The 45,807-nt window shown below is 69.0% G+C and carries 36 protein-coding genes and 1 pseudogene; 21 read left to right on the forward strand and 16 right to left on the reverse strand.

Annotated elements, in window-relative coordinates; all coding sequences use genetic code 11:
• The 3 genes from HA073_RS29250 to HA073_RS29260 all read right to left on the reverse strand — a co-directional run.
• On the reverse strand, positions 1–526 hold a 526-nt coding region (locus HA073_RS29250; RefSeq protein WP_309228071.1), incomplete at its 3' end, for a helix-turn-helix transcriptional regulator.
• Between the two features lie 445 nt (positions 527–971).
• A complete protein-coding gene (locus HA073_RS29255) occupies positions 972–1,943 on the reverse strand; it encodes an aminoglycoside phosphotransferase (protein WP_166457769.1) in 972 nt (323 codons plus the stop codon).
• Complete coding sequence (locus HA073_RS29260; RefSeq protein WP_166457770.1) at positions 1,940–2,527, reverse strand: HD domain-containing protein; 588 nt, start codon at positions 2,525–2,527, stop codon at positions 1,940–1,942. Before HA073_RS29260 ends, HA073_RS29255 begins: the two co-directional genes overlap by 4 nt.
• A gap of 36 nt (positions 2,528–2,563) precedes the next feature.
• Between HA073_RS29260 and HA073_RS29265 the strand changes: the two genes are divergently transcribed.
• Complete coding sequence (locus tag HA073_RS29265; RefSeq protein ID WP_166457771.1) at positions 2,564–3,010, forward strand: hypothetical protein; 447 nt, start codon at positions 2,564–2,566, stop codon at positions 3,008–3,010.
• Here HA073_RS29265 and HA073_RS29270 read toward each other — a convergent pair.
• Entirely contained in the window at positions 3,000–3,602 is a 603-nt protein-coding gene (locus HA073_RS29270; RefSeq protein ID WP_166457772.1) for a hypothetical protein, read from the reverse strand. The genes HA073_RS29265 and HA073_RS29270 overlap by 11 nt on opposite strands.
• A 353-nt stretch (positions 3,603–3,955) precedes the next feature.
• Here HA073_RS29270 and HA073_RS29275 point away from each other — a divergent pair, with 353 nt between their 5' ends.
• From HA073_RS29275 to HA073_RS29315, 9 genes are all read left to right on the forward strand, one after another.
• On the forward strand, positions 3,956–4,798 hold the full coding sequence (locus HA073_RS29275) for an N-acetyltransferase (RefSeq protein ID WP_240926019.1): 843 nt from the start codon (positions 3,956–3,958) through the stop codon (positions 4,796–4,798).
• Positions 4,799–5,031: 233 nt separating this feature from the next.
• Positions 5,032–5,319, forward strand: a complete 288-nt coding sequence (locus tag HA073_RS29280) for a hypothetical protein (RefSeq protein ID WP_166457773.1) — start codon at positions 5,032–5,034, stop codon at positions 5,317–5,319.
• 11 nt (positions 5,320–5,330) lie between these two features.
• Positions 5,331–6,776, forward strand: a complete 1,446-nt coding sequence (locus tag HA073_RS29285; protein ID WP_166457803.1) for an APC family permease — start codon at positions 5,331–5,333, stop codon at positions 6,774–6,776.
• A 232-nt stretch (positions 6,777–7,008) separates the two neighbouring features.
• On the forward strand, positions 7,009–7,779 hold the full coding sequence (locus tag HA073_RS29290) for a hypothetical protein (RefSeq protein ID WP_240926020.1): 771 nt from the start codon (positions 7,009–7,011) through the stop codon (positions 7,777–7,779).
• Positions 7,776–8,984 carry a histidine decarboxylase gene (locus HA073_RS29295; protein ID WP_166457774.1) on the forward strand — a complete coding sequence of 403 codons (1,209 nt, stop codon included), beginning with the start codon at positions 7,776–7,778 and terminating at the stop codon, positions 8,982–8,984. The genes HA073_RS29290 and HA073_RS29295 overlap by 4 nt, the downstream gene beginning before the upstream one ends.
• 42 nt (positions 8,985–9,026) lie before the next feature.
• Positions 9,027–10,172, forward strand: a complete 1,146-nt coding sequence (locus HA073_RS29300; protein WP_166457775.1) for a class II histone deacetylase — start codon at positions 9,027–9,029, stop codon at positions 10,170–10,172.
• Between the two features lie 61 nt (positions 10,173–10,233).
• Positions 10,234–10,983, forward strand: coding sequence for a class I SAM-dependent methyltransferase (locus HA073_RS29305; protein WP_166457776.1), 750 nt, complete (start codon positions 10,234–10,236; stop codon positions 10,981–10,983).
• A 12-nt stretch (positions 10,984–10,995) separates the two neighbouring features.
• A complete protein-coding gene (locus tag HA073_RS29310) occupies positions 10,996–11,904 on the forward strand; it encodes a hypothetical protein (protein WP_166457777.1) in 909 nt (302 codons plus the stop codon).
• A gap of 147 nt (positions 11,905–12,051) precedes the next feature.
• Positions 12,052–12,696, forward strand: coding sequence for an N-acetyltransferase (locus HA073_RS29315; RefSeq protein WP_166457778.1), 645 nt, complete (start codon positions 12,052–12,054; stop codon positions 12,694–12,696).
• Positions 12,697–13,112: 416 nt separating this feature from the next.
• On the opposite strand, the pseudogene HA073_RS29320 reads toward HA073_RS29315, so the two are convergent.
• Positions 13,113–13,448, reverse strand: a pseudogene (locus HA073_RS29320) (integrase core domain-containing protein); the annotation flags it as partial.
• Between the two features lie 180 nt (positions 13,449–13,628).
• Between HA073_RS29320 and HA073_RS29325 the strand changes: the two are divergent.
• Positions 13,629–13,937 (forward strand): hypothetical protein, encoded by a 309-nt coding sequence (locus HA073_RS29325; protein ID WP_166457780.1) that lies wholly within the window; start codon positions 13,629–13,631, stop codon positions 13,935–13,937.
• Between the two features lie 423 nt (positions 13,938–14,360).
• On the opposite strand, the gene HA073_RS29330 is transcribed toward HA073_RS29325, so the two are convergent.
• Positions 14,361–15,305: an endonuclease/exonuclease/phosphatase family protein gene (locus tag HA073_RS29330; RefSeq protein WP_166457781.1), complete on the reverse strand. Its 945-nt coding sequence runs from the start codon at positions 15,303–15,305 to the stop codon at positions 14,361–14,363.
• Between the two features lie 273 nt (positions 15,306–15,578).
• On the opposite strand from HA073_RS29330, the gene HA073_RS29335 reads away from it, so the two are divergent.
• Entirely contained in the window at positions 15,579–15,920 is a 342-nt protein-coding gene (locus HA073_RS29335; RefSeq protein ID WP_166457782.1) for a hypothetical protein, read from the forward strand.
• A 103-nt stretch (positions 15,921–16,023) separates the two neighbouring features.
• Here HA073_RS29335 and HA073_RS31295 read toward each other — a convergent pair whose 3' ends face one another.
• Positions 16,024–16,611 (reverse strand): endonuclease domain-containing protein, encoded by a 588-nt coding sequence (locus tag HA073_RS31295; protein ID WP_375336248.1) that lies wholly within the window; start codon positions 16,609–16,611, stop codon positions 16,024–16,026.
• Positions 16,612–16,661: 50 nt separating this feature from the next.
• On the opposite strand from HA073_RS31295, the gene HA073_RS29345 reads away from it, so the two are divergent.
• Positions 16,662–16,817: a hypothetical protein gene (locus tag HA073_RS29345; RefSeq protein ID WP_166457784.1), complete on the forward strand. Its 156-nt coding sequence runs from the start codon at positions 16,662–16,664 to the stop codon at positions 16,815–16,817.
• Between the two features lie 906 nt (positions 16,818–17,723).
• Here the strand turns inward: HA073_RS29345 and HA073_RS29350 are convergent.
• Positions 17,724–20,363 (reverse strand): tetratricopeptide repeat protein, encoded by a 2,640-nt coding sequence (locus HA073_RS29350; RefSeq protein WP_166457785.1) that lies wholly within the window; start codon positions 20,361–20,363, stop codon positions 17,724–17,726.
• A 106-nt stretch (positions 20,364–20,469) separates the two neighbouring features.
• Between HA073_RS29350 and HA073_RS29355 the strand changes: the two genes are divergently transcribed.
• Positions 20,470–21,744 carry a CHAT domain-containing protein gene (locus HA073_RS29355; protein WP_166457786.1) on the forward strand — a complete coding sequence of 425 codons (1,275 nt, stop codon included), beginning with the start codon at positions 20,470–20,472 and terminating at the stop codon, positions 21,742–21,744.
• On the opposite strand, the gene HA073_RS29360 is transcribed toward HA073_RS29355, so the two are convergent.
• Positions 21,725–26,176 carry a hypothetical protein gene (locus tag HA073_RS29360; RefSeq protein ID WP_166457787.1) on the reverse strand — a complete coding sequence of 1,484 codons (4,452 nt, stop codon included), beginning with the start codon at positions 26,174–26,176 and terminating at the stop codon, positions 21,725–21,727. The two genes, HA073_RS29355 and HA073_RS29360, sit on opposite strands and share 20 nt — an antisense overlap.
• A gap of 107 nt (positions 26,177–26,283) precedes the next feature.
• Between HA073_RS29360 and HA073_RS29365 the strand changes: the two genes are divergently transcribed.
• Positions 26,284–26,685: a hypothetical protein gene (locus HA073_RS29365; RefSeq protein ID WP_166457788.1), complete on the forward strand. Its 402-nt coding sequence runs from the start codon at positions 26,284–26,286 to the stop codon at positions 26,683–26,685.
• A gap of 102 nt (positions 26,686–26,787) precedes the next feature.
• Here HA073_RS29365 and HA073_RS29370 read toward each other — a convergent pair whose 3' ends face one another.
• From HA073_RS29370 to HA073_RS29380, 3 genes are all read right to left on the reverse strand, one after another.
• Positions 26,788–27,558, reverse strand: a complete 771-nt coding sequence (locus HA073_RS29370) for a hypothetical protein (RefSeq protein ID WP_166457789.1) — start codon at positions 27,556–27,558, stop codon at positions 26,788–26,790.
• Positions 27,559–27,678: 120 nt separating this feature from the next.
• Positions 27,679–28,395, reverse strand: coding sequence for a hypothetical protein (locus tag HA073_RS29375; protein ID WP_166457790.1), 717 nt, complete (start codon positions 28,393–28,395; stop codon positions 27,679–27,681).
• Between the two features lie 60 nt (positions 28,396–28,455).
• The gene (locus HA073_RS29380) at positions 28,456–29,082 is read right to left on the reverse strand and encodes a tetratricopeptide repeat protein (protein ID WP_166457791.1); all 627 of its coding nucleotides are present in this window, start codon (positions 29,080–29,082) and stop codon (positions 28,456–28,458) included.
• A gap of 332 nt (positions 29,083–29,414) precedes the next feature.
• On the opposite strand from HA073_RS29380, the gene HA073_RS29385 reads away from it, so the two are divergent.
• Positions 29,415–31,145 (forward strand): hypothetical protein, encoded by a 1,731-nt coding sequence (locus tag HA073_RS29385; protein ID WP_166457792.1) that lies wholly within the window; start codon positions 29,415–29,417, stop codon positions 31,143–31,145.
• A gap of 72 nt (positions 31,146–31,217) precedes the next feature.
• Here HA073_RS29385 and HA073_RS29390 read toward each other — a convergent pair whose 3' ends face one another.
• On the reverse strand, positions 31,218–34,070 hold the full coding sequence (locus HA073_RS29390; RefSeq protein ID WP_166457793.1) for a tetratricopeptide repeat protein: 2,853 nt from the start codon (positions 34,068–34,070) through the stop codon (positions 31,218–31,220).
• 520 nt (positions 34,071–34,590) lie between these two features.
• On the opposite strand from HA073_RS29390, the gene HA073_RS29395 reads away from it, so the two are divergent.
• The 3 genes from HA073_RS29395 (at position 34,591) to HA073_RS29405 (ending at position 36,215) form a co-directional block, all read left to right on the forward strand.
• Positions 34,591–35,184 (forward strand): hypothetical protein, encoded by a 594-nt coding sequence (locus tag HA073_RS29395; RefSeq protein ID WP_166457794.1) that lies wholly within the window; start codon positions 34,591–34,593, stop codon positions 35,182–35,184.
• A gap of 123 nt (positions 35,185–35,307) precedes the next feature.
• Positions 35,308–35,793: a hypothetical protein gene (locus HA073_RS29400; protein WP_166457795.1), complete on the forward strand. Its 486-nt coding sequence runs from the start codon at positions 35,308–35,310 to the stop codon at positions 35,791–35,793.
• Positions 35,793–36,215, forward strand: a complete 423-nt coding sequence (locus tag HA073_RS29405) for a hypothetical protein (RefSeq protein WP_166457796.1) — start codon at positions 35,793–35,795, stop codon at positions 36,213–36,215. The genes HA073_RS29400 and HA073_RS29405 overlap by 1 nt, the downstream gene beginning before the upstream one ends.
• Before the next feature lie 63 nt (positions 36,216–36,278).
• Here HA073_RS29405 and HA073_RS31220 read toward each other — a convergent pair whose 3' ends face one another.
• The 3 genes from HA073_RS31220 to HA073_RS29420 form a co-directional block, all read right to left on the reverse strand.
• Positions 36,279–38,204: a tetratricopeptide repeat protein gene (locus HA073_RS31220; RefSeq protein ID WP_166457797.1), complete on the reverse strand. Its 1,926-nt coding sequence runs from the start codon at positions 38,202–38,204 to the stop codon at positions 36,279–36,281.
• A gap of 430 nt (positions 38,205–38,634) precedes the next feature.
• Complete coding sequence (locus HA073_RS29415) at positions 38,635–38,973, reverse strand: hypothetical protein (protein WP_205798992.1); 339 nt, start codon at positions 38,971–38,973, stop codon at positions 38,635–38,637.
• A gap of 491 nt (positions 38,974–39,464) precedes the next feature.
• The gene (locus HA073_RS29420) at positions 39,465–43,652 is read right to left on the reverse strand and encodes an NACHT domain-containing protein (protein WP_166457798.1); all 4,188 of its coding nucleotides are present in this window, start codon (positions 43,650–43,652) and stop codon (positions 39,465–39,467) included.
• Positions 43,653–44,039: 387 nt separating this feature from the next.
• Here HA073_RS29420 and HA073_RS29425 point away from each other — a divergent pair, with 387 nt between their 5' ends.
• Positions 44,040–44,477 carry a hypothetical protein gene (locus HA073_RS29425; RefSeq protein WP_166457799.1) on the forward strand — a complete coding sequence of 146 codons (438 nt, stop codon included), beginning with the start codon at positions 44,040–44,042 and terminating at the stop codon, positions 44,475–44,477.
• 179 nt (positions 44,478–44,656) lie between these two features.
• Positions 44,657–45,691, forward strand: a complete 1,035-nt coding sequence (locus tag HA073_RS29430) for a hypothetical protein (RefSeq protein WP_166457800.1) — start codon at positions 44,657–44,659, stop codon at positions 45,689–45,691.
• The last annotated feature ends 116 nt before the right edge of the window (positions 45,692–45,807 follow it).

The raw sequence follows: 45,807 nt of genomic DNA on the forward strand, positions 1-45,807 counted from the left end.
AGACGCGTAGCGGTCGCATGCGTGCCATGAGTGCTGTCGGGGTGAGGCGTTCGTTGTCGGCGATCGCCTGCCGAACCTCCGATTCGACGTACGCCAGGCGGGCGTCATCGTCCGTGGAGGACTTCAGCGCCAGTCGACGGGCGTCAACACTGTCCTCGTATTCCCACAGAACAACGTCGTCATCCGCCTCCAGGCCATCGCGACTGGAACTGGCGACAGATGCCACCGGCCCGGACGCAGCCCTGCCCTCCTGAATCGCCGACACACGGCGTAGGCGGCGGTCTAGCTCGGTGATGCGATCGTACTCAGCGACGAGCGCGCCCCCGCTCCGCAGCACTGTGTCGCAGCGCGACCAGAAAGTTCGGTCGGGATGTTGGTGACCGGTCTCGGTATTCGCCACGGAACTGCGCCCGTACTGCACGAGCTGCGCAAACTCATGCTGGGTGTGGCCGCTGGCCCTTCGGAGCTGAGCCAGACGGCGACCGAGCGCACGGCGGGCGGTCCTGATCTCGTCGCTGTCAGCCACGCTACTCACTCCCATCCCCACGAGCACGTCGGATACAGCTTGTACCGAATCCGGCAATATACGTGATAGTTCCTCGGTCGCTGAGCAACATCAAGCCCGCCAGACAGCTGTACACCATCCATGGCCGCCTACCGTATTGGTCAGGTGCCCATTGTCCTGATCGATGCCTGCGGGTGGTCGCGTGGCGATGTCGGAGTTCTGTCGGAGTTGCTGTGGTGTCTGGCGACAATGCTGGAGGTGGGCGATGGTGCTCTTGCCGACTCCGTTGGGTCTTCGATGACGATGAACGGGCTGATCACCCCTCGGCATCGGGGGTTGGCAACATTCGGCGGCCGTTCGGGCCGGCGACCGGGCGGGTGTACGTGTCGACGTAGCCGACACGCCAGCCGGACCCGACGACCACCGCGGAAGGGCAGCCGCTGCCGCACCGTCCACAGGGAGTGCTTCACGATGAGTTTCCCAGTGGTAGTCGGGTGGCCCTGGTGGGCAGTGATGTTCCGAGCAGTTGTGCGGCCCCGTGGAGTTGTCGGAGCACGACCTGGGCGTGGCGCCGGTCGGTGTCGGGCCGGTGGTGGCCAGCGGCGGCAGTGGTGAGAAACCACCAGGCCGCCCAGACCCGGTGCCAGCCCAGCGCCCACCGGGCGGCCGGAAGGCCGCCCCGGTCGGTTTCGGCGTCTGGGTGCCCGCCGGCAGCGACATAGGCGCGGATGAGCCGGGCGAGCAGGCGGGGTTCGGGTGGCGTGCGGGTGCCGAACCAGGTAGCTAGGTCGAGCAGTCCTGGGCCGGTGAACGCTTTTGCCCAGTCGACGAGGCGGCATCCGGTGCGGCTGACGTGCAGCGAGGTGTGGTGGAACTCGCCGTGGCACAGCCCGAAGGGTGGCCGTTCGGCGCCATCGGCCCTGCGGCGTGCGACGGCGGCCAGCCGGTTCAGCGATTCCTCGATCGGCCTGGAGTCGGAGAAGCGTTCCTGTCGGCGGAGCGCGTTGAGCGCGTCGAGTGCTTGTCCGGGTAGCCGCGCCAGGCCCGCCTGGTCGAACATGGTCAGCCCGGTGATGTCGTCGATGGCGTGGACCCAGCGGGCAGCGGCGGCAGCCTCCGCAGCGGTCCCCGCCCGGACCGGGCCGCCTAGGTCGTCCATCAGCATGCCCAGCGTCTCGGAGCGCTTCGCGTAGCCGTGGAGCAAGGGCACTGCGGCGTCCCGCTCGTTGAGCGCCCACAGCACGGCGGCCTCGCCGGTGAACGGCGCGGCGGCGACCTTGCAGACCACGCTGCTGCCGTCGGCGAAGAACAGCCGTTCAACGGCGGACAGCTCCCACTCCTGGATGGCCTGCCGCCCGGTCGGCACCCGACGCGCACCGGTGAGCAGGTCACATCGCAGCTGCGCGACGAGGCGCTCATCGAGCCCGGGGGTGTTCACCGCGTACTCGCAGTGTGGATGCCGGTGGTGACCTGGTCGAGCCGGGCCAGGACGGCGTCGAGGTGCGCCGACATGCTGGTCGGCACCCGAGGTTGCGCCGCGTGTTGGAAGGCCCGGAAGTGCGGGAGCAGCGCGCACAGCACCGGCCGACGGGCGAAAAATCCGGTCACGTTCCCGGTCGCCCGGGCCCGTCGCAGCAGTGAGGTCAGCGCGACGATCTTGTCGGCGGTGGAGGCGAGCAGCACCGGTTGGTCATCGACACGGATGGGCGGATGGGGCCGGTCGAGGGCCTGGTGTTCGGCCTGGAGCGCGGCGATGATCCGGGCAATCTCAGGCCCGTATCGGGTGGTGAGGACCTGGTAGACGTCCGGCGAGGCCGGGGCAAGCTCGGGTGCGTCGTGAAGCAGCGCTGCCGCGATCACCTCGGGCGGCGGGGCGGCCACGTGGTCACCGATGGTCACCGCGACCCGGACCGCATGGGCCAGGGCCGGCCGGTCATCGATCGTGTGCCCCGCGCACCAGGCTCGGGCGTCACGCAGGGCACGCTCGATGACGACGGGGCGGGGAGGCGACAAGACCGTCATACTCTGATACCTCCTGATTGCCGTACGATCGGCGCTATGTCCGGGCCGCTTCCGCACTGGTGCGAGCAGACCTGTGTCGTGTGTCCTGGGCAGCAACTCGGGCCGGGCCAGTTCGACGTGGTCGACCGACCCGGGCCCGAGTTCGCCTACCGCCCGGATGTCGGCTGGCGGGCCACCGCCGACGGAGTCGCTGTGTGCGTCCACCCGTTCCGGGTGGGCCTTCCGCCCGGCCGTTACGCCTCGGCCGGGGCACCGGTCCCCGTTCAGGCGCCTCGACCAACGCCGACACCGCAGGCGCTGGAGTTGCCTGCCGATGTGGTGGATCTGGAAGGCTGGCTCGTCGCTGTGTTGCGGGACGCGCCCGCGGAGCAGATCTTCACCGCGGTGGCCCGCGCCGAGCGGTTGGCCGCCGAGCGGTTCGGCGCGAAACACACGGTGGCGGCGCTGCGGCGGGTGCTGTCGGTGGAGCTGGCTAGCCGCTGACTGCCACGACCGTTTCCGGCTGGTCGAAGTCGAAGTCGTGGCTGCGCCCGTCGCGGCCGAGGCCGGCCGCCTGATAGTGGGCGTTGAGCAGGTCCAGGCGCCTTGTCACTTCGGCCGAGTCCAACCAGTACCGCAGCCGCTGCTCACCCCACCCCGCTGCGGCGTAGAACGCGTCGGTCACGCATCCACGGGTGTAGGTGAACTCCTCCAGCTCTGTCGCGTGCGGGAAGACCACGCCCAGGTCGGCCTGCATCCGGGACATCAGCGTGAACTGCGCCAGCACCGCGTGGATCATCTCGTCCACCGGCGCCGGCACCAGCAACTCGGCGGCCTGCTCGTCGCCGTCGGACAGCTCGAACACCGCAGCCTTGAGCGCGAGCACCCGCAGCGCCTCGACCAGCAGCGGACCAGCGTCGCGTTCCAGGGACCAGCGGCTGATCGCCGGGTAGCCGGTGAAGGTGGCCCAGCAGCTGGAGTACTTCATCGACGAGCCGTGCAGCCGGTCATACGCCGGGTGTGCTCGCATCCGGTCGAGGATCTCGGCGGCCCGGCGGCCGACGTCTGCTACAGCCGGCATTGATCGACTGGTCATGGTGCATCCCTCCCTAGGGGCAGTGGACACGCAGGAAACCGCTCGCCGCGCCGCGGCCAACGGCCCCGCACCACCTGCAGGGCCGCAGGCGGTGACATGGGCATCAAAAGCCGACAGCGCCAATGTCGAAAAGAGCCACCATCGGCTTTCGACATTTCTCTGACATTCCTGCCCGCATCAGTCGTCGCCGCGCGGTTGTCGGCAGATTGTCAGGACCGGCCGCCGAACCTGGCCGACACCGACCGAACTCGCCTTTAGTCGCTGTGTCCGGTGTCAGCGGCACCGCCGAGGTGTTACCGACCGGTCAGCCGAGTCGCCTTACTGAGGGAGAGTCAGCCGTGTCCATTGCCAGGATGCCACTGCTCCTGTCGATCACACCGGCCCTCGTGACGGTGACAGCGGCGCGATACAACGTGCGGACGAGGGTGATCAACAGCATGAACGTCCCGCTGGTACGAGGTGCGGAGTCTGTTCCCAACCGGCCGATCGGACGTGACGATTCTGCTCGCCGGGTACTCGGCTTGCAGGTTCCGGATGAGGCGGTGTTCTGCGCGACCGGCGACGACGTTCCCGTGCTGGCCGCGCTTCTGGCTCAGAATCTGTCGGCCGGATCGTTGGGTACGTGGCTGGTGCCTGACGCGGCCGTGCGCGATAGGGCTCTGCGTCGGTATGCCGAGTTCGTGCTGATGTATGCGGTGCAGCACGGCCGGGTTGACACGACCGAGGATCGTGCCGCGGTCGCGGTGTGGTTTTCGCGGCTGGAGCCACCGCCGACCGGTGCGGGGTGGGGGTGTGAGCTGCGCCGGTTGCTCGGCCCATTCGCGGCGCGGTTCGTGGTGCTGCACGCGGTGGTGCCGCGTACGCCGCATCACTATCTGGCACAGTTCGCGGCCCGTCCCGGGGAGGGCGCGGCGGCGAGGGCGTTGCTGGCGAGCTGTCACCGGGTCGTGGATGCCGAACGGCTGCCGGCGTACACGCAAGTCTGGGGCAGCGAACCTTGCGAGAGCTTGTTTAGCCAGCTCGGCTACCTGCCGCGGTCACCGATGCTGTTGGAGCCCGGTGGCCCGGTGCTGTGGCGGATGTACCGGCCGCGGCGCGGCGGTGAGCGGCGTGACGGCCTGCCCCGTCGTGTGCGGCTGCACCGGGCCGCGGCGCCTTCTGCCGGCGCAGGGCCGTCGCGGCACCGCCGCTTCTAGGTCGGGTCGACACGACCTGACAGCCGTTTCGGCACCTGGATACACGGCTGCTGGCCTTCGGCCAGCGGGGCGTTTGCATACACCTGTCCCCTCAATGCAAGGAGGCGTTCCTCATGCTGGCTGCTACGACCCGTTGCCCGTCGCGGCTACGACGGCCGAATGCCGGCCGGTGGCTGTTGGCGTGGCTCGGTGCTGCGCCCGCCGGTGCCGCCGCCGTCACGGACGCGGGAGCTGTGACGTCGCGCGAGTTCGTCTGGGGGTACGCGATCAGGCGGGAGTGGCCGGACGGCAGTCACGACTTGTTCGGGTTCGCGTCGGACGCTCTCGTCGCGCAGCGGCGGCTCGGTCGGGACCAGGACTACTGGCGGGGCGGCCCGGTACGGCCCGTGGCGGTGTACGTCGTGGCCGCGAACGCGGCCGACGTGGACGGTCACCCGGTGGACGGCTGCCGCCGCCCCGGCTGTCCCAACGTGCCGGCGCACTCGCGCTGTCCGGACTCCCCGGATCGGGGGCAGCGGTGAGGTCGACGCATGTGCAGGTGGCCCTGGCCCGGCGGACGTTGACTCCGTTCGGGTTGTGGGTGTTCGGGGCGGCGGCGTCGGCGCCGATGGTGGTGCTGGCAGGAGGCATCGTCGCCACGTACGCGACCACGGGGGTGGAGGCGTTGCCGCTGGTGTTCGTGCTGGTGGCCGCCGTCGTGGCGGTGCTCGCGGTCGGATACACGGCGATGGCCCGGCAGGTGGGGCACGCGGCGGCGTACTACGGCATCCTGGCGCACGGTCTGGGTCGTAGCTGGGGTGTGGCCGCCGGGCTGGTCGCCCTGGTCGCGTACAACGCGATCCAGACGAGCCTGTTCGGGTTGTTCGGCGCGACGCTGGCCGGGCAGCTCGGCGGCGCGTGGTGGGTGTGGGCGGGCATCGCCGTGGCCGTGGTCGGGGTGGTAGGTGTGCGGGCGATCGTGCTGTCGACCCGCGTGCTGGCCGCCGTGCTGGCGGTATCCCTGCTGATCGTCACCGCGTTCACGCTGGCCGGCCTCGGGCAGCCGGCGGACGGCGGGTTGTCCTGGGAAGGCTTCGACGCCTCGAGCCTGGCGGTCAGCGGTATCGGCGGTGCGGTCGCCTTCTGCGTGGCCGCGTTCATGGGCACCGACGCGCCGGGCTCGTTCGTCGAAGAGGCCATCGACCGCCGGTCGGTCGGCCGGGCCACCATCGCCGCGGTGCTCGTCCTCGGCGGGGTGTATGCGGCAGCGGCGTGGGCGATGGGCATCGCCGCCGGTCCCCGATCCGTCGCCGACGTGGCTGCCGACCCTGCGGCGGGCCTGCCGTTGTCGGTGCTGGAGCGCCTGGGCGGCTGGTGGGTACCGCTCGCGCAGACGGTACTGATCTGCGCGATCGTCACGTCGATGCTGGCCTTCCATTCGGTCATCGCCCGGTATGTGTTCGCGATGGCCCGGGAAGGCGTGCTGCCTGCCGGGCTCGCAAGGACCGGCAGCGCGACTCGCGTCAGTGCGCCGCGCGGCGGTTCCCTGACGCAGACCGGCATCGCCGTGGTGGTGGTGGGCGGGTTCGCGTTGGCCGGCGCGGACCCGGTCGCGGTGATGTTCACCTGGCTGTCGGCCTTGGGCGCGATGGGCTTGTTGTGCCTGCTCCTGGCCGCCTCGGTGGCGGCGGTGCGAGCACCGGCCGGCCTGCGAGGCCCGAAGGCCGGCGTGTGGGAATGGCGGCTCGCGCCCGTGATCGGTGTAGCGGGCGGGGTGGTGGTGCTGGCCTTGATGGTCGGCAACGTGGACTCCCTGCTCGGCGCCCCGCCGGGGTCACGGGCACCGCTGCTGCTGCCCGCGATCCTCGTCGCCACGGCCGTCGTGGGCGGGTTGTGGGCCGGGCAGGTGCGCCGGTCCCGTCCGGAGGTCTACGCCGGGATCGGCCGTGGCACACCGGCCACCCATGCCGTACCCGATGCCATCAACGTCTCCATCTGACAAAGGGGCGCAAGCGATGAGGACTCACACGGCGATGACCCCGCCTGGCGGACGCTACGGCGTCGATCCCCTGCATCCCGGCTGGCGGCCGGAACACCCTCCGGCGGCGCCACCGGGCCCGCGCGCCCCGGCGGTCGGCGCCCCGCCCGGCTACCACGCGCTGGGGGAGCACCACCGACCGCCGACGCCCCCGGCCCCTCCAACCCCGCCTGCGGCAGTACCCCCGCCGGACATGCCCACGGACCAGCCTGCGCAGGACGGGAACGAGGTGCCGGGACAGGCGCGGCGGTGGGCGGATCTGCGCGTGCAGGTCGCCTACCGGTGCAGGCGGCTCAACACCGGCCACATGGTTGAGGCGGACCAGCGCCACGACACCCGTGAGGCGCTCGGCCCGCACGCTCTGATGCTGTTCTTCGTCTCCGAGGCACCGGCCGAGCCGCACGGCTACCTGCTGCACACCGCCTACCGGCTGTGGCTGGCCTCCCCGGAATCCGAGGACCTGCCCCGGCTCCTGGCCGACCTAGCCGAGGTGGTCCGGACCAACATCGCCCGCGCCGCCTCCGGCGGGCGGCGGTGGCATCCGCTCGGGCCGGACGCCTCGATGGTCAACGGCGGAGACATGAGCCCGCCGCCGGGCGCCACCTACGTCGGCGTCGGGGTCAGCACCCTCGACTCCGACCAGGGCCGCTGGCAGCAGGTCGCCCGCACCCTCCGGGACGGATCCGGCGGCCGGTACCTGTCGGCCTTCGACCTCAAGGGCCAGTGCTACGTGCTGCTGACCGACGGCACCGCCCTGCACCTGGACCGTGACCCCCAGGCCCGCATCGGCGTCGACGGGATCCGCTGCACCAAGACCCTCGACCCGGACCGGCCCGCCTACTGGCACAACCCGCACGCCAACCTCACCGAGCAGGGCGACGACGCCACCCGCGAGCTGTGGCGACGACTCGGCATGCTCCACCACACCCTCACCTCCCACCTGCACGGCGGGCGGCCGGCGTGACCCACACCCTGAGACTGGCCGCCGCCGCGGACCTGAGCCGCGCGCCGATCGACATCACGGCCGTGCTGGACCACCTCGTTCGCGAAGCCGACGCCACGGCGGCGACGAGCATCGGGTTCCCCGGCGCTGTGGACCTCGACCACACGGAGGTCATGACCCGCCTCGGCGGCAGGCTGTGGAACAACATCGGCGACCCCGCCGACGAGGGCGGAATCGCGCACACCCGGGCGCTGGAACGCGCGGTCATCACGTGGACAGCCGACCTGCTCGCCATGCCCGCCCACGACCGGTGGGGCTACGTCACCACCGGCGGCACGGAAGGCACCCTGTCCGCCCTGCACGCCGCGCACCGGCGCAAACCGACGGCACGGATCTACTACTCAGCCGCCGCCCACTACTCCGTGGCCAAGGTAGTGCGCCTGCTCGGCGCGCACGGCATCCCGGTCCACGCGCGCCCCGATGGGGAGATGGACTACGCGCACCTCACCGAGCAGCTCCACCGGCGGCGCCGCTTCCCGGCGATCGTCGTCGCGACCGCCGGCACCACCATGACCGAGGCAGTCGACGACACCAGCCGCATCCGCGCGGTCCTCGACGAGCATCACGCAGGCGGGCAACTGCACGTCGACGCGGCCCTGTCCGGCATCCCCCTGGCCCTCGACGGACGACTGTCCCTCGATGACGCCAGCGGCATCGGCAGCGTCGCGATCAGCGGCCACAAGTTCTTCGGCACACCGACGCCGTGCGGCATCGTGCTCATCCGCGATCACCTACGCGCCGCCGGTTCCCGGGTGGCCTACACCGCCACGGCGGACACCACCATCACCGGCTCCCGCTGCGGCCTGTCGGCTGCGCTGTTGTGGCATGCCATCGCCGTTCACGGACGGGAGGGGCACCGGTGGCGGGCCAGCGAGGCCCGCCGGCTGGCCGCCTACACCGTCGAGCGGCTCAACGCTGTCGGCTGGCCCGCCTGGCGGCACCCGCACGCCTTCACCGTCGTCCTGCCCACCCCACCCGAGCACGTACGCCGAAAGTGGCTCCTGGCCACCGACGGCGACACCAGCCACCTCATCTGCATGCCCGGCATCACCCCCGGCCAGGTCGACGCCTTCGTCGCCGACATCGCCGCCACCCGCCCGCGAATCCGGCCGATTCCGCAACCGAGACCGGCAACAGCATCTCCCGCCAGCTCCCACGCGCGCTGACCACACCAGCACCAGCCACCCGACCGACGAAAGGCAACCATCATGACCACCGGATACGTCTTCCATCCCGAGTACCTGTGGCACGACACCGGCACCAGCGCCGGCCTGCTACCCGCCGACCCGACCGCCGGCGTCCAACCCGCCGTGCACGTCGAGAACCCTGACGCGAAGCGACGCGTCCACGAGCTGATCCACGCCTGCGGACTGCTGGGCGAGCTGATGGTCATCGAGCCTCGCCGAGCCACCGTCGCCGAACTGACACGCGTGCACACCGCCGCCTACGTCCAGCACATCAAGACCCAAAGCGACCTACGCGGCGGGGGAGGTGACGCCGGAGACGGCTTCTCGCCGGTCGGGCACGGCAGCTACGACATCGCCCGCCTCGCCGCCGGCGGGCTGATCGAACTCGTCACCGCCGCCGCCCAAGGCGACATCACCAACGGCTACGCCCTGGTCCGCCCACCCGGCCACCACGCCACCGCCAACCAGGGAATGGGTTTCTGCCTGTTCAACAACATCGCCGTCGCCGCCCGCCACGCCCAAGCCGAACTCGGGCTCGCCCGCGTCGCGGTCGTGGACTGGGACGCCCACCACGGCAACGGCACCCAGGCCATCTTCAACGACGACCCGAGCGTGCTCACCATCAGCCTGCACCAAGCCGGCTGCTTCCCACCCGACTCCGGATGGACCCACGAAAACGGCACCGGCGACGGCACCGGCTACGCCCTCAACGTGCCCCTACCACCCGGCAGCGGCCACGCCGCCTACCTGAACGCCATGCACCAGGTCGTCCTCCCGGCACTGGACCGCTTCGCCCCCGACCTGATCCTGCTCGCCAACGGCTTCGACGCCAACGTCTTCGACCCCCTCGCCCGGCAGATGCTCACCGCCGCCTCCTACCGCGAGATGACCCGCCTGCTCGTCGGCGCCGCCGACCGGCTCTGCCACGGCCGGCTCATCGCCGCCCACGAAGGCGGCTACAGCCCCTTCTACACCCCCTACTGCGCCCTGGCGTTCCTCGAAGAACTCACCGGCACCACCACCCACGTCACCGACCCCCTCGCCGCCGTCGTCGCCGGGTACACCGCCGAGCCCTTCCTGCCCCACCAGCGCGAGGTGATCGCGGCAGCCGCACAGCTCGTCGAACGGATCAGCCCAGCCGCCACCAGCATCACCGGCTCCCAGTAAGGCAGCACCAGCACCTGACGCCACCGGCATCACCCGCCACGCCGACATCCAAGGGATCGCCATGACAACCACGCTGCCGGCCCACGCCGGGCCGATACACCTACTGCTGAACCCGAGCATTCACACGGTCCTGGACCGATTCGACATCCGCACCAACCAGCGGGTGCTGGACGTCGGCGCCAGCGAGGAGAGCACCACCCTCCTGGCCCGGCTCGTCGGCCGCTACGGGTCCGTCACCGCCGTCGACGCCGACACCGGCCACCTCACCGACACCGCCGTCATCAACGTCCACCAGTTGGACCTGAACCGTGACTCGGTGCCCGGCCACGCCGCCGGCTACGACCACATCCTCGCCCGCTGGCCCCACGGCACCCTGCGCGACCCCGCGGACCTGATCGAGCAGATGACCACCCGGCTGCGCCCGGGCGGCCGGCTCGTCCTCGCCGACATCACCACCACCGCCCCCCGGATCTACCGGGCGCCCGACGACGAGTCCGCCACCGTCATCCACACCGTCCTGCAGCAGGCCCACCGCGCCCTCACCGGCCCGCATGGCGCGACCTGGACCGCCGACCCCGAAACCCTGCTGTTCAGCCACGGCATGGTGCAGCACTGCATCCACACCACCACCGAGACCTGGACCGGCGCCGACCCCGGCTGCCGGCTCCTCGCCGACGTCATCACTCACCTGCGTCCCCGCCTGAACATCACCAACGCGGACGCGGACCGGTTCGCCGACCTCATGACCGACCCCCGCGTACTCCTGGGCTCCTACGAACGCCGGGTCATCCACGCCCGCGCGCGCAGATAAGGCACGACAACCATGACCCACCTGACCCTCACGGCCCGCCGGCAACGTGCCGCGCTCCTCGGCGGCAGCCTCGTCCTCGTTCTGCTCACCGCCTGCCATGCCGATCCACGACCGGCCGGCACCGCGTCCGCCGCACCGCGCCCCGCCAGCACACCAGCTGCAGCCGCCACCGTCGCCGGGCTCACCGCCCAGCAGCGCTTGAACCTGCTCGCCGACACCATCAGCACCGCCCCCGCCGACACCACCGACGGACTGCCCTACACCTACCTGCACCTGCAGAGCTGGGCACGCGCGAGCACCACGATCGTCCGCACCGACGTACGGCGCTGGCGGCACGACGCGGACGGCTCCGGCCGAGAGATCATCCGCCGGGCACCGGACCTGCACGGCCTCAACCACCAGCCCACACCGCAGGAGCGTCAGGAGTTCAGCCGGGCCGTACCGCACACACTGCACCACGGCATCGGTGACCTGCACCCCCACCTCCCCGGGGACATCCCCGCCAACCCCCGCGAGCTGATCCGACTGCTCGCGCCGCCCGCGCTGGCCGGCGAGCCCGCCTACCCCAGGATCCTGACCAGCGGCATCGTCGAACTGGCCACCAGCCAGCACCTCAACCCACGGCAACGAGCGACGACCTTGCGCGCCCTGGCAGCGGCCCCCCACCTCACCTACAAAGGCACGACTACCGACCTCGCCGGCCGGACCGGCATGTCCTTCGAGATCGTGGCCGACGGATCCACCTCGATGCTGCTCATCCACCCGGACACCGGCGACCTGCTCGCCGCGACCGAATGGATCAACGGCGGACGCCGACCCGGCCTGCACTCCTACACCCTTCTGCTGGCCCACGCCCACACCCGCAGCACCGACATGCCCACCTCACCTACCACGGCCGCAGCCGTGACTCGCCTGCGGTGACATGACAAGCCGACCGGCCGCCGCACCCAAAGGGAAAAGGCAGCGACCGGGCCCTCGTGGCCGGCGACAGCGGCTCTCCCGTCCCTACCGCCGGCCACCCCAACCAGCACGACGACAAAAGGCAGCAAGAGAAAGGCAGGGCACGAGGTGCCGCACCACATCCGGGCCGCGCGGTGGCGCGAACAGGACATCGTCGCCACGGTGATCGCTGAGGCCCTCCAACCCACTCCCATCGCCGCCTGGCTGATACCCGACCAGGAACAACGAGGCCCGGTCTTGGCCGATGTCGCCGCCATCTGGGTCGAACACGCCATGTTCTACGGCGACGTGCACATCACCAGCGACCTCACCGCCGCCACCGTCTGCTTCCACCAATACGGGCCTGTTCCACCACCGGCCGACTACGCCACGCGCCTCGCCACAGCCGCCGGCCCACACGCCGAGCGCTTCCGTCTCCTGGACGAGATCATGGACAGCCGGCAACCGACTACGGCGCACTACCACCTCGCCTTTCTGGCCGTGCGCCCCACGCACCAGCGGACCGGCCGGGGCCGGGCGCTGACGGAGCACCTGCGCTGCCGGCTCGACCTCATCGATCTGCCGTCCTGGACCCTCACCCTCCCCGCCGGGCAACACCTCCTAGCCCAGGCCGGCTACGACACTGACCACGCGATCGCGCGTCCGGCCGAGGGCGTGAGCATCCAACCGATGTTCCGTCGCCCCGGCCAGCGCGGCCATACCGCCACCGCAGTACTCCGCCCGGCTGGCCGCCGTCACGACCCCCGAGCCTGACCCGCGATCGATAATCTGTTCGGGCCCGCTGCGGGGTCTGGGATCGTCCCCGTGACACAGCCGTACCCGGAAGGCGAAACTCGTCCGTGGAGTTCGTGTCGTAGCTGCTCGGCCCGGTGTCGCTGGACCGTCGACGAGCTGTGTGTCACCGCGGCGTGGCAGGCAGCCGCCTCATGATCACGTGTTCGTCTGGGATCGGCCGTACCGGTGGTCACCGTGCCCGCTGTCGCCACTGAGGTGGTGCCTCGTCGGCCAACTGGGTCGACGACTCCTTGACGGTCTGGCGACGGCCTGCAGCGGTTGTTGCGTGTTGCTCGGCCAGCTCCTCGTTCAACGCAGTCTCCAATACCGTCTTGGTCAACTGCTTCAACAGCCCGTCCGGAGCCGTCTGAACCGCCCCGGGTTCTGTGGAGACCTCAGCTGTTGGTTTCAACCACCTGGCGGGGCTGGGGTTGAGCGTAGAACATCGATTCGTATTCGGCTGGTGGGACGTGGCCGGTTGCGGAGTGCAGGCGCTGGTTGTTGTACCAGTCGACCCACTCGGCGGTGGCCAGTTCGACTTGGGCGAGGCTGCGCCACGGGCGGCGGGGTTTGATCAGCTCGGTCTTGTAGAGGCCGATGGTGGACTCCATCAGGGCGTTGTCCAGGGCATCGCCGACGCTGCCGATGGAGGCGTCGATGCCGACGTCGAGCAGGTGGGTGGTGAACCGGAACGATGTGTACTGCCCGCTATCGCTGTGGTGCACCAGGCCCGCGCCGACGGGTTGGCCGGCGCGGTTACGGCGCCACAGCCCCATGTCCAGGCCCGTTCCACGGTGCGGACACGGCGGAGATGGGCTTCGGGGAGAGGAGGGTTGACCGACAGCCGAAGGCGCAAGGACAGCGGCGACGGGGGCCAGCGATGAGAGCCGTTCAGGGACTAACCTGACGCGGTGTCGATCAGCAGCAGCGAGTTCGAGGCGTGCCGGCGGCTTTTCACCTACCGTGCGGGGATCTGGGTCTACCGTTTGGCGATCCTCTTGGCTGTTTTTCCGTGGCTGTTCCGGGCGGCGGGTGTGCGGCTGATGTCCCCACAGGGGGCGGCGACGATGGCTGCCGTTGGCTTCGTCCTGGTGTTTGCCGGCCATCGTCTCGTTCTCCGCTCCTATCAGGGAGCGGGGTATCTCGGTGACGGCTACGACCCGTTGCGGCCGCCGGGCGGCCTGGTTGCCCGAGATGTGTTCCGCCTGACTTATTGGTAGCCGCATCGGTTCGACCAGCCTGAGACGGTTTGCCGGGCTGGTCAGCCGAGCGGAACGACCTGCAACCGGCCCACGTGCCCGCTGCGTGCCCGATGGGGTGGGCGACGACCGTCAACTACGGTCAGCTCCCAGGTGTGACGGCCAGCATAGCGACGCAGCTCAAGCCAGGTGATTGCCGAGCGATTCCCGCCCGTTCCCCACAGTTCCTCAACCGCGTGTGGCCAGTCCGTATTCTGCCAGGGCAGCTCGACGATCAGCTAACGGTCGGTCACGTGCCCTGACAGGCGAGGCCGCAGGGTCAGTCGTGTCTTCTGAACAGCCCTCGCCCAACTAACGTTGCCATTTATCGCGTCGCCACCGACACCGAGCTCGACGACATCTTGGCGCGTAGCGTCGGTCGCTGCGTTTCCCCGGCCGCCCGTCTTACCCGTGGAATCGGGCGACGACGGGGGCATGGTCTGGCACGACGGCCTTCTCCCGGCTGCGGGTGGAGGCGCCGATGGAGGTGATGTCATCGACGAGGGAGTCGACGGTGATCAGGCGGAGTTGGAGGTCGCGGGTTGCCAGGATGTGGTCGATGAGCTCCCCGTTGCCTTGGTAGATGCGGGAGTATGCGCGGGCTGGAGGGAGGCGTCGTCCGAGGTTGTACAGCCGGATGGCGTCGCCTTTGTCGGGGCGGTTGACGTCTCCGTCGGCTGGGCCTTCGAGCAGGACGGTGGTGATGGCGTCCGGGCCGTCGTTGAGGTCGCCACACAGGATCGTGGGGATGCCCGGTTGGCCGTCTACGGCGGCCGCGGTGAGGGTCTCGTTGAGGTGTACGCGCAGGGCGACGGCTTCGGCGGTGCGCCGCAGGAGGGCGTAGCCGGCGCCGCGAGCGCGTTCGTCCTCGTTGAGGGGGTAGCGTCGCCCGCCCGGGTAGGTGAGCAGTTTGCTTTTCAGGTGCGCGGTCAGCAGCCGCAGGCCGGCGCCGCCGTAGTCGACGTGTACTTGAAGCGCTCCGCGTCCCAGGTGGGTGAGGGTGTCGCCGTCGACGTCGGGGACCGCAGGCAATCCGGAGGGCGGCAGCGCGAGGATCTGCGCTTCCTCGTTGAGGGGATGCCGGGCGAGGACGGCAACGCGGATGCCGCGGCTGTCCGGGTGGGAGGACACGACGGCCTGCCAGGGTTCACCGAGGGCAGCTTGCAGGTCCTGTGCGGCCCGGAGGCTGCCGATCTCTTGGAGGGCGACGACGTCGGCGCCGGTGCCGGCGATCAGACCGGCGAGGTAGGTGAGCTTCGCGGTGTAGGTGTCGGCCGCCGACGTGTCGGTGTCGTCGGGTGGGAACAGGTTCTCGACGTTCCATGTCATGACGATCAGGTTGTTGGCCACCGTCGCTCCCGGAATTGCAGGTGTAGTGCCAGCCTGAGAGTCGCACTCTAGGACGTCGGATTGTCGCTGATCGCCGGTTCGTCGCCATCTCGACAGGCACGATCGGCTGCGGGGCAGCGGACAGGCGAGTTCGCCCGGGGTCGGTGGTGCGGACAGGGAATGGCTGTGGTCAGTGTTCGTGGGAGCCTTCCCTGCTCTTCACAGTGGTGACCGTCGATGGACATGATGGGGCGAGATGGTCGCTGTCCACGACGGATGCCCGAGGAGGCCCTCATGCGACTCACCCGACGACTCACCACATCGGCGTTGGCACGGCGTGCCCTGAGCGGCGCGGCAGCCGTGATGGTCGCCAGCGCCGGCCTGGTCGCCGTCGACGCCTCGGTGGCTTCGGCGACACCTCCCGGTATTCCGTCCAAGTCGAGCGCCCAGTCGCAGCTCAACGCTCTGACGGTCAAGAGCGAGGGGTTGACGAGTGGGTACTCCCGGGATCTGTTCCCGCACTGGATCACCATCAGCGGGGCCTGCAACACCCGCCGCCGCTGCGACGTCCTATACGCCATGCTCCGCGACAAGATCCCCTACCAACCACGCCCCACCAGCCCCGTCCCCGCTTGACCAAACCCATAGGGACACCCCCCGAAGTCGCCCCGTCGCATCGACAGCGCGATGGCCGCGCTGCTGGCGTTCGAGGCCCGTGGCGACGCGGTGGCTCGTGGGGTCAAGCCGCGCAAGCGCAAGTCGTACGCCGCGAAGCGGATCCGCTGACAGTGTCCCAGGGTCGGCCGCGTCGAGGCGGCCTGGGGCGGCGGACGCAACCGTCGGCGAGAGAGGTACTGGACTGCCTTCTTGAACAGCTCCGCGCTTCACGGAGCATGCCCACCCCACAATTGCAAGGCCCGCAGAGCAGGCCACGGACGCACTTCCCGCACGAGCGGCGCCCGGGGCGGCAACTGTGGTCATGGTCAATGACCAGCGCCTTGTCCCCGGGCGGCTGCCCGCAGATCGCGCAGCCCTCGTTTTGCTCTGCCAGGATCTGCTGGCACCTCTCGCGGGTAAGGCCGTACCGAGCCAGCGAGCTGCGCTGAGAGGCGCACGGCTTGCAGTAGGGTGCGAGGCGATCGACAGTCGCGGTGGCGCTGCGCGCGGCGGACGCGACGATGGTCGGGTACGGCAACACGTCGTACCCCGTCGACTTCCGCCGCGGCGATGCACTCCTGCGGCTCATGGGGAGGTTCCACTCGGTCGACGGGACCGACACCTTCGGGGCGGTCGCGGCGTACTTCAAGGCCCACGACCGGGTCCTCATCTTGACCGACGAGCAGTACAACGGCGGTCGGTACCACTCGATCGACCATCGTGTCGAGGGACGTTCCGGTCTACACCTGGGACATCGGCGGTTACCGGGTCGGCGCGAACGCGTCCGGCGCGGGCACTCGGCACACGGTGGGCGGGCTGACCGACCACGTGTTCCGGCTCGTCTCGCTCTCGGAGGCCGGCCGCGACGCGGCCTAGCCGTGGCAGGTCACCCAGGTCGGGTAGGCGGGTCCTCCCGCCGGACCAGACGGCCCCCGCACGGAGGTGGTGCGGGGCCGTCGTGGGCCGCAGGATCTTGTGGGCCGCTGGGATCGCGCAGGTACTCCCTGCCCTGATTGACCGATTCGATCAGGTTCTGCTATGCTCGTTGCGGCACTGAGGATGCCCCTAATCAATCCGATCGGTTGCGGGTTCGAGTCCCGTCGCCTCCACTCGCGGGGGCGTAGCTCAATGGTAGAGCGGCGGAATGTCTCATCGAGGCCGGAGCGGGATGCCGCTCCGGCCTCGGCATTTCAGGAGACCCGCTGCCCTCGCGGGTGGCGTCTGGATTGGCCGCCGCGCGCAGATAGTCGGCGGCCCCTGCCTCGTCACCGCGGCGGCGATGTCCGGCGCCGAGGCGTAGCCCGGCTCCGTCGCCATGAGCGCGTACGTTGCCACCGGCTTGCGCGGTGCTGAAGCAGCACCGCCAGCCGCGACGGTGGTGATCGGGGGTGGGGTGCGGCTATTCGGTGGCTGCCCCGTCGGTAGCGGTAGCTGAGCTGATACGTAAAGGAGGTGAAGGTGGGGCTCCGAAGTCCCGCCCGAGCGTTGCCATCGGGGTTGCTACTGCGACGGCGTGCGCGTTACCGTTGCAAGTTCAGTAAACTTCTCACGCACAGCCGCGGTCGCGGTCGGTTCGACCTGGGCGAGTACTCTCAATGGGCTGTTTCCATGCTCAGCCAGGACCCCCACAAGACCCGCGAAGGTTAAAGATCAAGCTAAAGGGTGGCCGCGCCGCGTATGGTGCAGGCCCTCGGGTTGCGACCCGAGTTGGACGCGTCGGTGCGGCAGGGCCCGACCTGGTGCGCCCATCCGATCGAACTGGCCGGGCACTGCGGTGACCGCTCAGCGGATGGTGGATAGCAGTTTCAGCCGCACGCGGCGGAACCGAGCTGCCAGCCGTGGGTGCCGCTCCGCGAGCTCGTGGGCCTCGCGTCGCAGCCGAAGGTGCTGCTCCCACAGCAGGGACCGGCCCTGATCGCCGAGCTCGATGGCCCATTCCGGGTGCCCAGCGGCCAGAGCGGCGGCTGCGGCGTCCGAGGCAAGCGTGTTCCATCCGCGCAAGGCGCGTTCCTGGTCCCGGCGCTCCAGACCGGTCCAGGCCAGCCGGGGAAGCAGATCGACGGCGGCGGCGAACGCCTCGGTCGCCGACTGGGGTTGGCGCAAAGTGAGAGCATGGGCTGCCCACTCGCCGGCGGCATGGATGCGGATCAGCGCCGGTGCCGTCCGCTGCCGGGTCGCCGCCTGATACTCGGTCACGGCGTCGCGTCGCAGATCGGCCCGGCCGGTGGCGTCGGCAAGCGCGGCGAGGGCTCCTGCCAGGTCGTACCTGTTGAGTGCCTGATCGGGCTCGTCGGTGCCGGTGGCGACGATGGCCCGGCGATAGGCGTCGATCGCCGCCGCCAGGTCCACGGTCGCCCGGGTGAGCTCCCACCGTGCCTCAAGCGCGTCGCCGAGGGTGCGTAGCCGGTAGCCGAGGGGAGAACTGGCATCTGTGAGGCCCGCGACCGTCTGGAGGACCGTAATCGCCTCGTCGACCAGTGCCGGATCACCGGTCTTGGACAACGTGCTGCCGAGCATGCTTTGGCGACCCACTCGCTGGACGTGTCGGGGCGGCGTCGCAGCGACCGCGGCACGGATCAGGGTGACCGCCTCGGCGAGGTCGGCCGGGTCTGCGGTCTCGTCGTGCCGGGTGAGTAGCGCGCTGGCCAGCAGCGTCTTTCGACGTGGCTGATCAGGGTGATCTGGGCGGCAGTCGACGGCCTCCAGCAACAGACCGATGCACTCGGCCAGGTCGCCGGCTCCGCCGTGGAGGTGGTAACGCAGATGCAGGGCGATCGCCAGGCCGGCTCCATGATGCCGACGGCGGGACAGCGGCGCGATTTCGTACGCCCGGCGGTGCAGGCGGATCGCCTCGTCCAGGTCGGCCGGCTCTCCGCTGCGTTCGTACCAAGAGTCGAGTGCCATGGCCAGGTTGGCCAGGCGTCGCGAGCGATCGAGGTGCCGGGGCGGGGTGCAGCGCACCGCGGCCCGGTCAGCCTTGATCGCCTCCACGAGATCGGCGACCTCCTGGGTACGCTGAAAACGTTCGAACCAAATGCTGCCCAGGTTGGTCAGCTGGCTGCCCCGCTGGATATGGGTGTAGGGAAGGTCAGCGAGGACGGCAATGTAGGCCCGCAGTGCCGCATCGAGGTCGGCGATGTCGTCCAGGTGCTTGAATCGGGCAGCGAGCACATTGGCCCGGTTGCCGGCCTGCAGGGGGTCGTTGTGGCCAGCGGCGGTGTGGGCGGTGACAGCGTCGTGCAGGTCGGTGAGCGAGCCGCGATCTTCATACCGATCGTGCAGGGCGTGACCAAGGTTGGACAGGTAATCGAGACGGTGGGGGTCGCTGTTGCGTGCCCGCCGGACCGCCTCTCGGTGCAGGCTGATTGCGGTGTCCAGGTCGGCCGGGTCGTCGATGGCGGTGAACCGCAGGTTCAGGACGGCACCGAGGGCGGACAGCCGGCGAGCCTGGTCCGGATCCTCCGCGTCGGTACCATTGAGCACATCGCGCAGCAGAGCGATCGAACGTTGCAGGTCCGCGATTTCGCCGAGGCGTTCGAAGCGGTCTCGCAGCATCAGAGCCAGGTTGGCCAACCCCATCGGGTCGGTGTCCTGGGAGTGTCGAATGGCCCGTTCCAGGTCGCGGGACCGGCCGCTGACCTCGTAGCGTGTGTGCAGAACAGAGGCGTACTGCGACCGGTAGCGGGTTTTCTGCGGGAGATGCCGCAAGGCCGCCCGATGCAGGCGCACAGCCAACGTAAGGTCGTCTTCGCGGAACCATCGCACGTAGCGGGTGTGTAGGGCCGCCCCGAGGTTGGCGAGGTACCGAGCCTGCTCCCGGGCGTCACCCGAGCCGAACTCCACGGCCGTACGGAACATCTCGACCGCTTCGTTGAGATCCGCTTCGGCGTTGTGGTGCCGGTACCGGGCGAACAGCCCCGCACCCAGGTTGCACGAGTACTCGGCCTGCTCGGCGGTGCCCGGTTCGGCGAGCGCAACCGCGCACCTTGCCAGCAAGATGCCGAGGTCGACGGCGATGTCATCGAACTGCCGCAGGCAGCCGTCGATCAGGTCACGTGCCTCGTGGTGAAGCAGGGCGGAAACCGGCTCGTCGTTGGCCGGGTCGGCCAGCGGTCCGACCAGCTGGGGCGGCACCTGCGCCTCTCGGTCCACGGTGAGTAGCACCCGATACAGGCGGTAGGCCGACTGGCAGTCCGGGTCGTGGTGATCGGTCGGCGCCTCCAGCCAGCGGCACCAGAACAATAATGCGGCAAGGCCGAGCAGCTTCGCGTCGATGGCCACCTCGCCGTCACCGTGGATGCCTATCGCGTCGATGAGCAGGCGACGGGCGTCGACGCGGGCACCGTCGTCGCTGACGAGCTCCGGGTCCTTGGCGGCGAAGTAGTCCGCAAGCCGTCGGCGGACGTCGTCGACCGGGGTCATCCGCGAAGCCTATGCTGGCTGGTCGCCCGATTGTCTACGGCTCGCGCTCGCGTTATGCAATGGGTTCGACAGCGGACAGTCGTCGGCCGATATGGAGGGTGGGGCAGTGGCCAGTAGCGATTTCGCCGAGCAGCCGGACATCTCCCGGATGGTCGACCGTCGGATGGCGCTCACCCGGGAGTGGGACGCGCTGGTTGAACAGGTGCGGAAACTGCCGGACTTCGAGGACTTCCTCAAGCCGCCGCCCTTGGAGAAGCTGCTGCCCGCCGCCGAACACGGCCCAGTCGCCATGATCAACGTCAGCCGGTGGCGGTGTGACGCGCTGCTGGTGGTGAACGGTGGCGTACAGGTCCGTGAGCTGCCCGACCTCAGCGCAGTCGAGGTGGAGGAGAAGACCAGGGCATACCTCACCGTTCTGGACATGGTCAGCCAACGCTGGAGAGCCTGGTGGCAAGCGAAGCAGGGCGCTGGTGACCTGGGGCAGGCCGAGCAGGAACTCTCGGCAGCAGAGGATCGTGCGGAGAAGATGCTTCGGGCCATCCTGCGATGGCTGTGGCGGGCGGTCACCGAACCCGTCCTCAACGAACTCGGCTTCACAGCGACACCGGACGGTGACGAGTCCACCTGGCCACGCCTGTGGTGGTGCCCCACCGGCCTGCTCACCATGCTACCGCTGCACGCCGCCGGCGATCACCTCACCGACGGGACGCACCGGCCCACCGTTCTCGACCGGGTGGTGTCGTCGTACACACCGACGCTGCGTGCGCTGATGCAGGCCCGAGAGCCGCTGCCCGAGGATAGGACGCCCGAGCTGCTGATCGTGACCGTGCCGCAGGTCGGTGACGAGCCGCCCCTACCGGAAGCCGCAGCCGAGCGCGCCATGCTGCAACGCCGGTTCCCCGGCCGGCACCGCGTCCTCGACGGGCCGGAGGCGACGGTCGACGAGGTGGCGCGACTGCTGCCCACGTACCGTTGGGCCCACCTGAGCTGCCACGGCAACCAGCTCCTCGACGACCCCTCACAGGGCGGCCTGCGACTCGCCGACGACGTTCTGACCGTCGCACGGCTCAGCGCCGAGCAGCACCAGGGCGACTTTGCCTTTCTATCCGCCTGCAAAACCGCGATCGGCGGCCTGGGTCTCGCCGACGAGGCGATCACACTAGCCGCGGCACTGCACTACACCGGGTACCGGCACGTCATCGGCACGCTGTGGACGGTCAACTCCTCAGTCGCGGCTGAGGTAGCCACCGCCGTCTACAGCCCCCAGGACGAACCGTTCGACCCAGCTGGCTCGGTTTTTCGCCTGCATACCGTGCTACGTCGGTTGAGGGAGACGGAGCGGTTGAGCGTGTGGACGCCGTTCATCCACCTCGGGCCGTGAGCCGGCCGGTCTCCACGGACAGTTCCCGGAGCAACTCTAGCAGTGTGGAACGGGCCCGGCGGTCGTGGTCGCCGTGGTGCAGCAGGGCGGCGACCACGTCCCGCGCCAAGTCCCGGTCGGACCAGACGGTCGCCCAGTGGACGACGGCGTGTCGAGCGGCGGCGTGCAGTCGCGGCTCGGCGCCGTCGAGCCCGCGCAGTACCACCTCGGCATCACCCAGAAAGGCGAGCCCGATCAGCCTGCCGGTGACGTCACTGGGATGGGCGCCGGTCAGGTCCATCCCCCTGATCTGTTCGGTCGTCGCCGCCGCCGTGCTGCCCGGGTGCCGTCGGGCCAAATAGCCTGCGGCGGACAGGACCTCGGAGCGAGCGGTGAGGGTGAGCACCCCGTGGACCGGGTGGGAGACCATCCGAGTCAGTTCCGCCAGCGTCGGGAGCGTCAGCAGGTCGGCCGCCAGGCTCAGGCCCTCCGCGAGGCCGGTGGCCGCCGCCGCCCGCAGGTACGCCACCACGTCCCATGTGGGAGCGGTGTGAGGCCGAAGCGCCCGCAGCGAATCACGGGCCACCTCGCTCAACGGCCAAACCCGTGGCGGGGCGGCGTCCAACAGGAAGGAGGCCGATGCGAGGGTGGCGACGGCCAGCACCCGATCGTTGGCGTCGTCGGAGCGCAACAGGGTCTCCACGGTGGCAGCGTCCGGGCTGCACCGGGCCAGCGCGACCCGGATCGGCCAGCGGAGCCGGTCGGGGCTGTCAGCAGCCGTCAGCGTGACGTGCACCTGCTCGGCGAGGTGCGCGCCAGCGACTGGATTCATTTGCCTGGCCGCGGTCAGGAGCCGGGCCAGGGTCTCGTTCTGCCGAGGGCTGCGTGCGTTGAGGGCGGTCAGCGACCCGACGGCGGTCACCAGACCGGCTAGGTCCTGCGGTAGCGGGGTCTCCGACTCCGGTCGGCTCGTGGGATCGGTCGGAAACTGTGCGAGCATGTCAGCGGCGTACGGGCCGATCTCGAAGTCCCAGCGGTGAGCGAGCAGCACATCGCGGTCCTGGCGCAGCGGTGAAATCAGCAGGAACTCGCGTTCCCGCTGAGCGGCGTCGTAGGTGGCGTGTGTCGTCAGTCGCGGCAGCACCTGTGTGAGCCGGTCCATCCGGCGCCGGGCTGCGGCGGTGTACTCCCGGTGCACGCGTCGAGGTGATGCTGCGCCGAGACGGCGAAGAGCATCGTGTGCGGCTTGGTGATAGTGCCAGGGTGACTGGACGCTGCAGTGCTCGGCGATGACGGCGACCAGGTGGACCGCGTTGTATCGGACAGCGAGATCCACTGCGGCTGTGCGCAATCGCGCCGGCTGCGGCTCGTCGCCAAGCAGATGGGCGGCGAGTCGCACCGGCTCGTCGCTCGACGCCGGCTCGTCGCTCACCAGCGGTCGTATGGCAGTCGACCGCGCTGCCGGGGAGAGGCGGTTGTCGCGAACGACGCCGCAGAGGGCCCTGATCCCCGCTTCGCCGAGGGCGTACAGGGCCTCCGCAGCGACCTGCTGTGCGAACCGAGCGGCTCGTACATTTCGCAGTGCGGCGACCTGCTCCGCGATGAAGCCGGGGTCCTCCGGAGCGATCATCGCCAGAAGTCGAGCGGCGAACCGCGGATCGGTGTGACGGGCGATCTGCGTCAAGGTAGCGGCCAGGTCCGCCGCGCCGCGCCGGGCCGCAGCCAGCCGCAGTGGCTCCTGCCAGGACAGACGCAGCGCACGGTCGGGCAGCGCCGCAGGTTCTCGGCCAGCGGCGCGGGCCGCGAACCAGTCCCGGTGAGCCAGCCGGGCGAAGGACAGCATGCCCGCTTGCGACTCCAGCACTTGCTCATGAAGCAGACGGTCGCGAGCCGCACGCCACCCGGCCGGATCGGCTGCGAACAGCACCTCGGCGGCAGCCTCGGTGCTCTGCTCGACATCGCGGTCTACCAGGTCTGCGGCAAGAATCTCCGCGACCCGGACGGTCTGCTGGTCGTCGAGGCGAGGGAAAGCAGCGTCGAGCAGGTCGGCCAGGCTCGGTCGGACCTTCGGGCGCAACTGCCGGGCCAGTAGCGTGACGCCTTCCGCAGTTCTGAAGACCTCGTCAATCCGTGGTGTTCCGCGCCCGGCGAGGACGTCCCGTAGAGCTGTCATGGGGATCCCGCGGCGAATGGCCGATTCAGCGAGGAACGGCACCGCCTGTTCCGGAGTCGGATGTTGCAGTCGGTACACCGAAAAGTCCGCACCGAAGCCCTCGGCGGACCGGCTGGTGACCAGTAGCGGCAGACGGGGGTGGTTGCTTCGCAGCGCGACGACGCGATCGAGTAGGCCCGTCGGCGTGCCGCCATCGACGATGAGATGCAGGCATCCCGCGTCCATCAGGTCTTCGATCGAAACGGCGTCCTGGACCGGAGCATGCCGGGCAAGGGCCTCGGCCACCGTGACACCGGGTTCGAGCAGGTCGGCGGCGGACACGAGCACCGGGAGCCGATGCCGGCCCGGATCCCGCACGGTTTCGCGGTTGGTGGCGACGGCCATCAACCGGTTCGCCATCTCCTGGGCCACGGTGCTCTTGCCGGTGCCCGCAGCGCCGATGAGCGCCGCGCGACTCGTGCCGGTCAGAACCTCGACCGCTGCCGTAGGTGGCTCGTTGTCCCTGATCACGGAAAGCTCCATGAACGGTGCCACAACAGCGGGAGTTTTTGCCTGGTAAACGGCGACCGACAGGCTGTTGGCCGCGGCGGCGAGGGTGCCTTCGAACCCAGCGAGCCCCCGTCCGTCGATTTCTCGAGTCAGGCTGCCGAGCAGCCTCGTCGCGCAACGAGGCGTCTGGTACGCGGCTGACGCCACCATCTCGATAGCGGCGTTAAGCATCGAGGCGGTCCAGAACCGGAACGGGGCCACCGGCTCAACCCACTCACCCGCCACCACGGCGGTGGCAACGGAGGCCGCCCAACGGGTGGCGGACTGCTGCCCGTCCGACCACTTGAAGGTGCGATGGGCAGCCAGCACGAGGTGGCGACTGTAGTCGACGAGCCAGCGGTCGCGGCTGCCCTCGGGGTAGCAGCGGTACGCGTGGCGACGGAGCCGAAGCAGCACGGCACAAATCGGGGCCAGACCAGGCTGCGAGAGAGTGAGCCCAGGGATCGACCCAAGGCCGGACGGGGCGTCGGCACCGGACGCCGGTAGCAGGGCGGCAGCCGTGGTGACCAGGCGTTGCACGGTGACCAGGTCGGCGAGCGAAGGATCACCTCCGATGGCCCGCATCAGGTTGATCTCCAGCCACGCGAAGTCGGCGAGCAGCTGCTTTTTTTTCTGTACACCGACGCTGCGGGCGTAATCGATAAGGTACGGATCAGCGTCGACCAGCAGCACGTTGCCAGCATTCAGGTCCCCGTGCACCCGGGTGCCCCGCACCGGGCGACAGGACACTTCCAGGGCTTTCCGCAGCGCCGAGAACGGGTGCGGGGCCTGCATCTTCGGTGCCCGGATCGTCTCACCATTCTCAATGAGGCCGGGTAGGGCGTCCAGCACCCGGGACATGACCACACCCCGGCGGACGCTGGCGACCTTGCCGTGCACCTCGACAGTGCCCGGAGGGAACGACATGTCCAGGGGCATCCCGCGAAGCTCAACGGTAGCGAACCTGATCCGGCCGATGAAGCGGCTGTTCCGCTGGCTCAGTTCGACGCCGTCAACCCGTACCAGTTGGCCGACCAGGTGGTCGGCGGCTGGGGAACCGGAACCCGCCTTCCAGATCGTGCGTTCGGTAAGTCGCCGCGATGCCCGGTCTGCGGTGCCGCTACTCCAGACGTCGCCTGATGCATCGGCGAGGTGCGTGACCTCGAGAGTGAGGTCCGGCCCGAGGGTCGAGATCATGTCCTGCAGTGACGTCTCCGGATCAACGGCAACGGCCCCGGCATAAAGCGAGGTCTCAGCCTGGGTGAACAGCTCCGCGATCGCCTCGCTGGCCCGGTACGCGGCCGTCTGATTACCCAGCGAGGCATCAGTGAACACGGCCTCGAGCGTCGTCACGGTGGCGTCCGGTCGGCCGGCGAACTGCCCGACATGACCGTAGACGACTGCCTCTCGGCCGTTGCTGGACGGAGGGCAGCCTGGATCGAGGGTGCTGTGTCGGATCGGCGTGCACATCCTGGTGGCGACCGGACGGATGACCGTCTCCCAGGCCTTTAGCTCAGCCTCAATTTCGGCGGCCGATCCCACCTTGACCACCTCGATGAACGTCGACGCTCTGGACCGAACCTCGATCTGCAGCACCAGAGTTCCACCGGCGCCGGTGAATCGCTTGCTGACCAGGATCGCGACGTCCCCCGTGCCCCAGACGTCCGGAGGCAGACGCTGCAAGACCTCGTCGATTTCGTCCTCGTCGTCGGCGGTTACTACCCCAGGGGCGAAAGTGACGTACCTGGCCATCTCGCTCTACCCTCCGTCAATGCTGCCTGTCCGTGGAGAGGCGAGCCCCGCGCCACGTCATACAGTAGTCATGACGTCATGTGGGTGCCCAAGAAGCGAGAGTGCGAGTGTCGAACCAGGACAGATCCGGTGAGCCGCATCCGGTGCCGAGCGAGAGCTGGGCGATCATTTGCGACGAGTTCCCCGACCTGCGGCGTTGGGCGTACCGGACCGAGCAGGCAGATCGGTTCCACGAGCTGAGAAGACAGGACTGCGTGGACGAGGTGCTCCTGGACTGGCAGGCATTCCGCGAAGAAATGCTGCAACGCGAACGCGACGAGCGGGACGTCGTCAAGGAGTCTTGGTCAGACGCCTACGAACGCATGATAAACGGCTCCGAAACCGGGCCGATCGGGCAGGCGGTCTACACATGCCCGACCCGCAGGTGCGCTCGGCGTGCTCACGCCGACGCTCCAGGCGAGCGACCGTGGTGCGACCTGTCCGATAGCCCGATGAACCCCAACTCCTGAGCGCCTGAGCCCAGACGAACTGGGCCGAGCGGTCCACAGCCCGTGCGACCTGTGGACCTGCCGGCATGGCCCAGGCACCGTTCGCGCGCTCGCCGACGTCTGTCAGCTCAGCCCGGGGAGGTCCTGGTGAATCCGCCGATTTCCAAGCAGGAATGCCGACTGTGGGCTGATGAGGTGCGCACCACTCCGGCCATCCTCAATGTCGCTGGCATCAACCAGGACAATCTGCGTCTCTGCCGGATTGTGGCCGAGCGCGACGAGGCGGCCCACTAGCTCTGCGGCCTCAGGTGTATCGGTCACCGCGTCGTACACCTCGAATGAACGAAGGGTCGAGTACTGCTTGCCCGGTGTCGGCCGAGGTCTCTCCAAGACAGTGCGGACGAGCGCGAACCGCAGGTTCTCGGTCAGCGGCACCAACTCTGGATGCCCGACCTCGGCGAGTTCCTCGCGCAGTTCGCGGCGCAGGCACTCGGGCCCGGACTCTCGGTCGTCGCCTCGGCTATACCAACGGAGAAAGTCGATGCCGCGCCGAGACGGAACGAAACCGCGCAGATCATGCCGCATCGCCGCCACCCGCCCGGCCGAGCGCCTCTGGTCGACAAAACCGACGGCGTCTAGCGCCTTTCGGGCCCCGCTGCGGTACTTGACAACTCCTCCCGGCGGCCCGTACGCATGCGGCCGGATCGGGTTATGGAAAAGGACGTAGCTGTCGTCGTCCTTGACCCGGAGCAGGGCGGCAACCGACACACGTAGCCGCCCGGACGGGAACACAGTGGCCCGTAGCAGACCGAAATGCCCCCGATGCCGCCAAAGCAAGCCACCGAGGGCGATAAGAACAGTGGTGATCAAGCCGGCGACGATGTTGGCAAGCACACGACACCTCCGGGATCGGCGACCGGAGCTACGGACAACAACAACTTCGATGTTCTAGGGCAGCGTCAAGGTCCGTCAACACAGTGAAGGTCTAGTAGTCCACCCCAGCAGCTGAACCAATCAGCGCCAGTGACACCCATGCCCGTCCACCGCCCCGGCGCCTAGAGCGCCGCCCGCTCCAGTACGTCGGTGCGGCGCAGAAGCTCGTCCAGCGCCGCGGCGGCTGTCGGATGCGCCTCGTAGCCGGACGAAAATCCCCTGTAGATTGAGCTGAGCGGCAGCGAGCACCCCTCGGGCCTGCTCGAGGAACTTCACCGCTTGGGACAGCTCACCTTGACGGATCGCGGCTGCGGTGGCGTCCGTAGCGAGGTCCTTCAGCTCTCCGAGACCCAGCTCGCGGTCCCGACGCAACCGCGACCGCGCCGCCGTCGCGGGAGGCATGGTGACGGCCAGCCGGTATGCCGTCAGCGCGTCGGCGAAGCGACCGAGGCCGTACTGGGCCGCGCCGACACCACGGGCCACCTCCACCTTAATCATCGGGTGACCGGTCACGACCTCCCCGGCGGCGCGGAAGGTGACGAGCGCCTCGGTGTGATCTCCTGCAGCCATCCGGAGACGACCGCGGGTCAGTAGCGCCAACGCCAACCGGGTGTCGTAGACGCCGGGGAACGCGGTGGCCAGAGACCGGTAGATGGCTACCGACTCCGCTGACACGGCCGCTGCTTCGTCATGGCGGGCGACAAGGCTGAAGCACGACGCGGCAGTGTCGAGGGCGATGGCAAGGTCACCTCGGTACGGGCTCGGCTGCGTCTTCGCGAGCTTCCGGTATAGCCGCACCGCCTCATCGACGACGGGGAGCGCCTGCGTGCTGCGGTCGAGATCGACCAGCCGATATGCCTAGTTGTTCAGACTGCTGGCAAGGTCCGCAGCGTGCTGCCGCGGCGACATCCGCACCAAGTCTCGGCGAACCCCGACAGCCTCTGCGATCACCTGTTCCGCTCTCACCGGCAACGCGGACTCTGCCAGCCGGTAGGACAGGTTGTTCAGGGCGGCGGCGAGCTGCGGCCGATAACGCCGATCCCGGGTCACACAGAACCGATAGATTTCTGTCGCTTCGTGCGCCGCGATGAGCGCCTCTGCTCGCCGACCTGCCTCCGACAGCCAGATGCTGAGGTTGTTGAGTGATAGCGCGACGTCCGGAGTCGGTTCGCCATCGGCGAGCTCCCGGAAGATGAGAACGGCCTCACGAGCCGGCCCGAGGGCGTCAACTGGACGCGCGAGGTCACCCAAGCGATTCGACAGATGAGTGAGCAGGGCGGCCAGATCCTCGCGGTGCTCACGACAGAGGGCCGGGAGCCCTCGAAGAATGGTCTCAGCCTGCTCCGTGGCAGCCAGCCCCTCCTGCCAGCGACCCTCCTCGGCGTAGCGGTTGGACAACTCGCTGAGCTCGCGGGCCTGAGCACGAGAACCGGCCGGAAGCGTGGCCGCTAACCCTTCCGTGGCCGCCGCGTCGCCCCAGGTCATCACACTTCAATATGCCGCTAGGAGCATCGAAGCGCAACCCGCCGCTGCCCCAGGTAGGCTGAGTGCCAGCCAATCGGGGTGATGCCGAGCATGTGTAGCCCTCGTCGAGACTCGATTTGGCACGATCCTGACCTGTTGAGCGGACTCGACCGCAAGGATCCAGCGGCGGCGATTCTTCATACCAGCCTGCAGGATGCAGTGCGGCTCTTCGAATGCGGGCGGGCACTGCCGCTACGGAAAACGCTGCCGAGCCGGGGGAAGCTAGCCGCTCTGTCCCCGGTGCGCTCCAATCTCCCCGCCGCCATGTACCGTCTCGACGGGGCACTGGCCAGATGACCCCCGAGCAGCTATTCAACGCGGCGAGCGACGCCCGTGTGAGAGCTTCCCACAGCCGTCGGCTGGCCGACTTTGACGAGGCCGTCGAGCTCAGCCGACGAGCTGTTGCCACGATCGGTGCCCGGCACCAGGCGACGGCGCTGGCGGGACTCGCCGGGGCGCTCCAGGAGCGGTACCTGCGCACCAGCGAGGATACTGACCTGTACGACGCCATCGAGGCTGGCCGGGCAGCTGTGGCTGCAGGCGGTGATATGAGTGCGTGGATGAACCTCGCAGCCGCGCTGGCCCTGCGCTTCCGCCGTACCGAAACCCGCGTGGACGCCGACGCGGCGGTCGTGGCCGGTCACCAGGTACTGGTCAACATGCCCTCGGGCGACCCCGACTGGGCCACCGCGCTGTCCAACCAGGCACTGCTGCTGACCGAGGTGCATCGTCGTTTCGGCACCGGGCTCGATGCCGCCCTGGACCTGCATCGGCGGGCCGTAGAGGCAGCCGCTGACGACTCGGCCCGGCACGCGATCACCCTGCTCAACTGGTCGATGGCCCTGCTCGAAGCCGGTGAGGCGGCCGCCGCCGTGGAGGCGGCCGCGCGAGCACTCGCGGGGACGAGGGAGGACGACCCCATCCGTCCGGCGATCCTGTCACAGTTGGGCAGCGGGCTGCGCGCCTACGGCCAGCTCGACGATGCCGTCGTAGCCTTCCAGGCCGCCGTGACAAGCGATCCCGAAAACGCTGGATACCGAGGCAACCTCGGCAGCGTCCTGTACGACCGGTTCAAGCTGTATGGGGCCGTCGCCGATCTGGATGCGGCGGAGCGGGCCATCGGCCGTGCGGCGGCCGTGGCGTACGGTGCAGAGCGTGCCCGTTACCTCGCGCAGGCAGGCACGATCCTGCGTACCCGGTTCGACCTGAGCGGCGATGTCACTTGGCTGCGGCGGGCCCTCGCGGTGGGGGAGCGGGCAGTCCATCTTATACCGCCCGACCACCCGGAGCGGGCGGATCATCTCGTCAACGTTCTAGGTACCGTCGTCCGTCTGCTCGACTACGAGCCAGCGGGCGTCGATGCAGGGCTGGCCGAGTCGGCCGCGCGGGAGGCTGTTCGCACCGCGCGGGATCCGGCCCGGAGGGCGGCCGCGCTGGTTCAACTCGGACAAGTCTTGCGGCGGGACAGCCCGAGACTCGCCGAGGCTGCCGGGCACACCCGGGCGGCGGTGGCCCTCTTACCTCCTGGCAGCCCTGACCGGGCCGCGTACCTCGCGAACCTGGCCGGGTTGATCGAGGAGTCGGCTGCCGACCCGACCGCGGCCGCGGCCGCCTGGGCGGAGGCGGCCGACGACACCACCGGCCCGGCCGCGGTCCGGCTGGCTGCGGCCCGTGAGCGGGCGCGCCTTGTCGCAGAGCGACGAGGTCCAGCGGCCGCTGCTGATCACTACGGCACCGCGGTGCGGGATCTGTTGCCGTTGCTGGCCTGGCCCGGAGTGTATCCGGCCGATCAGCGGCGGATTCTTCGGTCGCATGCCTACCTGTTGGCCACCGACGCCGCAGCTTGCGCGATCGACGCTCACTGTCGCGTCGAGGCGGTGGAACTACTCGAGCACGGTCGGGCGGTGCTCTGGGGAAGAATGCTCGACGACCGTCGTACCCTCGCCGCCCTGTCTGCGGTCGGTTCACCCGTGGCCGCCCGGCTACGCCGGATCCGGGCGGAACTCGATCAAGACAGCCACTGAGGGCTAGCAAGAGCCATGTGATGGACGCTCTGAGCCCGGTGGACGCATACCCGTCGGGTCGGGTTTCGCGCGTCAGCGACGAAAGGGTACGTCCTTGGCGAGGTGTGCGTCCTTCGGGCCACTGAACCCACCGGATCGGTGTCCTCCGATGGCGCCGGCGAGCTGATCCAGTTCCTCCGAGCCGTCCAGCTCGGAACGTACTCGATCGAGTGAGGCGGCAAGCTTGGGCGCTTGGCTGCGTAACACGGTCAGGTCGGCACGCCGGTCGAGAATCTGCGCCCACAGGATGGCGCGGCCTGCCTCGAGCAGCGTGACAGCTGTCGTGTGCCGGCCGGCATCGGTGGCCGTAGCGGCCGCGTCCCGGGCCAGGCCGGACCAGCCGGCGATCGCATACTCGCGATCGACGCGTCGGACACCCGGCCAGGACAACGCGGCCAGCAGGCGCACCGCAGTGGCATAGCCGTCGGCGCCATCGGCTCGGGCACCGAGCCGGGCCGCGGTCCGGCCCCACGCCGCGCCCGCGACAGTCCGGACGGCCACCGGCGCGGCGGGTGCTGAGGCGGCACACCACCAGCAGTCCCGGGCTTCGCGTAGGTCGGTGGCGGTCGCCCGCTGCTCGTACGCGCTGCCGAGATTGACCAGCGACCGGGACCAGCCCGGCGACCCTGGCTCGGCCGCCGCGACCGACTCGGTGCCCAGCCGGACGGCGTCGTCCAGGTCCTGTGGCTGACGGGTGCGCTCGAACCGGCGCAGCAGCGCGAGACCCACGTTGGATAGCCGGCTGTGCCGCTCCGGGGCGCTGCCGTCGGTCTGATCGACCGCGCGGAGCCCATCGACGATCGCCGCATCGAGTTCGGTGAGGTCACCGTTGCGCAGGTATCGGGTCTGCCGGATAACACACATGTTGGACAGTCGAACGGGCAGGGTGGGGCTGCGCGGCGGGGTGGCTGCGACCGCCTCCCGCATGGTGCTGATCGCCTCGTCGAGGTCGGCATCCTGTTCGGTGCGGGTGAACCGGGCCTGAAGGAAGAGGCTCAGGTTCGTAAGGTGGCGGGGCCGATCGATGTGACCAACGGGCACCAGTTCGGTGGCCTGCCGGCCGACGGTGACGGCCTCGTCGATGTCCTCGACGGCGCCGCGCCTGTCGAAACGGGCCTGCAGCACGCCGGCCAGCGTCGAGAGGCACCGGGCCCGGTCGGTGGGGGATTGGCCGACGAAGGTGGCCGCGCGGCGGCAGTATAGCACCGCCCGGTTCAGGTCGTCGCCGGCGCCGAACCGTTCGAAACGGGCAAGCAGGCTCCCGGCCAGGTTGGACAGATAACGGCCCTGGTAATGGTCATCGGCTGCGGCGTCGGAGACCGCCTGCTGCTGAACCTTGACGGCCGCGTCAAGGTCGTGCCGTGCGCCGGTCGACTGGAAACGCAGCCGCAGCATCGCCCCAAGGTTGCTGCTATAACGGGCGACGCCGGGATGCCCAGCGGGTGCGGTAGCGAGGGCGTCACCGGTCACCGTGATCGCCTCGTCGAGGTCGGCCCAGGCGCCGGCGAGGTCGTATCGGGCACGCAGGGTGTTGCCCAAATTGACCTTGATACCGAAAACCCGCGGATGCCCGGCTGGTACCACGGCAACAGCCCGCCGGTGCGCCGTCAGCGATTCGTCTAGGTCACTGCTGTCGCCGGTTGCCTCGAACCTGGTCCGCAACGCCGAACCCAGGCCCGACAACCGTGCCCCGAGATCCGGGTCGTCAAGGTCACTGTGGTTGACGGCCAGGCGCGCCTGGCGTACCGCCTCGGTGAGGTCGGCGAGGTCTCCGGTGGCCTCGTAGCGGACGGTTAGGGCCTGAGCGAGATTCGCGGCGTGCCCGGCCGAGCCGGACCCGGACGCGGCCTGAGACAGGGAGCCGACCGCGTCGTCGATGTCGGCGGGCACCCGGGTATGCCCGAACCGGGCGAGCAAGGCGGTGCCGAGATTGTTGAGCAGGTCGGCGCGCAGTGGCCCGGGCTCGACGGCCGCGGTTCGGTACAGCTCAATTGCCTCGTCGAGGTCGGCCACGTCGCCGGTCGCCTCGAACCGCTCACCCAGCGCGGCACCCACGTTGATCCGCCCTGCCCGCACGGTCGCCTCTGTGCCCCAGCGCAGCGCGACGCGTCCGGCTGTAATCGCCAAGTCAAGCAATCCCCGTCGCTGGAACTCGGCGCACGCGTCGACTGCGGCGATAGCGGCCACCGGTCGCAGCCTCATCGGCACCACCTGCGGTTCCTCCAGGGCGACGGCCAGGGCCACAGCGCCGGCATGCCGCTTCGCGGCGCGTCGGCCCTCCGATGTGGCCACAGTCAGGGCCCGGCAGTGATGCAGGCAGGCCGCCAAGATCAACATCCGGTGCCTTAGCTGCGTCCCTGCGGCTCCGGCGGCGTCACGGACGAGGCGCTCGGCAAGCGATGCAGTGCCCACTGCGGTCACCCCGGTGTAGTCGCCGGCGGCGAAGGCGGCGAGCCGCCTTTCGGCGTCGGGTAGATCCTCGGCGATGGCGGCACCCCGTTCGATCTGGTGGACATCCGCTTCCAGCATTACCACGGGCTGCCACCAGCCGGTAGCGTTCCGATCGTGGCACGCGATGAGCCGGACGCCCGGGAGGTACTGCTGGCTCGGGTCGAGGCGAGAGTGGAACGGTACGCCGATACCCTCGACAGCGCTCACGTCCTCTGCCCGCAAGCGGCTACCGAGGCAGCCGCCCTGCTGGCCATCGTCGACCGGGCAGAGCATCTGGACGCAGAGGTAATGCTCGCGGTGGCCTACCTGCATTGGGTACGGGCCGACCACGTCGACGCCGAGGCAAAAGAGGCCGAAGTCGCCATCGCCGTGCCGTTGTTCGCCGACCTGTACACGCTGGATCCAGGCTTGCTGCCGCCCTCGCTGCATGCGCAACTGGACGAGGCCACCGGCATCCGGGCCTACCGGTCGTGGGAGCAGACCGGCGATCCTCAGGCGCTCGACGAAGCGGTGGAACTGCTACGAACCGCCTGCACCGAAGGTGGCGAAGGGCCCGACGGCTGTCCAACCTGTCCAGCACGCTGCGGCAACGGTTCCTGCCCACCGGGGACAGGTCCGACATCGACGAAGCACTCGTGTCGGCTGCGGAAGCGGTACGCCACGCGGAGTCCACCGACCCCAACCGGGGCGCGTGGCTGTCGAACCAGGGCAGCACCCTGCTGGCCCTTTTCGGCCACTGCGGTGACCCAGCCGACCTGGACACCGCAGTGGCCGCGCTGCGGGCGGCGACCGCCGCTGCCCCGGGCGGCGTCTACCTGTCCCACCTCGCGGCAGCCCTGATCACTCGGCACACCATCAGTGCGGACTCGGGAGACTTGACCGCGGCGCAGGCCGCAGCCCGCGCAGCGGCACCGGCCCCGGCCACGACGACCAGAGTCTCGCCGATGCGACGGCGGTGCTCTGCCTCGTGCTGACCCGCGGCTACGACGTGTCCGGTGACCCAAACATCCTGGCCGAGGCGATCACCGCCGGCGAACAGGCGGTACGTCTGGGCGGCGTCCCCGAGGCACTGACCAATCTCGCCGTTGCGCTGGTGAACCTGTACCTGCTGACTGGCTTTTTCGCTGATCTCGACACCGCTGTCGATCTCGGCCGGCAGGCGGCGGCCGACAGCACCGCCGCCGGACAGGCCATCAACCTGTCCAACCTCGCCGACACCCTGCAACTCCGCTTCGCCGCTGGCGCACCCAACAACGTCCTCGACGAGGCGGTCGACGTGGCCGCGAAGGCCGTGGCGGTCGCCGGACTCGACGATCCGGGCCAGGTCACCTACCTGGCCAACCTTGGCGCCGCCCACCTGACCGGCACGAAATCACCGGTCACGACGACGACCTGGAGGCAGTGCTGGCCGCCGCCCGATCGGCGGTGGACTCGGCCGGGCCGGCGCACCGGGCTCGGCCCTTGGCCGAGACCACTCTGGGTCTGGCGCTACTCGCCCGGTACGAAACCGACGGCGCACCGGCCGACCTGGACGAGGCGGTTCTTCTGACCCGGGCCGCTGCTGCCGCTGAAACCGGTGTCAACGACCGGATCAGCTGCCTGGGCAGCCTGTACGCCGCCCTGCAGCAACTGTTCGCCCCGGGACGGCGAACCAGCCCTGCTCGACTAAGCGGTGAACGCGGCCGCGGAAGCGGCACGACTGGCCGGTGGAACCGCGCACGACGCTGTGACTCAGTCGAACCTGTCCGCCGCCCATGGCCTGCGGCAGGAGGCGACAGGCGCACCGGCCGACGTAGAAGCGGTAGTGGACGCTGCGCAGCGCGCGGTCGCCGCGACCAGTCCTGGCGACCGCGCCCTGACAGCCCGGTACGGCAACCTCAGGGCCGCCCGGCTAGCCCGGTTCACTCAGTTCGGTGCCCTGACCGACCTGGACGACGCGATCACCGCCGCCCGGCAGGCGGTCGCGGTCTCCACCGGTCCCGCCGTCCTGGCGACCTCCCGGTCGGGACTGGCAGCGGCCCTTTACCACCGGATCACCGTCATTCAGGACGGCGCAGACCTGGACGAGGCAGTGGACGCCGCCCGCGCCTCTGTCGCGGGTTCTCCCAAAGAGGCACCGGAGCGGCCTGGCCGTCGCGCCAACCTCGCAGCGCGCTGATGGTCCGCGACCGCCCCGACGACCTGAATGAGGCCATCGAGCAATACCAGGAAGCGGTCGCGGCGGTCTCCGGGGCACCGGTCCCGCGGGCCGCGCTGCAGTCCAATCTCGCGCATGCGCTGAGCCGCTGGTACATGCTCACCGGCTCGGCTGCCGACCTGACCGCTGCGATCAGCGTGGGACGCGAGGCGCTGGAATCGGCGGGCAGCCGTCCAGTACCGGATCGGGCCGCCTCGAAGCGGCGGTGTTGGCGTTGCCAGGCAGCGACGGGAAGTACCTCGATGGCTGCGCTCAAACCGGACTCGCATTTCCCCCGCCGCTGCCCGCTCGGCGGCGGAAGCTGTTCAACACGTACGCCGGGTCGGCCAGCGGGCGACGCCGATAAAGCGACCCGCCCGATGTTCAGGTGGTCGGCAACATGAGCGGCAACCCATCGATACGGACTGGTGGGCTGGCTGCGCTGGAGATCAACGCAGCGGCTGGATTTACAATCTCCACTTTTGAATGGTGTCTAGGGTGGACCGATCGAGGGCGGCGCGGCAGTTAGACAACTGCTCGGCCAAATCAGGCGCGACGTGGTGCAAGCCAGTCAGGTCGATGCGTGTGCTTAACACTTGGGACCAGTAGACTCCGCAGCCTGCATATAGCAGCGTGGCGGCAAGATCGGGGCTGCCGGCGGCGATTGCACACGCGGCACCATCGCGAGCGAGTGCAACGGACTGGGTCTGCAGAAGGTACTGCTGGTCGCGATGGCTGATTCCCCTCCAAGTCAGCAACGGAAGCAGTTTCACCGCCTCGGTGTAGGGTTCGGCTGCGGCGGCAGGACCGCTACGCTGTACGACTGCGTGTGCCCACGATTTGGCTGCGGATAAGCGAACCATCGCTGGGGCGACTGACGACTGGCTTGCTTCCACCCACCCATGTATCGCCTCGTCTAAATCCCCAGCAACCCTCAGGGTTTTGAACCGAGCAGCCAGTGCGGCGCTAAGGTTGCAAAGCACTGAGGCGCGGTCAGGGTGTCCGTCGGGGACAGACGCAAGGGCTTCTCGACTTACCATCGTCGCTTCATTCAGGTCCTCAACAGCCCCGGTACGGTCGGCCAAGGTGCTTAGCGTGTTACCTAGGTTCGCCAGCACCGCGGCGCGATCGGAGTGATGAGCAGGGGTGATTGCCGCCGCCTCCCTACCAAGGCGAACTGCCTCATCCAAGCTCCCGACGTCAGTCCGCTCGAACCAAGCCGCCAGCATGTAGGCGAGGTTGGTTAATCGCCCGGCGCGGTGAGGATGATTGATGGCGGTGACCTTTACCGCCTGCCGACCCGCGGTAATTGCCGCCTCCAGGTCCTCAATCTCATTTGTCCGACCGAATCGACCGTGCAGTGCTATGGCGAGATAAGACCAGCGGATCGCGCACTTGCGGTGACCTTCAGGGGTTGCGGCAACGGCCTGCCGGGCAAGGCTGATGGCCTCGTCCAGATCAGCAGCGGCCCCGAGCCGATCGAATCGGGAACGAAGCGCGACGCCTAGGTTCGACAAGCAGCCACCATGGTCTGGGTGATCGTCCGAGAGTTCGGCCACTGCCATCCGACCCAAGCGGACCGCCTCGTTCAACTCTCCGATTTTCCCTGTTCTGTCAAACCGTGCGCGCAGTGCGATACTGAGGCTGGAAAGATACGCGGCCCGGTCAAGATGGCCGTCGGGTGTGGCAGTTACCGCCTGCCGGCCAAAGCTGATGGCTTCATCGAGGTCGGTAATCGCTCCGCCCTCCTCGAATTGCATGCGCAGATGGTTGCCGAGGTTGGATAGATACTTGGCGCGCTCGGGGTGCCCATCTGGGGTGGCGGCAACGGCGTCCCGGGTAACAGCCACTGCTTCGTCCAGGTTGGTGATCGCGCCTGTGCGCTCGAACCGGAAGCTCAGTGCGACTCCGAGGTCCGACAACAGGCCGGGCCGATCGCAGTGCTCGTCAGATGTGGCAGATAAGGCGGCCGTGAGGGCGGCAATGGCGTGTGTCAACGCAGCAGGGTCATCCCGGCTTGCAACCCGCTTGAGTAGACCCGTAGCGAACCTAGCCAGCCGACCCGCATCGATTTTATGGCCATCGGTCGTCAGATATTCGCGTACTGCTCTAGGTACTGCACTTTGATCTTCTTGTAATATCAGAGTGAACAGCCCCATCGCCGTACGCAAGTCACCCTCGTCCTGACCTTCCGGCAGGGCGCGATGGCGACACCAATGCAGCCACGCTACTAAGCGTGCTACCTCAAACGATAGACCACCCTCGGCACCTGCGGCCTGACTCAGTAGGTCACGCGCCTCGACGGCCGCCTCCGGATCCTGAACGGGGCGCGCGTCACCTTGCTCAAACGCGCGAATTCGAGTGATGAGCCTACCGATCCGCTCGTCGTTCACGCGCCGGAACCTCTCTGCCGGAGACAATAACGACCACTAATCTACGAAAGGCTCGATGGGCTCACCTGCCGTCTGCCCATGTCCATACACCTGAGCGCCGAAAGGCACCAGCATCCGACAAGGCGGAACTTTACCGAACGCATGGCCCGTCCTCTGGAGCCAGCCTGCTTGGCTTGCGTAAGTCGATGGGCGATGACAATGCCCTGGCAACCGATCCCAGAGCCGGACCGCCGCGCCGGCGGCGAAGCTCACCCGGCCACGCCTTGGTGGCCGCCCATTCCGGCGTGCGGGTCACTGACGTCGCCCAGAAGTAGGTGTCCGTCGGACGGAGCAGCGGCCGAACGTGGACGTCGGCTTCGGCGATTCCGGTTTCCACCCGCCGGCGATCCGGGGCCTCAGCGCGGGAAGCAGGCGCGTCCAGTCACCCATCTCAGCCACCTACCAGGGGAACGAGTCGCACGAAGGCCACCTCGGGGTCCGCAAGCAGGTCGATCTCCTCATCGAGATCCTCGACCTGGCGGTCACCCACCAACAGCACGAAGCCGTTGCGGGCGAAGGCGGCACACGCCGCGTCCGCCTGACGCTCCCAGTCCAGCCGCCGTCCCCGACCGACCCGATCCTCCTCGGGTGCCCTGACCCGCTGCAGCCATCGTGCGAATGTTCCGCGCACCGAGGGTTGCGGGATACCACCGAGAGACCACCACCGCGTGAGGTCCCGGTGACGATCGTGTTGACCGAGGACGGGCTGCCGCAAGTCCGGTCGGTGCACGATCTATAAGGCTGGCAGGACCGGTGGATAGACGGTCAGACGTGGCGGACGTTGAACCTGTCCCCCCGTTTACCCCCCGAAAACCCAGGCCAAATGTTGGCGAAGAGTGACAAGAGCCGGTGAAGACCTAGCAGCGTCCTTGCAGCTCAATGACTATCTCAGGCAAGTAATGACAAGCCCACTTCGGCTACTTTCCGTTACAAGGGGTTTTGACAACCAATGACAAGTCCTGACGGGACTCGACAAGAGGTTGTCTTCGGTTCAAGTCCACCTTCTCTCAAGGAGGGTGGTCCTGGGCAAGTGCCGTGCTGCCACGTTAGTCGATGCGCGTAGGAGGAGTGAATACAGGGAGCCTGGGCCCTGAATGCCTCGGCAGGCTTCCAGCGGGCCCGAAAGACCTCCGAACTGCTGGGGGAACCTCAGGGCCTGGCAACCCTTCGATCCAGGTGGGCACCGGACCGTTCCTCCGCAGGCGCCGCACCGACCCGTCCTCACGGCTCCCGGACCACGGATGGAATCCCGACGGAGCGCCGAAAGTCGTCGATCGCCGGCCACGCGAGGTCGGGCTGGACCGCCACGCGGGACCGTGCCTGGGCGAGCCGTTCGATCGGCGGGCCGCCGGAGATCGGCCCGAGCGCGCGCACGGTCGTCTCGGCGTCCTCGGCGAAGGCCCGCAGCAAGGTGGCGGCGAGATAGAGGTACGCCTGGGTCTGCACCATGACCGCGGCGACCGGGTCGGTCCGGTCCACGGACGGCATGTCGGTGCAGGCCCTCTCCAGCAACTCCGCCGTCATCGGCACGTCGTGCACGAGCAGGATCCACCGCACCGCGTCGCGCTGCCCGGTGGCCCCCGTCTCGGCCGCCCGGACCTGAGCACGGAGGATGCTCGCCGCGTCTGCGGCCACCAGCTCGACGGTCAGCTTGTCGATGTCCCACATCCTGCGCTCGGAGCTGATCGTCGCCAGCGCCATCACCTGTCGGAGCAGCTCGCGGGGCCGGCCGGCAGACAGGACGTGACACAGCCACAGGTAGGGCTCCGGTAGGCTGAGACCGCGTAGCTGAAGGAGCTTGCCGGCCTCGGCGACGGTCAGTGGCCCGACCTCGATGACGAGGTCGAAGGCGCTGTCGAACGCGGTGCGGACCCCGAGAGCCCGTCGGTCGAACGCGGCCAGCGCATCCTCGGACACCGCCACCAGGAAGTAGCAGCCGCGGACGCCGAACACCGATTTCAGGTCGTTGATGAACCGCTCCGCGTCCTCTACCGACCCGATCTTGTCGAGTTCGTCGACGCCGATGATGATGCGCTGCCCGCGACGGCGGCGTTCCAGGGCAGCCTCGTACAGCATGTCGCGGAAGAGCGCGACCAGTTCGGGGTAGGTGCGAAGCTGCTCGGTCCGTTGGACCTGTCCCTCCGCGCTGAGGTCGAGCCCGCCGGGGACGGTGAACTTGCCGCCCGCCTTCCGCGAGAAGACGGACTGGAACCGCAGCGTCCGCAGGTGATGCTCGGCTGCCGTCGCCGACGGGCTCGGCGTCACCGTGGACCGACGCCGCACCAGGTCGCGCCAGAGGCGCCACAGCATAGGGGTCAGGATCAACAGGCCGCCCAGGACGTACGCCGGCACCCGCGGCGCCTGCCACATGGCCAGTAGGGCCGCGCGGATGCGGGGACCGAGGACCACGACGACGATCAGGGCGACGCCGGCCAGGACCACGGCTGCCGGCAACAGCACGCGGATCCGTGACCGCCACCGGTGCGCCGCCGGCTGGGCGGGCGAGGGCGCGCCGAGCCGTACGCAGGTCTCCGCGAACAGGTGCACGAGGAATTCACGCCGGTCGTAGGTGGTGGGTGCCTGCACCAAGACGAGCACGTCACCCTCGGTGGCTCGGAACTGCTCGGTGCAGTACCGCTGGAGCAGCGTGCTCTTGCCGGTGCCGCGCGGGCCGCTGACGCCGATGCTGGCGCCCTCGAGTTCCCGCAACGCCCAGGCGACGCGACCATCGGCCGCGTTCTCGACCAATTGCTCGGCGCGGCTGACGTCGCCCAGCCGTCCCGGGCTTAGCACGGGCAGTCGCAACGAGTTCCGGTCGCCGCCCTGCCCGAGAAAGGGCCACACCTTCGGCACGATCCAGTGGCGGGCCATCGCCACCAGCCAGTCCTCGCGGGCTTGGCGGGCCGCCTCGTCGTAGCGGCGGGTCGCCGGTGCGGGTTCCGGCCATCGTGACGGGTCGTCGCTGCACAAGCGGCGCCACGCGTCGGCGGCCTGGCGCGATCCCACCCACGACAGGCCAAATAGCGAGGCCGCGACGGCGGCCGCCACGACGAGGGACTCCACCCCCGGGAGGCGCCGGAAGGACATGCCCGCCAGCGTCAGCAACGCCGCGATCGCCGCGACCATGACGGCCAGACAGGCTGAGAGTATGCCGCGGCGCCCCAGCCGGTCCGCCACGCGAGCGACGACTCCACACAGCATGATCGTGGCGACGGCGGCGATGACCGGCGTGGTCAGCGGGGAGATCCGCAACGACCAGAGCGCGTTGCCGAAAGCGAACACCGTCACCGCAAGCGCCAAGCCGGCGAGCAGCCCGTACACGCTGTTCAACCGCGCCCAGGCCGGTACCGCCGCCGCCACCAGCTGACCACGTGCCTGCTGGAACCGATCGTGGTGGGCCGCTCCGCTCTCCAGGACGGCGGACGGGTCGGTGGTGATCTCGCGCCGCACCTGGTGCTCCAGCATGCGACGACGCTCGTCCGGAGCCGGGGCCAGATACTCGGTCACCTCGGGCAACGCCAGGAACTGCGCCAGCAACTCGTCGGTCACCGCCGCCGCAGGCCCGCGCCGCGCGTTGGCGTGACGGATCAGCGCGTCGCGCATTAGGGCGTGGCGGAACCGATAGCCGTCCCTGGTCCGGGTCAGCACTCCGGCACGGTGGGCGTCGGTCAGGAGCCGTTCGAGCCGCAACGGCATTCGGCCCCGGGCCGCCAGCCGCAGCCGCGTAACCGTGTACTGTCCCCACGCGCTGGCGTCGAACACCGCGAGCAGCGGCACCATCACGGACAGGACAGCCACCGCGACCGGTGGCCGGGAGCCGGGTGCGGCCGAGAGCAGCACCCCACCGAGGCCGGCGGCGCACAGGGCGCGAAGGGCCACGCCGAGCCGGTCCTGTCGCAACGACGGGTGCGGGGGCGGCGGCCGGCGCGGGTGCCGACCGGTGACCATCGCGACGACCATCGTCGCGGCGCCGGCACCGGTCGCGAGGTTCACCGCCAGCGGATGAGCGGCCACGAAGGGCAAGATCGAGTTGGCCCCGGCGGAGAACGCGAGCAGCCCGACGGCGATCACCGTGCCGCTGGCCGCTTCGACGGCCGCCCGGACGAGGTCACCCCAGCCCCACCACGCGACTCGGCGAGGTCTCGGCTGGCCCTCGATCAATCCGCCGCGCAGAGTCAGCACGATCACCGCGGCCAGAACGAGAGCGGGGGTGACGCTGCGGGCCAGAGCCGCCGTGAGCCCGAGAAGCAGCAGGGCCCGGACCGTGCGGATCGCGGCGGTGGCGGCTACCGCACCGCCCGTCTCGGCCGCGAGTCGCCACCAGACGATCTCGTTGGGTGGCTGGGCGCTGACCGCGGCCAGCTCCGCCAACCCGGTGCGGGTCCGCTCGGACAGGCATTCGAGCATCCGCTCGACCACCACACCCGCCGGGTCCGGCTGGTCGAGCAGCTCGCGCGGATCCGCAGCCGGGTCGCCGTACGCGTCCCGCGCGATCCCCGCGAGCAGCGGCGTCCCCAGCGTCTGCGCCAGCGGTCCGCCCGGATCGGCGGCGATCTCGGTGAGAACGGGGCCCCAACGGTCGGCGGTCGCCGGGTCCTGGACGAGAAGGGCGGCGACATCGTCGCGCCGCAGAGGCATCAGCTCGACGACCATGGCCCGTGGCTGAGCCATCGCGCTGATGTTCGCGAACTCCGCCGTACGGCAGGTGGCGACGTATCCGGTGCGTAGCCGGTCGAGGGCCGAGATCGCCCCGGACCGCTGCGGTTCGGGCAGCTCGTCGAGCCCGTCGATGAGCGGAAGCACGAGGCCACGCCGAACGAGGTGGCGCGCGCTGGCGGTCTCGTCGGACGTTCCCAGCATGCCTGTGGCGACGAGGGTCCGTACGACGAATGTCTCCGGCGGTTCCTGGTCGGGCTCCCAGGAGGCCGCCGGGCACAGAAGCGGCACCGGCCGTCGCTCGGCGTGGTCCGACAGCAAGATGCTGCCGAGCATGGTCAGCAGGGTCGTCTTGCCCGACCCGGGCCCACCGACGATGATCATTCGGGTCATCCGTGTCGATTGCGCGAGCGCGGCCAAGTCGACGATGCCACCGCCGAGGTCGGGATCCGCTGTCCAACGCAGCGGCAGTCGGGAGCCCCACCCGTCGGTCGCGATCTGCGTCTGCGCCCGGAAGGACCCTTCGGCGGCGACGGTCAGCCGTCGGTGGACTGCATCGCCCTCGCCGGCCGGGTCCTTCGGTGACCGGACTGCCAGCAGGGACGCTGCCAGCCCTAGCAGGCCGAACACGGCGCCGATGACGCTCGCGAGCTGATCGCCGATGCGGAGGTCGACAGTTGTCAGAACCTCCCAGGCGATGCCGACTACGGCGGCGCCAAGCAGAGTGAGCAGCCAGGTCCGGCCCCGCCTCACGTCGCCGCTCCAGTGACCGCCGTCGACCTCACACGGGACAGTATGCGAGACCCGGCACCGTCCGTGGGGACGAGTCGAGCGGGGCTGAGGGTTGACGAGGTGGCAGGCAGGCGCGGCGCCGCTCCCGGACTGGACGCAGCCCTCCCGTACCCCCAGGCTTCGGTCTCGGCCATGTCGAGGGTGCCGCCGCGGTGGGCTGTGGCCGTGGCGTGTGTGTTAGCGGGGGAACCAACTGACGCGGTCTCCGTGCCAGTACGGCAGCCATGACCACCTGCAGGATGTCCTCCAGCAGGTGGTCCTGCCCGACGTAGCCTAGATAGCAGTTGCCTTCAATCTCCAGATCTGGCAGAATCTCCGAATCTGGAGATTGGGAGATGTGGAGATTTTGTGCGACGGATCGAGATTGATGATGAGGTGTACGCCGAGCTAGAACGAAACGTCAAGGGCTTTGAGCAGCCGAACGACGTCCTCCGGCGACTGCTGTTGGAAAAGGGCCATTCGAGAGCAGCGGTATCGGGGATGCCCAACGCAGCCGCTCCGTCAATCCCAGGAGCCCTCACGGCCCTCATCGAGAAGGGACTCGTGCAGGCGGGGGACACTCTGAGCCACGTCCAGGTCCGAAAGGGACGGCGCTTCGCCGCGATCATTGAGGCCGACGGTTGGATCAGGACGGACCTCGGTAGATATAAGGAGCCCTCGCCGGCGTTGGGCAAGCTGACGGGTACATCGATCGACGGCTGGGCGTACTGGGTTCATGACACAACGAAGCAGTCGCTTCGACAGTTGCGCGCGAAGAGTGGCGGAAGCGGCCGCGGAGGCCACTGAGGCAGTATCGGTCGTCCGTCTGCGAATCCCGCCGGCAGACGTCGATGACTCGTGCGCCTCCCTCCTGGCACCCAGTGCCTGGAGGGGTGGCGGTTTCGAGCCACAGTCGGGAAGCGGAGTGCACTGTCGCGCCACGCCGTCGACAGCTCTCTGAATCGATTACAGGAAGGAAGCAAGGAGTGGCTTCCGCGCTCACGCCGGCAAGAGAGCCGCAGCATGCGGTTCTGCAAGCACTGTACGACCACTTCCGTAGCTACGCCGTCTGGCCAGAGTTCGACCGGGTGGACCGCCAGCTGTGGCGTGCGATGAAGATCGATGTAGCCCAGGCGGTCGTCGACATTCCCCCGACCTTGCTCATGACTAACGCGCCCCGGGGCGTCGCACCCAGAGGCCGCGACGTGATGCGGCTGACGCTAGCCGGCATCCAACGCTGTGACGGAGGCCGGGACGACGTCGAACTGTTCCTCCGTACTCTCCGCTGGTTGGCGCGCTACGAGGACACGCACGACCCTGAGCCGGGTGAGACCACGGTGACCGTCAACCGGACCATGGTTTCCAAAGCTCTCCGCGTGCCTCTTCGTGACACCGGCCGACTTCGTCGGCTCTCCGAGATGCTCTACTGGGAGAGATGGGGTGGAGAGGGTAGCTGGCGAGCACCCGACGGCGACGATTGGAGCGTCAAGGTCGGTCGGGATGTCAGGCACTTCGCACGGGTGAAGAGCGTTGAGGACTTCGCGAAGGCGACGACAGGCTGGCTCGAACCTCCTTCGCCCCCGGCCATTGAGTTCCCCTCCGAGAAGCCCAACGCCACTCCTAACGAGCCGGGCAGCTACATCGATGAGCGGATCTTCGACCTCGTCAAGCAGGCCCAAGGAACGCGATGGGACACGACGAAGCTCCTCGAACTCCTACGAGAGCTCAACGACAACTACCGCGCCGGCAATGCGTACGCTGCACACGCACTGCTACGCGCCCTTCTGGACCACGTGCCACCGCTGTTCGGACAAGCGTCATTCGCCCAGGTCGCTAACAACCACCAGTGGGGCCGAACCGATAGCCGGTACGTCAGGCGTCTCGTAGCATTCCGCGACCAGGCCGACGATGCGATGCACCGGCAGATCAGTAAGCTGCCCTGCCTGCTGTCCATGGAGGACATGCCGGCCCGCGCTGCGGTCAACCGCTTGCTGGCAGGCTGTGCACATCAACTGGCCTGAGGTCGAGTCGAGGCCGCCCGGCAGCGCCGCGGCGACCAGCAGTGGAGGCTGCTGTTCTCCGGCATCGCGGCCGGCAACGGCCACGGCCACCCCATGTACCCGACGGAAGCCTCACG

The sequence above is a fragment of the Micromonospora sp. CMU55-4 genome (assembly GCF_011602315.1).
Lineage (GTDB): Bacteria > Actinomycetota > Actinomycetes > Mycobacteriales > Micromonosporaceae > Micromonospora > Micromonospora chalcea.

Coding starts and splice junctions, on each gene's coding strand:
- HA073_RS29260 (WP_166457770.1), bottom strand. CDS start 2,527: ATGACGGTCTTGTCGCCTCCCCGCCCCGTCGTCATCGAGCGTGCCCTG.
- HA073_RS29265 (WP_166457771.1), top strand. CDS start 2,564: ATGTCCGGGCCGCTTCCGCACTGGTGCGAGCAGACCTGTGTCGTGTGT.
- HA073_RS29270 (WP_166457772.1), bottom strand. CDS start 3,602: ATGACCAGTCGATCAATGCCGGCTGTAGCAGACGTCGGCCGCCGGGCC.
- HA073_RS29275 (WP_240926019.1), top strand. CDS start 3,956: ATGCCACTGCTCCTGTCGATCACACCGGCCCTCGTGACGGTGACAGCG.
- HA073_RS29290 (WP_240926020.1), top strand. CDS start 7,009: ATGCCCACGGACCAGCCTGCGCAGGACGGGAACGAGGTGCCGGGACAG.
- HA073_RS29300 (WP_166457775.1), top strand. CDS start 9,027: ATGACCACCGGATACGTCTTCCATCCCGAGTACCTGTGGCACGACACC.
- HA073_RS29305 (WP_166457776.1), top strand. CDS start 10,234: ATGACAACCACGCTGCCGGCCCACGCCGGGCCGATACACCTACTGCTG.
- HA073_RS29310 (WP_166457777.1), top strand. CDS start 10,996: ATGACCCACCTGACCCTCACGGCCCGCCGGCAACGTGCCGCGCTCCTC.
- HA073_RS29335 (WP_166457782.1), top strand. CDS start 15,579: ATGCGACTCACCCGACGACTCACCACATCGGCGTTGGCACGGCGTGCC.
- HA073_RS31295 (WP_375336248.1), bottom strand. CDS start 16,611: ATGAGGACCCGGTCGTGGGCCTTGAAGTACGCCGCGACCGCCCCGAAG.
- HA073_RS29350 (WP_166457785.1), bottom strand. CDS start 20,363: ATGACCCCGGTCGACGACGTCCGCCGACGGCTTGCGGACTACTTCGCC.
- HA073_RS29360 (WP_166457787.1), bottom strand. CDS start 26,176: ATGGCCAGGTACGTCACTTTCGCCCCTGGGGTAGTAACCGCCGACGAC.
- HA073_RS29380 (WP_166457791.1), bottom strand. CDS start 29,082: ATGACCTGGGGCGACGCGGCGGCCACGGAAGGGTTAGCGGCCACGCTT.
- HA073_RS29385 (WP_166457792.1), top strand. CDS start 29,415: ATGACCCCCGAGCAGCTATTCAACGCGGCGAGCGACGCCCGTGTGAGA.
- HA073_RS29405 (WP_166457796.1), top strand. CDS start 35,793: ATGGTCCGCGACCGCCCCGACGACCTGAATGAGGCCATCGAGCAATAC.